Annotated in this window: 46 protein-coding genes and 1 tRNA gene (2 of these 47 cut by a window edge); 33 read left to right on the forward strand and 14 right to left on the reverse strand. The window is 61.2% G+C overall.

The window, feature by feature from the left end:
* Positions 1-1,494: the 5' portion of an inorganic phosphate transporter gene (locus ACIPZG_RS08715; RefSeq protein WP_400712338.1), read on the reverse strand. Its footprint begins 123 nt before the window's first position; only the first 1,494 of its 1,617 coding nucleotides appear in the window; it begins with the start codon at positions 1,492-1,494; its stop codon lies beyond the left edge, outside the window.
* Positions 1,495-1,622: 128 nt separating this feature from the next.
* Here ACIPZG_RS08715 and ACIPZG_RS08720 point away from each other — a divergent pair, with 128 nt between their 5' ends.
* From ACIPZG_RS08720 to ACIPZG_RS08855, 28 genes are all read left to right on the forward strand, one after another.
* Positions 1,623-2,009 carry a DUF488 domain-containing protein gene (locus tag ACIPZG_RS08720; RefSeq protein ID WP_400712341.1) on the forward strand — a complete coding sequence of 129 codons (387 nt, stop codon included), beginning with the start codon at positions 1,623-1,625 and terminating at the stop codon, positions 2,007-2,009.
* A complete protein-coding gene (locus tag ACIPZG_RS08725; protein WP_400712344.1) occupies positions 1,999-2,430 on the forward strand; it encodes a GNAT family N-acetyltransferase in 432 nt (143 codons plus the stop codon). Before ACIPZG_RS08720 ends, ACIPZG_RS08725 begins: the two co-directional genes overlap by 11 nt.
* A gap of 189 nt (positions 2,431-2,619) precedes the next feature.
* Complete coding sequence (locus ACIPZG_RS08730) at positions 2,620-3,009, forward strand: helix-turn-helix domain-containing protein (RefSeq protein WP_400712347.1); 390 nt, start codon at positions 2,620-2,622, stop codon at positions 3,007-3,009.
* Between the two features lie 63 nt (positions 3,010-3,072).
* The gene (gene uvrY, locus ACIPZG_RS08735; protein WP_008098041.1) at positions 3,073-3,711 is read left to right on the forward strand and encodes a UvrY/SirA/GacA family response regulator transcription factor; all 639 of its coding nucleotides are present in this window, start codon (positions 3,073-3,075) and stop codon (positions 3,709-3,711) included.
* A gap of 5 nt (positions 3,712-3,716) precedes the next feature.
* Positions 3,717-5,540, forward strand: a complete 1,824-nt coding sequence (gene uvrC / locus ACIPZG_RS08740) for an excinuclease ABC subunit UvrC (RefSeq protein WP_400712350.1) — start codon at positions 3,717-3,719, stop codon at positions 5,538-5,540.
* Positions 5,541-5,573: 33 nt separating this feature from the next.
* Positions 5,574-6,134, forward strand: coding sequence for a CDP-diacylglycerol--glycerol-3-phosphate 3-phosphatidyltransferase (pgsA, locus tag ACIPZG_RS08745; protein ID WP_028626065.1), 561 nt, complete (start codon positions 5,574-5,576; stop codon positions 6,132-6,134).
* Positions 6,135-6,197: 63 nt separating this feature from the next.
* A tRNA-Gly gene (locus tag ACIPZG_RS08750) sits at positions 6,198-6,273 on the forward strand.
* A gap of 445 nt (positions 6,274-6,718) precedes the next feature.
* Positions 6,719-7,222, forward strand: a complete 504-nt coding sequence (gene tssB / locus ACIPZG_RS08755; protein ID WP_400712353.1) for a type VI secretion system contractile sheath small subunit — start codon at positions 6,719-6,721, stop codon at positions 7,220-7,222.
* A 34-nt stretch (positions 7,223-7,256) separates the two neighbouring features.
* Positions 7,257-8,792 (forward strand): type VI secretion system contractile sheath large subunit, encoded by a 1,536-nt coding sequence (tssC, locus tag ACIPZG_RS08760; RefSeq protein WP_400712356.1) that lies wholly within the window; start codon positions 7,257-7,259, stop codon positions 8,790-8,792.
* Positions 8,793-8,815: 23 nt separating this feature from the next.
* Positions 8,816-10,171: a type VI secretion system baseplate subunit TssK gene (gene tssK, locus ACIPZG_RS08765; protein WP_400712359.1), complete on the forward strand. Its 1,356-nt coding sequence runs from the start codon at positions 8,816-8,818 to the stop codon at positions 10,169-10,171.
* Entirely contained in the window at positions 10,168-10,845 is a 678-nt protein-coding gene (gene tssL / locus ACIPZG_RS08770) for a type VI secretion system protein TssL, short form (RefSeq protein WP_400712362.1), read from the forward strand. Before tssK ends, tssL begins: the two co-directional genes overlap by 4 nt.
* Before the next feature lie 52 nt (positions 10,846-10,897).
* Positions 10,898-12,577, forward strand: coding sequence for an OmpA family protein (locus tag ACIPZG_RS08775; protein ID WP_400712365.1), 1,680 nt, complete (start codon positions 10,898-10,900; stop codon positions 12,575-12,577).
* 15 nt (positions 12,578-12,592) lie between these two features.
* A complete protein-coding gene (locus tag ACIPZG_RS08780) occupies positions 12,593-13,084 on the forward strand; it encodes an Hcp family type VI secretion system effector (protein ID WP_400712368.1) in 492 nt (163 codons plus the stop codon).
* 151 nt (positions 13,085-13,235) lie between these two features.
* Complete coding sequence (tssH, locus tag ACIPZG_RS08785; RefSeq protein ID WP_400712371.1) at positions 13,236-15,890, forward strand: type VI secretion system ATPase TssH; 2,655 nt, start codon at positions 13,236-13,238, stop codon at positions 15,888-15,890.
* A 2-nt stretch (positions 15,891-15,892) separates the two neighbouring features.
* Positions 15,893-18,412, forward strand: coding sequence for a type VI secretion system Vgr family protein (locus ACIPZG_RS08790; RefSeq protein ID WP_400712374.1), 2,520 nt, complete (start codon positions 15,893-15,895; stop codon positions 18,410-18,412).
* 131 nt (positions 18,413-18,543) lie between these two features.
* A complete protein-coding gene (locus tag ACIPZG_RS08795) occupies positions 18,544-20,715 on the forward strand; it encodes a hypothetical protein (RefSeq protein ID WP_400712377.1) in 2,172 nt (723 codons plus the stop codon).
* A gap of 12 nt (positions 20,716-20,727) precedes the next feature.
* A complete protein-coding gene (locus tag ACIPZG_RS08800; protein WP_400712380.1) occupies positions 20,728-21,759 on the forward strand; it encodes a formylglycine-generating enzyme family protein in 1,032 nt (343 codons plus the stop codon).
* Between the two features lie 196 nt (positions 21,760-21,955).
* A complete protein-coding gene (locus ACIPZG_RS08805; RefSeq protein ID WP_400712383.1) occupies positions 21,956-22,987 on the forward strand; it encodes a formylglycine-generating enzyme family protein in 1,032 nt (343 codons plus the stop codon).
* A gap of 190 nt (positions 22,988-23,177) precedes the next feature.
* The gene (locus ACIPZG_RS08810) at positions 23,178-23,870 is read left to right on the forward strand and encodes a DUF3592 domain-containing protein (RefSeq protein WP_400712386.1); all 693 of its coding nucleotides are present in this window, start codon (positions 23,178-23,180) and stop codon (positions 23,868-23,870) included.
* 181 nt (positions 23,871-24,051) lie between these two features.
* Positions 24,052-25,269 (forward strand): hypothetical protein, encoded by a 1,218-nt coding sequence (locus ACIPZG_RS08815; RefSeq protein WP_400712389.1) that lies wholly within the window; start codon positions 24,052-24,054, stop codon positions 25,267-25,269.
* A complete protein-coding gene (locus ACIPZG_RS08820) occupies positions 25,266-28,541 on the forward strand; it encodes an ImcF-related family protein (RefSeq protein ID WP_400712392.1) in 3,276 nt (1,091 codons plus the stop codon). Before ACIPZG_RS08815 ends, ACIPZG_RS08820 begins: the two co-directional genes overlap by 4 nt.
* Positions 28,538-30,124 carry a type VI secretion system protein TssA gene (gene tssA / locus ACIPZG_RS08825; RefSeq protein ID WP_400712395.1) on the forward strand — a complete coding sequence of 529 codons (1,587 nt, stop codon included), beginning with the start codon at positions 28,538-28,540 and terminating at the stop codon, positions 30,122-30,124. Before ACIPZG_RS08820 ends, tssA begins: the two co-directional genes overlap by 4 nt.
* Before the next feature lie 23 nt (positions 30,125-30,147).
* Positions 30,148-31,914 (forward strand): type VI secretion system baseplate subunit TssF, encoded by a 1,767-nt coding sequence (tssF, locus tag ACIPZG_RS08830; RefSeq protein ID WP_400712398.1) that lies wholly within the window; start codon positions 30,148-30,150, stop codon positions 31,912-31,914.
* The gene (gene tssG, locus ACIPZG_RS08835; protein WP_400712401.1) at positions 31,878-32,975 is read left to right on the forward strand and encodes a type VI secretion system baseplate subunit TssG; all 1,098 of its coding nucleotides are present in this window, start codon (positions 31,878-31,880) and stop codon (positions 32,973-32,975) included. The genes tssF and tssG overlap by 37 nt, the downstream gene beginning before the upstream one ends.
* Complete coding sequence (gene tssJ, locus ACIPZG_RS08840) at positions 32,956-33,492, forward strand: type VI secretion system lipoprotein TssJ (protein ID WP_400712404.1); 537 nt, start codon at positions 32,956-32,958, stop codon at positions 33,490-33,492. Before tssG ends, tssJ begins: the two co-directional genes overlap by 20 nt.
* 3 nt (positions 33,493-33,495) lie before the next feature.
* Positions 33,496-33,936: a type VI secretion system baseplate subunit TssE gene (gene tssE, locus ACIPZG_RS08845; protein WP_400712407.1), complete on the forward strand. Its 441-nt coding sequence runs from the start codon at positions 33,496-33,498 to the stop codon at positions 33,934-33,936.
* Positions 33,937-33,952: 16 nt separating this feature from the next.
* Positions 33,953-35,089, forward strand: a complete 1,137-nt coding sequence (locus tag ACIPZG_RS08850; protein WP_400712410.1) for an OmpA family protein — start codon at positions 33,953-33,955, stop codon at positions 35,087-35,089.
* A gap of 129 nt (positions 35,090-35,218) precedes the next feature.
* Entirely contained in the window at positions 35,219-36,145 is a 927-nt protein-coding gene (locus ACIPZG_RS08855; RefSeq protein WP_400713291.1) for an AraC family transcriptional regulator, read from the forward strand.
* Positions 36,146-36,301: 156 nt separating this feature from the next.
* Here ACIPZG_RS08855 and ACIPZG_RS08860 read toward each other — a convergent pair whose 3' ends face one another.
* From ACIPZG_RS08860 to ACIPZG_RS08870, 3 genes are all read right to left on the reverse strand, one after another.
* Positions 36,302-38,215: a tyrosine-protein phosphatase gene (locus ACIPZG_RS08860; RefSeq protein ID WP_400712413.1), complete on the reverse strand. Its 1,914-nt coding sequence runs from the start codon at positions 38,213-38,215 to the stop codon at positions 36,302-36,304.
* Positions 38,216-38,353: 138 nt separating this feature from the next.
* Complete coding sequence (locus tag ACIPZG_RS08865; RefSeq protein ID WP_400712416.1) at positions 38,354-39,127, reverse strand: AraC family transcriptional regulator; 774 nt, start codon at positions 39,125-39,127, stop codon at positions 38,354-38,356.
* A 36-nt stretch (positions 39,128-39,163) separates the two neighbouring features.
* Complete coding sequence (locus ACIPZG_RS08870) at positions 39,164-40,399, reverse strand: MFS transporter (protein WP_400712419.1); 1,236 nt, start codon at positions 40,397-40,399, stop codon at positions 39,164-39,166.
* 304 nt (positions 40,400-40,703) lie between these two features.
* Here ACIPZG_RS08870 and ACIPZG_RS08875 point away from each other — a divergent pair, with 304 nt between their 5' ends.
* Positions 40,704-40,991: a DUF3303 domain-containing protein gene (locus ACIPZG_RS08875; RefSeq protein WP_008098825.1), complete on the forward strand. Its 288-nt coding sequence runs from the start codon at positions 40,704-40,706 to the stop codon at positions 40,989-40,991.
* Between the two features lie 18 nt (positions 40,992-41,009).
* Here ACIPZG_RS08875 and ACIPZG_RS08880 read toward each other — a convergent pair whose 3' ends face one another.
* Together ACIPZG_RS08880 and ACIPZG_RS08885 are read right to left on the reverse strand one after the other, a co-directional pair.
* The gene (locus ACIPZG_RS08880) at positions 41,010-41,246 is read right to left on the reverse strand and encodes a hypothetical protein (protein WP_400712422.1); all 237 of its coding nucleotides are present in this window, start codon (positions 41,244-41,246) and stop codon (positions 41,010-41,012) included.
* Positions 41,239-42,006: a VacJ family lipoprotein gene (locus ACIPZG_RS08885; RefSeq protein ID WP_400712425.1), complete on the reverse strand. Its 768-nt coding sequence runs from the start codon at positions 42,004-42,006 to the stop codon at positions 41,239-41,241. Before ACIPZG_RS08885 ends, ACIPZG_RS08880 begins: the two co-directional genes overlap by 8 nt.
* A gap of 169 nt (positions 42,007-42,175) precedes the next feature.
* Between ACIPZG_RS08885 and ACIPZG_RS08890 the strand changes: the two genes are divergently transcribed.
* Positions 42,176-42,886: a response regulator gene (locus tag ACIPZG_RS08890; protein WP_400712428.1), complete on the forward strand. Its 711-nt coding sequence runs from the start codon at positions 42,176-42,178 to the stop codon at positions 42,884-42,886.
* On the forward strand, positions 42,883-44,232 hold the full coding sequence (locus ACIPZG_RS08895; RefSeq protein WP_400712431.1) for an ATP-binding protein: 1,350 nt from the start codon (positions 42,883-42,885) through the stop codon (positions 44,230-44,232). Before ACIPZG_RS08890 ends, ACIPZG_RS08895 begins: the two co-directional genes overlap by 4 nt.
* Before the next feature lie 6 nt (positions 44,233-44,238).
* Here the strand turns inward: ACIPZG_RS08895 and ACIPZG_RS08900 are convergent, their stop codons facing one another.
* The 3 genes from ACIPZG_RS08900 to dkgB form a co-directional block, all read right to left on the reverse strand.
* On the reverse strand, positions 44,239-44,703 hold the full coding sequence (locus tag ACIPZG_RS08900) for a DUF1348 family protein (protein WP_400712434.1): 465 nt from the start codon (positions 44,701-44,703) through the stop codon (positions 44,239-44,241).
* Between the two features lie 155 nt (positions 44,704-44,858).
* Positions 44,859-46,040, reverse strand: a complete 1,182-nt coding sequence (locus ACIPZG_RS08905) for an MFS transporter (protein WP_400712437.1) — start codon at positions 46,038-46,040, stop codon at positions 44,859-44,861.
* A gap of 6 nt (positions 46,041-46,046) precedes the next feature.
* Positions 46,047-46,850, reverse strand: coding sequence for a 2,5-didehydrogluconate reductase DkgB (gene dkgB, locus ACIPZG_RS08910; protein ID WP_400712440.1), 804 nt, complete (start codon positions 46,848-46,850; stop codon positions 46,047-46,049).
* A gap of 222 nt (positions 46,851-47,072) precedes the next feature.
* Between dkgB and ACIPZG_RS08915 the strand changes: the two genes are divergently transcribed.
* A complete protein-coding gene (locus ACIPZG_RS08915; RefSeq protein ID WP_400712443.1) occupies positions 47,073-51,083 on the forward strand; it encodes an NEL-type E3 ubiquitin ligase domain-containing protein in 4,011 nt (1,336 codons plus the stop codon).
* A gap of 49 nt (positions 51,084-51,132) precedes the next feature.
* Here ACIPZG_RS08915 and ACIPZG_RS08920 read toward each other — a convergent pair whose 3' ends face one another.
* The 3 genes from ACIPZG_RS08920 to ACIPZG_RS08930 form a co-directional block, all read right to left on the reverse strand.
* Positions 51,133-52,710, reverse strand: coding sequence for a hypothetical protein (locus ACIPZG_RS08920; RefSeq protein ID WP_400712446.1), 1,578 nt, complete (start codon positions 52,708-52,710; stop codon positions 51,133-51,135).
* Positions 52,711-52,829: 119 nt separating this feature from the next.
* On the reverse strand, positions 52,830-53,324 hold the full coding sequence (locus ACIPZG_RS08925; protein ID WP_008098847.1) for a DUF934 domain-containing protein: 495 nt from the start codon (positions 53,322-53,324) through the stop codon (positions 52,830-52,832).
* Positions 53,308-54,960, reverse strand: coding sequence for a nitrite/sulfite reductase (locus tag ACIPZG_RS08930; protein ID WP_400712449.1), 1,653 nt, complete (start codon positions 54,958-54,960; stop codon positions 53,308-53,310). Before ACIPZG_RS08930 ends, ACIPZG_RS08925 begins: the two co-directional genes overlap by 17 nt.
* Positions 54,961-55,163: 203 nt before the next feature.
* Between ACIPZG_RS08930 and ACIPZG_RS08935 the strand changes: the two genes are divergently transcribed.
* Positions 55,164-56,240, forward strand: a complete 1,077-nt coding sequence (locus ACIPZG_RS08935; RefSeq protein WP_400712452.1) for an ABC transporter substrate-binding protein — start codon at positions 55,164-55,166, stop codon at positions 56,238-56,240.
* 269 nt (positions 56,241-56,509) lie between these two features.
* Here the strand turns inward: ACIPZG_RS08935 and ACIPZG_RS08940 are convergent, their stop codons facing one another.
* On the reverse strand, positions 56,510-56,728 hold the full coding sequence (locus tag ACIPZG_RS08940; RefSeq protein ID WP_008098865.1) for a DUF2970 domain-containing protein: 219 nt from the start codon (positions 56,726-56,728) through the stop codon (positions 56,510-56,512).
* A 161-nt stretch (positions 56,729-56,889) separates the two neighbouring features.
* Positions 56,890-57,671, reverse strand: partial view of a methionine synthase gene (gene metH / locus ACIPZG_RS08945; protein WP_400712455.1) — the end only. 2,926 nt of this gene lie beyond the right edge of the window; 782 of the gene's 3,708 nt are visible here — the last part of the coding sequence; its start codon lies beyond the right edge, outside the window; the stop codon is at positions 56,890-56,892.

The raw sequence follows: 57,671 nt of genomic DNA on the forward strand, positions 1-57,671 counted from the left end.
GACCATGGTCCCGGCTACCCCGGAACTCAGCACATGGGTGGTCGACACCGGCAAGCCGAACATGTCCGCCGCACCAATGGTGCACATCGCCACCACTTCAGCCGAAGCGCCCTGGGCATAGCTCAGGTGGGTCTTGCCGATCTTCTCGCCCACCGTCACCACGATGCGCCGCCAGCCGACCATGGTCCCAAGGCCCAGCGCGATGGCCACGGCCACTTTGACCCACAGCGGGATGTAGCGGGTGGCGTCGTCCAGTTGGGTCTTGAACAGTTGCACATGGCTGCGCGTGTCGGCATCGAAGGCGACCAACTCGTGCTTGTCCATCAAACGAATCGCTTCGCTGGTCAGGTACATGTCATTGCGTACGTTGGCCATGGCTTCGGCCGGTATGCGCTTGAGCGAGCCGTAGCCTTTGACTTCTTCGCCGATCATGCCGGTCAGGGCCGCGAGGGCAGGGACCAGCTGCGGGTCGGCCTTGGGCTGGGAAATGAAGGCGGTCAGCACCAGGCGCGGGTCCCCCGGCAGCGGACGTGGATCGGTACGCACCAAGGCCTGGCGGGTCACCTCGGCCACGGCGGAAAACTGCAAGGCTTGCTCACTGGGCATGGTCTTGTTCAGCGCGTAGGCCATCGGCAAGGTGCCGACCAGAATCAGCATGATCAGGCCCATGCCCTTTTGCCCGTCGTTGGAGCCGTGGGCAAAGGAAACACCGGTGCAGGTGAGGATCAATACGCCACGTATCCACCAAGGGGGGGGCGTGCGTCCTTCAGGCGCCTGGTACAGTTCCTTGCGCTTGACCAGTGCGCGCAGGGCCAGCAGCAGCAGGGCCGCGCAGGCGAAACCGATCAACGGTGAGAACAACAGGGCGTAGCCAACCTTGCTGGCCTGGCTCCAGTCCACCCCGCTGGTGCCGTCGCGCCCGTGCATCAAGGCATTGGCCACGCCCACGCCGATGATCGAGCCGATCAAGGTGTGCGAGGACGACGCCGGCAAGCCCAGCCACCAGGTACCGAGGTTCCAGATGATCGCGGCCAACAGCAAGGCGAAGACCATGGCGAACCCCGCCGTGGAGCCCACCTGCAAGATGAGCTCCACCGGTAGTAGCGCAATGATGCCGAACGCCACTGCCCCGCTGGAAAGCAGCACACCCAGAAAGTTGCACAGCCCTGACCAGACCACCGCCACCGGCGCCGGCAACGAGTGGGTGTAGATCACCGTGGCCACGGCATTGGCCGTATCGTGGAAGCCATTGACGAATTCGAAGCCCAGGGCGATCAGCAGCGCCAGGCCCAACAGCAGAAACGGGGTGACCGTGGTAATCACGGTGCCGCTGGCACTGACGTCCTGCTTGAGGCTCCAGGCGGTGTAGGCGATGCCGGCCACGAGCAGGCCGAAGAACAGAAAAAGCGTGGCGCGCCCGGGTTTGTGCGACAGCTGCGGGCGGGAATCGCGGTCGACCAGTAGCGGCTGGCTGGCCAGTGACTGGGTTGCCATGGTGGCTCCGAGTGGCTTCAGGCGAAGGTGCCAAAGGCTGTCAGCATAGAAACAAATCGTTTCCGGGACGTGACCCCGGTCAATGAATTACCTAGGCTCAAGACGAGTGGTAAAGGCAGGAGAACCCCATGATTCGCTGCAAACGTGTCTATGACGCGGTCGACCAAGGCGATGGCCAGCGGGTGCTGGTCGATCGCCTCTGGCCGCGCAACAAGCGCAAGGATGAGCTGCATGGCCAGTGGTTGCGCGAGGTGGCGCCGTCGACTGAATTGCGCAAGGCGTTTCACCAGGGGGAGGTGGATTTCGCCGCATTTTCCCAGCGCTATCGGCAGGAGCTGGCGGCGCATCCCGAGCACGGGTATGCCTTGCTGGACCTGATGGCCAAGGGTGACCTGACCCTGCTTTATGCCGGCAAGGATACCGAGCACAACAATGCCCAGGTGCTGGCCGCGTGGCTCGAAGAGGAATGGGAGCGGCGCGGGCCGGGCAGTTCGCCGGTGTGTTATGCCCCTTGAGCTCAAGCCCGCCAGCGACCGGCACTGCACGTTCGCCCGTGACCTGACGCGCCGGGCAATGCTGCCCTATTACCGAGAGTTCGACCTGTTGTGGATCGAGGAGGCGTTCGACCAGGCGTGGGGGTGGCGCGAGCAATGGCTGATCGTTGAAGGGGAAACCCTGCTCGGTTTCTGCAGCCTCAGCCAGGACCGGCAGGCGCTGTTCATTCGTGAGTTGCACCTGTCGCCGGAGCATCGTGGGCGTGGCGTGGGCGGCTGGGTGCTGGAGCAACTGGCCGAATGGGCAAGGCAGCGGCGCTTGCCGTTGCTGAGGTTGATGGTGTTCAAGAGCAACCCAGCGCGGCAGCTCTACCTGCGCCATGGGTTTGTCGAGATGGGGGAGGATGAATGCTTTGTGCGGATGCAGCGGGTCGTCAGTTGATCTGTTCTGGCCCTCTCGCCGCCATCTGTGGGAGCCGGCTTGCCGGCGATAGGGCCGGAAAACTCACTGCAAGACTGATGGCCCAATACTGGCTTGCGACCGATGCCGACGAGGGGCATAGTGACCGCGCAGTCTAACTGCACACAGGACAGTGAGCAGGCCCGAAAAGGGACAAAGGAGAAGCGTCATATGAACGGACTCGGTCCGCGCCTGAGGGAAGAGCGTGAGCGCCTGGGCATGACCCAGCGAGTGTTTGGTGATATCGGCGGCGTCGAACCCAACGCCCAGGGCAAATACGAAAGTGGCGAGCGCACGCCACGAGTCGACTACCTGGCGGCCCTGGCAGCCAAAGGGGTGGATGCCCTTTATGTACTGAGCGGTGTGCGCACCCCCGCGCCACTGGAAAGCCTGACCCCGGATGAAACCGGTTTGCTTGGCGCCTTTCGACGGTTGTCGGCCGCTGACCAGGCGGCGTTGTGGCATCTGCTCGGGCGCTTGGTGGGCGAGGGGAGTTATGGCCAGGGAGGGTGGCCCCGGCATCATGAGCGCCAGTCAGGTGTGACAGAAGTTTTACGCTAGGTCCGTCGTGAAAAATTTTGTTAAGGTGGCGGGATCCAATCGCCCTGTTGACGAGGTGTCTGCTTGATAAGGGTCCTAGTGGTCGACGATCACGATCTGGTGCGAACCGGTATTACACGCATGCTCGCCGACATCGACGGCCTGCAGGTGGTGGGTGAGGCGGATTCGGGTGAGTCGGCACTGAAGCTTGCCCGAGAGCTCAAGCCCGACGTCGTGCTGATGGACGTGAAGATGCCTGGGATCGGTGGTCTGGAAGCCACCCGCAAGTTGCTGCGTAGCCACCCGGACACCAAAGTGGTGGCCGTCACCGTGTGCGAAGAAGACCCATTCCCCACGCGCCTGATGCAGGCCGGTGCCGCCGGCTACCTGACCAAGGGCGCGGGGCTGGACGAGATGGTCCAGGCCATACGCCTGGCGTTCGCCGGCCAGCGCTACATCAGCCCGCAGATCGCCCAGCAGCTGGCGCTCAAGTCGTTCCAGCCTCAGGGCTCGCCGTTCGACGCCTTGTCGGAGCGAGAAATCCAGATCGCCCTGATGATCGTCGGCTGCCAGAAAGTGCAGATCATCTCCGACAAGTTGTGTCTGTCGCCCAAGACCGTCAATACTTACCGTTATCGGATCTTCGAAAAACTCTCGGTCACCAGCGACGTCGAATTGACCTTGCTGGCCGTTCGCCACGGTATGGTCGACGCAAGCCTGTAACCCTCATGCCCCAAATTTTCGATGCCAGCGCATTCCTGGCGACCTGCAGTGGTCGCCCGGGCGTCTACCGGATGTTCGACGCCGAGGCTCGGCTGCTCTACGTGGGCAAAGCCAAGAACCTCAAGAAGCGCCTGGCCAGCTATTTCCGCAAAACCGGCCTGGCGCCGAAAACCGCCGCGCTGGTGGGCCGTATCGCCCAGGTCGAAACCACCATTACCGCCAACGAGACCGAGGCGCTGCTGCTCGAGCAGAACCTGATCAAAGAGTGGCGGCCGCCGTACAACATTTTGTTGCGCGACGACAAATCCTACCCTTATGTCTTCCTTTCTGACGGCCAATTCCCACGCCTGGGCATTCACCGTGGGGCCAAGAAGGCCAAGGGCCGCTATTTTGGGCCGTACCCCAGCGCCGGGGCCATTCGCGAGAGCCTGAGCCTGTTGCAAAAGGCGTTCTCGGTGCGCCAGTGCGAGGACAGCTATTACGCCAATCGCACCCGGCCCTGCCTGCAGTACCAGATCAAACGCTGCAAAGGGCCCTGCGTCGGCCTGGTCGATGAACAGGAGTACGCCGAAGACATCCGCCACTCGGTGATGTTCCTCGAAGGCCGCAGCCAGCAGCTGGGCAACGAGCTCAACGCCGAGATGGAAAAGGCCGCCATGGCCCTGAACTTCGAAAAAGCCGCCGAGCTGCGCGACCAGATCGCCCTGCTGCGCCGGGTTCAGGACCAGCAGTACATGGAAGGCGGCTCAGGTGACGTCGATGTGGTCGCCGCTTTCGTCAACCCCGGTGGTGCCTGCGTGCACCTGATCAGCGTGCGCGGCGGACGGGTGCTGGGCAGCAAGAACTTCTTCCCCCAGGTGGGCATCGAGGAGGAGGTGGCCGAAGTCATGGCCGCATTCCTGTCCCAGTACTACTTGGGCAACGCCGAGCGCGAACTGCCCGGCGAACTGATCGTCAATGTGGTGCACGAGGACTTCGCCGCCATCAGTGAGGCACTGCAGACCCTGCGCGGCCGCGAGCTGACCATCAGCCACCGGGTGCGCGGCACCCGCGCCCGCTGGCAGCAACTGGCGGTGACCAACGCCGAACAGGCGCTCAACGCGCGCCTGGCCAACCGCCAGCACATGGCCGCACGCTTCGAAGCCCTGGCCCAGGTGCTCGGCCTTGATGAAGTGCCGCAGCGCCTGGAGTGCTACGACATCAGCCATTCCAGCGGCGAAGCCACGGTAGCCAGCTGCGTGGTGTTCGGCCCGGAAGGCCCGCTCAAATCCGACTACCGCCGCTTCAATATCGAAGGCGTCACCGCAGGTGACGACTACGCCGCCATGCACCAGGCCCTGACCCGCCGCTACGGGCGGATCAAGGACGGCGAGGGCAAGCTGCCCGACGTGCTGCTGGTGGACGGCGGCAAGGGCCAGCTGAACATGGCCCGTGAAGTGATGCAGGAGCTGGCGTTCACAGACCTGACCCTGCTCGGCGTGGCCAAGGGCGTGACCCGCAAGGCCGGTTTCGAAACGCTTTACCTCAATGATGTCGCCCACGAGTTCACCCTCAAGGGCGACAACCCCGCGCTGCACCTGATCCAGCAGATCCGCGACGAAGCCCACCGCTTCGCCATTACCGGCCACCGCGCCCGCCGCGGCAAGGCTCGGCGCGTGTCGAGCCTGGAAGACGTCGCCGGGGTAGGGCCCAAGCGCCGCCGCGACCTGCTGAAACATTTCGGCGGCCTGCAGGAGCTCAACCGCGCCAGTATCGACGAGATCGCCAAAGCTCCCGGCATCAGTAAAAAGCTTGCCGAGTCGATTTATGCCAGCCTGCATAGCGAGTAGAATGCCGGGCTCAACCCGCAGCCAGTCGTATCGATGAATATTCCAAATCTGCTCACCGTTCTACGCGTCCTGCTCATCCCGATCTTCATCCTGCTGTTCTATGTGCCCTATCACTGGAGCTACATGGCCGCCAGCACGGTGTTCGCCATTGCCGCCGCCACCGACTGGCTGGACGGCTACCTGGCGCGTCGCCTGCAGCAGAGCACGCCATTCGGCGCCTTCCTCGACCCTGTGGCCGACAAGCTGATGGTGGCCGTGGCCCTGGTGTTGCTGGTGCAGGTGCATGCCAACTTCTGGCTGACACTGCCGGCGGCGGTGATCATCGGTCGCGAGATCGTCGTGTCGGCGCTGCGCGAGTGGATGGCCGAGCTGGGGGCGAGGGCGCACGTGGCAGTGTCCAACCTGGGCAAGTGGAAGACCGCGGCACAGATGCTGGCGCTGGTGATTTTGCTCGCCAACCCGCCGGTGGTGAGTTTCTGGGTGGTGCTGGGCTACGGTTTGTTGCTGGTGGCTGCAGCGCTGACCCTGTGGTCGATGGTGCATTACCTGGTGGCCGCCTGGCCGCACCTGCGCGAAGGTTCGGAACAGAAATAAAACTTTTTTGAATCAAGGGGTTGACGCCGTTTTAGATATCGGTAGAATGGCGCCCATCACGACGCGGGAATAGCTCAGTTGGTAGAGCACGACCTTGCCAAGGTCGGGGTCGCGAGTTCGAGTCTCGTTTCCCGCTCCAAATTCGATCCTCAGTGCGTCGCTGGGATCACAAAGAAGAGGCCTAAGGGCCTCTTTTTTTGTGCCTGAATTTTGGCCGCAACACGGTCTAGGCCGTGTGCTGCAGCCCCAAGCACTTCACACGACGCCTTCTTTTTGGCCCATCGCCTTTCAGTGTTCGTTACGCTCGCATTAGCGCGTGCGTTGCATGCCAATCAACTGATCTCCCTGTCTCGATACTTCGTCTGTTCCATTGAATTCATCCTTCGCGGTTTATTGATCTGTATCAGTTGAAATTTACCGCAATGGCATTGTGTGCCTGATTTGTCGTAGGAAATATTACTGTTCAATGTAGGTGGCGTCTATCTTCGCTTTTGGGTATGGATTGATGGGGAAACATCATCCATGGTGTGCCCGTTGGGTGCGAAACATGACTTCATGGGACGCGCCAGAATTCGGGAGGACTTATGGCTTCGAACAGTTTTCAAAGCGAAGTGCCAAAGGCGCGCGTCAATATCAAATTGGACTTGCATACCGGCGGGGCGCAACGCAACGTTGAATTGCCGCTGAAACTTATGCTGATGGGGGATTACAGTAATGGTGCAGAGCAGCGCCCCCTGTCAGAGCGGAATAAGGTCAATGTAGACAAAAATAATTTCGATAATGTCCTGGCGGAATTTTCTCCGATATTGCGCGTAGCAGTGGAAAATACGCTGATCGGTGATGGCTCGGATACGTCGGTCGAGTTGAAGTTTCAGAGCATAAAAGATTTCGAGCCAGAGCAAGTTGCGCGGCAACTGCCCCAACTCCGGGCACTCCTGGCGATGCGCAATCTCATGCGCGAATTGAAAGCGAACCTGTTGGATAACGCAACGTTTCGTTTTGAGTTGGAACGCATCCTCAAGGACGAAGCATTGAGCGATGAGCTGCGTAGTGAGCTGACGGCTCTCGTGCCGGATAACGAACGCTGAAAACCGCCTCGATCCAGTAAAAGGAAGTTAAAGAATGTCCGAAGAACAATCTTCCGCGCAAACGCGCAGCGCCACGGTATTGTCTGAGCATCAGGGTGTGTATCACGCACTGTTCGACAAGATTAACCTGAAACCGCTTGTCGAGATGGGCGGGATTGAAGGCTTCCAAAGTGTAGAGGTGCTGTCGGAAGCAACTGCAGATGAGCGCGTGACTGCGTCCATCAGTGTGTTTCTGGGGCTGCTCAAAAGTGCATCGCCGAAGATCGAGCGCCTGGACAGGGCACTGCTCGACCAGCACATCGCAGCGCTCGATGCACAAATCAGCAGTCAGCTCGATGCGGTGATGCATCACCCCGATTTTCAACGGGTCGAGTCAACCTGGCGTGGGGCGAAATCGCTGATCGATCAGACTGATTTTCGTCAGAACGTGCGCATCGAATTGCTGGATGTCAGCAAAGAGCACCTGATCCAGGACTTCGACGACGCGCCGGAAATCGCCCAAAGTGGCTTGTACCTGCATACCTACACGCAGGAATACGACACGCCCGGTGGCGAGCCCATCGCGGCAGCCGTTTCCAACTACGAATTCGATCGCAGCCCGCAAGACATTGCGTTACTGCGCAACGTTTCGAAGGTGGCGGCGGCAGCGCATATGCCATTCCTGGGTTCGGTGGGGCCCGCTTTCTTTGGCAAGGAAACCATGGAGGAAGTTGCCGGCATCAAAGATATCGGTAACTACATGGGCCGTGCCGAGTACATCAAGTGGCACAGCTTCGCGGCGAGTGATGATGCGCGCTACGTGGGACTGTTGACGCCGCGTGTACTGGGCCGGCTGCCCTACGGCCCAGAGACACGTCCTGTACGGGGTTTCAACTACATAGAAAAAGTCAAAGGGCCCGATCATGGTAAATACCTGTGGGTCAATGCCGCGTTTGCCTTCGCGGCTAATATGGTCAAGAGCTTTGTCGCTAACGGCTGGTGCGTTCAGATCCGTGGTCCGCAATCTGGCGGTGCGGTAACCAATCTTCCCATTCATTTGTATGACCTCGGAACGGGTAGCCAAGCAAAAATCCCGTCAGAGGTGATGATTCCCGAAACACGCGAATTTGAATTCGCCAATCTGGGGCTCATACCGCTCTCTTATTACAAGAATCGGGACTACGCATGTTTCTTCTCGGCGAACTCGGCGCACAAGCCAGCGATTTATGATACTGCTGAAGCGACGGCTAATAGCCGCATCAACGCCCGTTTACCCTACGTTTTTCTGCTTTCGCGAATTGCCCATTACTTGAAGTTGATCCAGCGCGAAAATATCGGTACGACAAAAGACCGCCGCCTGCTGGAGTTGGAACTGAACAAATGGGTAGGTGGGTTGGTCACTGAGATGACCGACCCAAGCGATGACCTGCAGGCTTCACACCCATTGCGGGAGGCAAAGGTGATTGTCGAGGATATTGAAGACAACCCTGGATTTTTCCGCGTCAAGTTGTTCGCCGTGCCGCACTTTCAAGTGGAAGGTATGGATATCAACTTGTCACTGGTTTCGCAAATGCCTAAGGCGAAATCTTAACTGCGGCTGCAGGAGTCAGTGCCTTGAATATTGACCGTCCATTATGGGCTTCGGGAATGTTGTTGTCGCCACAACAATTCCAGCAGCAAGCGCGCCTCGAGTCATGGACCAACCGCTTTTGTTCGCACTTGGGTTTCATTCACCCTTGGGGTGTGCAGGCGGTGGACTTCGACAAAGATGCCCTGCTTCTGGGCAAGCTCAAGGCAACGCGTATTTGCCTCTGCATGCCTGATGGCACTTTGATTGACACTGATCGGGTCGATCCACTGCCGGGTGCAATCGAACTGACCCATCTGCTGGCGGAAGACGCACAGAGTGCGACGGTGGTGCTCGCCCTGCCGCTCGAGCAGGCCAATGGCAACAACTGCCTGTTCGAAGGGGGCAGGGCTGATCGCCCAAGGCGTTATCGCCAGGCGTGGCGGGAAGTACAGGACCTGTACGGCGATGAGGTGCAGTCCATCGGCGTACTTGAACATGCCCTGAGTCTTCGGCTGGAGAGTGACGACAATGCCGACTACCTGACGTGCCCGCTGGTTCGCCTGGTTCGTGGTGCTCAGGCTGTTTGGGAGGTAGATGGGGCATACATTCCGCCGCTGCTTGGCATCGACGCTCATGCTGGGTTGCTTACACAGTTGGACAACCTGCTTACGCAGCTTTCGGCCAAGCGCGAGCGGCTGATGGGCATGCGCCGTGAAAGCAACCAGCGCATGGCCGACTTTGCCGTGGCGGATGTAACGTTGTTCTGGTTGCTCAACGCGTTGAACACCTACCAGCCGGTGCTGGCTGACCTCAAGGCGCATCCTGCTCGGCACCCCGAGCAGGTCTACCAGCTCCTCATCCAGTTGGCCGGGAGCTTGCTGACATTCTCGCTGGATCAGGATGTTGGCAGCGTTCCGGCCTATCTGCACGGCAACCTCGAGATTGTCCTTCCTCCTTTGATCCGGACGATTTCAAGTTTGCTGGAGGCGAGCCTGCCGTCGCGGGTCGTGGCACTGGTGCTTGAGCAGTGCAGTGCCAACCGTTGGCAGGTCACGCTGAACGACCCGCGCTTGCTCGAACCCAACGGGGTCGATTTCTATCTCTCGGTACGTTGTCGCTTACCCATAGCGCAAGTGCAAAGCCAATTCCCGCGCTTGTGCAAAGTAGGCGCGCCACAGGACGTCGATCACCTCGTAAACGCCGCGCTCGAAGGTGTGCCACTGCAGCCGCTCAGTCATGTGCCGGCAGCGATCCCGCTTCGGATGGAGAACCAGTACTTCGCGCTCGACCTCGGCCACAGCAAAGGCCAAGCCATGTTGGCGGAGGGCGTCTGCGCGCTTTACGTACCGAGCACGTTCACCGAGCTGAAGCTTGAACTCTTTGCGGTACTTCGCGCATGAACCTTACAGAGCAACACGTCGCCACGACGTCGGACATCGATGAGCTGCTGCAGGACACCTACCTGTTGGTAATCGAGTTGCGGCAGGGAGCGATGGTGCAGCGCGCACCGGAGCTCTGGGCCAACTGTGTAGAGCAAGTTGAACGCGTGCGCGAAGCGCTCGGTGAGGCGGGACTGGATGCGCGAAACATCGATTTCATCAGCCACGCGCAATGCGCCTTGCTGGACGAAACAGTCCTCGCTCGCGTAGAGGGCGAGGCTCATGGCGCCTGGGCCAGGGAGACCTTGCAGGCGAAATACTTCAATAGCCATCAGGCAGGTGAGTTCCTTTACGAGGAAATGCGCGCGGTGTTGCGTGAACCGTCCGCCAATCCGCTGGTACTGACAGCGTTCCTGCGGGTGCTGATGCTGGGCTTCCTGGGACGATATCGCGACCTCGATGACCCGCAGCGGCAACAGTTGCAGGCTGCGCTCGCCGCTCAAGTCGCCCCGTTCGACCTTACGCAAAGGCTTGTCACCGGAGCAGGGCACGCTTCTTCGCGAAATGCGTCGTCATGGCTGCATTCGCCACTGTTGAACATCGTGGCCGCGACAGCGGTGGTCGTCGGTGTCTGGTGGGGGCTCGATCGGGCGCTGGCTGATGCGCTTGAGTCGCTCCTGCCGGGGCAGCTGTGAGGGGCCTATGACACTCAAGCAAATACAAGGCCTCTGTCTATGGAGCGCCGCATTGGCCCTGGTACTCGTGGCCATTGTCCCGCTTGCCATTGGTTGGCGAGTGCTCTGCGTCATGACGATAGTGTCCTTGCTGGCCTTGACCTGGCGCCGCATGGTGCGACGTAAAGGGCAGCGGAGCGCCTTGGTTCTGGCCAATGGCAGCTCCCTGCCTCCCGCCTCATACCCGCACCCCGTCCTGCTGGTGTGTGGCGATGGGCTTGGTGGCCTGTTCGAGTCGATACCCGATGAGCATTTGGCACTGCGAGTAACCGATCTGGGTTGTTATGTGCGGGTGCCTTGCGTTGACCGATTGCAAGGGTTTGCGGCGCAGATCCTGGCCAAAAGGCCAGAGTGGGGTGGACAGCTCAGTGCCATGTTGGTTGTGGACGCCTGCGCTCATACCGACTCGGCGGTACTGGCTGGCCAGGTACGCCGCTTCAACAATCAGGTGGCAATGATGCGCAGGCGTGGTATCGGCCTGCCTGTTGTTGTCATGTCCTATCTGCAAATCCTGTCAGAGGGCTGGTTCAGCTGGGAGGCTGGGCATCCTCGCCCTGTGGTGCGGGAGGCAGGCGACTGCGTGAATTTGAGCGAGTGGCAGCAACAAGCGGATGGCTCGGTTCAGGCTGCGCGTTTAGCGGCGTGCGTGCAGTTGCAGAGTACCGCGCAATGGCTCGCTCAACTGATGACGCCTGATTTGTCTGGCAACGGGCGCGCTCAGACTTCGCAGCCCCCCGTTTCTGTTGCATTCGTGGCCCGACCGTCGCAGGGGCAGTGGGTAGAGCGCAACCTCTGGCAGCGCTGGCTGCATGAACGCACGGCATTGAGCGTCGTCGAGAAAGTGCCAGCGTCGACGCTAGCTGCGCAGTCACCGTTCCCGGACGTTTTGCTACACCTGTTGCCAACCAGTGCTGCGCGTCCCAACCGATTCCGCGTACAGCTGCTGGGCATGTGGCTGTTCGTGCTTGCTTGCATCGCGGCGCTGATGAGCTCTGCCTGGCAGAACACATTGCTCATGCGCCAGGTGAGTGATGACTTGCGACGTTACGCGGCGATTTCGCCGAGCCTGGATGCAGAAGACAGTGCGCTTCGAGAGCGTGCACTGGCAACACTGCGCCAGGATGCGCTGCGACTGGATGATTACTACCGCCAGGGTGAGCCGTGGTCGCTCGGCTTTGGGCTGTATCAGGGCGAGCGGATGCGAGCGCCTTTGCACGCCGCCATTTCCGGTCACCGCCGACCGGCGACGGTATCCGCCTCGGCTGATGCCCCCGAAGTCATCCGGCTGGACAGCCTTTCATTGTTCGGGAGTGGAAGCGCTCAACTGAGCTCCGAGTCGACCAAAGTGCTGGTCAAGGCATTGGTCGGCATCCAGGCCCAGCCCGGTTGGCTCATCGTCATCACCGGCCATACCGACACCACTGGCACTGAAGAACACAACGTCCGTTTGTCCAGGGCCCGCGCTGGCGCTGTGCACGAGTGGATGGCGCGAATGGGCGATATCCCGGACAGCTGCTTTGCCGTTCAAGGCTTCGGTGCCAGTCAACCGATTGCCAGTAACGATACTGAGCGCGGTCGCTCAATGAACCGTCGCGTCGAAATTCGCCTGGTGCCGGAGCCGGGGGCCTGTGCCTCGTCGGCAGCGAGATCAGGCGGGCAACCCAAGCCGCATTCAGCGGCATTCAACTTCTAGGAGAAGGAGCTTCACATGGCTATACCCGTTTACCTCTGGCTGAAAGATGACGGCGGCGCGGAGCTGAAAGGTTCCGTGAACGTCTCGGGGCGTGAGGGCACCATCGAGGTGGTCGCTCAGGATCACAGCCTGTACGCCCCGACCGACAACAACACCGGAAAGCTGACAGGAACGCGAATTCACACGCCGTTCAAGTTCAGCAAGGAAATCGATGCTTCAAGCCCGTACCTGTACAAGGCAGTGACCACCGGCCAAACGCTGAAAACCGCGGAGTTCAAATGGTACCGAATCGATGATGCCGGTCAGGAAGTCGAGTACTTCAACACCACCCTGGAGAACGTGAAAGTCGTAAAAGTCGCATCCAAGATGCACGACATCAAGGATCCCTTGAAGGAAAAGCACAACCATCTGGAAGAGGTTGAGCTGCGTTACGAGAAGATCACCTGGACCTACAAAGACGGCAACATCATTCATTCCGACGCCTGGAATGAGCGCTCTAGCTCCTGATGCCGTAGCCGGCAGACGGTTATCCGTCTGCCGGATCCGCTTCCGGTGTGCTGGGCCGAGCGTCCGTTCGCGGATGTTCAGCCGAACACATCGGCCAGTCTCCATCGGTTATCCGGACGCATGCCGATAACTCAAAACAAGGACGCTCTGTATGTCGCTTGACTCAACCCGCCTGCTTCGTCGCCTCAATCCCTACTGTGCCCTGGCACTGACAGCGGCCGCGTCCATGTGCCAAAGCCGTGGTCATGCCCAGATCACAATCGAGCATTGGCTGCTCAAGTTGCTGGAACAAGGGCAGGGCGACCTGACTGTCATTGCACGTCGCTATGGTTGGGACATGGATGCGCTGTGGCAGGGCCTGCTGGAATATTTCGACAGGTTGCCACGCAGCGTTCGCAGCAAGCCGCAACTGAGCACGGAGTTGCAACAGCTGATCACCGATGCCTGGTTGCAGGTATCGCTGGAGGGCAACAGCGACCGCCTGCGCTCGTCTCACCTGCTGGGCGCCTTGCTCAAAGACCCCAGTCTGCTCAAGTGCTCGGCCGCCTGGCCATTGCTCGGCATGGGCACGGCGCAGTTGCAGCAAATGACAGGGCTGCTCGATCAAGAATCCGAAGAGCGTCCCGAAACCCAGCCTTCTCTCGGCGAGCGATCTGTTCTGGATGATGCCGGTTCAGAGCACGCCGGCAGTCATGACAGCGCCTTGCTGGAGGTGCTTGAACGGTTCACACAAGACATCACCGGCAAAGCTGCGACAGGGCAGGTTGACCCAGTCTTCGGTCGGGATGACGAGATTCGTCAAGTCATCGACATCCTCGGTCGGCGGCGCAAGAACAATCCGATACTGGTGGGCGAGCCCGGGGTCGGCAAGACCGCGCTGGTCGAAGGCTTGGCGTTGCGTATCAGCAAGGGAGAAGTGCCCGACAGTCTCAAGCCCGTGCAGGTACGCACCCTGGATCTAGGGCTGCTGCAAGCGGGGGCGGGGGTAAAGGGAGAATTCGAGCAGCGGCTCAAAAGTGTCATCGACGCGGTACAGCAGTCGGCGACGCCGATCCTGCTGTTCATCGATGAGGCCCACACCCTGATCGGTGCAGGCAATCAGGCAGGCGCTGCGGACGCCGCCAACCTCCTCAAGCCTGCCCTGGCCAGGGGCGAGTTGCGCACCATCGCAGCCACGACCTGGAGTGAGTACAAGCAGTACTTCGAGCGCGATGCTGCCTTGGAACGGCGTTTCCAGATGGTCAAGGTCGACGAGCCTGACGATGGCAACGCGTGCCTGATGCTGCGGGGCCTGAAGGAGCGCTATGCCAAGCACCATGGCGTGCATATCGAAGATGCCGCGGTACAGGCGGCGGTCAGCTTGTCGCGCCGTTACCTGACTGGCCGCCGTCTGCCCGACAAGGCGGTGGACCTGCTCGACACAGCCTGTGCGCGTGTTCGCATGAGCCTGGACTGCACGCCGCAGGCGTTGGTCCGACTGCAGTCCAGGCAGACCGCATTGACATTGCAGCGTCAGGCTCTTGAGGAGGATGCGCAGCTCAGTGGCTGCGGCGACGACGCGCTGTTGGCCAATCTTCGCGAGCAACTGACTGAGTTGGAAAGCCAGAAAGCGGTGTTGGAGCTGCAGTTTCGCCAGGAGCTGGCGCTGACCCATCAATTGTTGGAAGCGCGTCAGCTTGCTCCGAAAGACCCTGCCTACCTCGCTGAGCTACAGCAGCAGTTGACCTGCGCCCGAGGGCCGCAACCTTTGCTCTCGCTAGACGTCAACGCGCGCAGCGTGGCCGAAGTGATCGCCGACTGGACCGGAGTGCCCCTGGGCAGCTTGCTCAAGGATGAGCAGGCCAATCTTCTTGCCTTGGAGCAGCAGCTAACCGAGCGCGTCATCGGTCAGCAGGAAGCGTTGAGCGCACTGGCGCAACGCCTGCGCGCCGCCCGCACGGGACTGACAGATGACAAGGCGCCGCTGGGCGTGTTCCTCCTGGTTGGCAGCAGCGGCGTAGGCAAGACCGAAACTGCACTCGCATTGGCCGACTGCCTGTTCGGCGGCGAAAAGTCGCTGATCACCCTCAACCTTTCGGAATACCAGGAGGCTCATACCGTCAGCCAGCTCAAGGGCTCCCCGCCAGGTTACGTGGGTTACGGGCAGGGCGGCGTACTCACCGAGGCCGTGCGCCAGCGCCCTTACAGCGTGGTGCTGCTGGACGAAGTGGAAAAAGCCCACCGCGATGTGCTCAACCTGTTCTATCAGGTTTTCGACCGCGGCTTCATGCGCGATGGCGAGGGGCGAGAAATTGATTTTCGCAACACCGTTATCCTCATGACATCCAACCTTGGAAGCGACCTGCTGCAAGGTTTCCTTCAAGCGCAACCCGAAGCGCCAGACAGTGAATTGCAGGGCCTGCTGCGACCGATTCTGCGCCAACACTTCCAGCCCGCCTTGCTGGCACGTTTTCAAACCCTGGTTTACCGGCCACTGCGGGCTGATGCGTTGAAGCGCATCGTGACCATCAAGCTGACCCAGGTTGCCAAGCGGTTGCTTCGTCACTACGGCCTGCATTGCCACATCGACGAGGCCCTCAACGATGCGTTGGTCGCTGCCTGCCTGCTGCCCGACAGCGGCGCCCGCAACATCGACAGTCTGCTGAACCAGCAAATCCTTCCGGTACTCAGCCAGCAACTGCTGCAGCGCCAGGCCAGCGGGCAGCCCACACGGAGCGTGACACTGGGGCATAGCGATGAGCTGGGCGTCCTCCTGGACTTTGCCGATAGGGCTGATAAGGCGCAGCGTGCGCCTGTGGAGGCTTGATCATGTCTGAAGGGATTCTGGGCGTGTTCAACCACAGCCAACACAAGCTGGACGTGGAGGGTTTGGATGCAACCCTCGATGTCCTGACATTCGAAGGCCAAGAGAGGTTGAGCGAACCCTTTGTCTACAGCGTGGAGTTCACGTCTGCGGAGCAAGATATCGCCGCCGAACGCATGCTCGGCCGGCGCGCGAGTTTCAGCCTCCACGAACGAACGCAGACACTGCACCTGCCTGGCTTCAACCTACCCCCGGTCAAACCCCTGCGCACGCTGTATGGGACGATCACCGGCTTCAGGCGACTGTCAGGCTCCAGGGACGAAGCCCGCTATCAGCTCACCCTGCAGCCGCGTTTGGCACTGCTCGAACGCGGCCAGCAATACCGCCTCTACCAGCACCAGTCGGTACCGGAGATCGTCGAGCACATCCTGCGTAGCCGCCATGAGTTCGAAGGCCAGCACTTTTTCTTCGACCTGGTGCGCGAGTACCCTCGGCGCGAGCAGGTCATGCAGTACGGCGAAAGCGACCTGGCGTTTATCACGCGCCTGCTCGCCGAGGTCGGCATCTGGTACCGCTTCACCAGCGATGACCGGCTGCGCCTGGACGTGGTCGAGTTTCATGATGACCAGCGGCGCTACCAGTTCGGCGTCGAGCTGCCTTGCCGGCCACAGTCAGGCCTGAGCAGCACCGACAAGGACGCCGTGTGGGCATTGCAGACGCGGCACCAGGTGGTGGAAAAGCACATCAATATCCGTGCTTATCAGCACCGTGATGCGGCGGCCTATCTGGATGCCGATGTCGACCAGAGTCGAGGCGCCACCACCACCTACGGTGAGAGCTACCGCTACGCCGAACCCTATGCGGCGCTGGGGGATGCTCTGGATCAGCACGAAGACCTGCTCAGTGAGAGCGGTTACTTCTACGCCCGCTTGCGGCACGAGCTGTACCTCAATGATCAGACCCGGCTCAGTGGTGCCAGCAGCAGCCCCTCGTTGGCGCCGGGGCAGGTGCTGAAGATTGCCGGTGGTGCACCGCAGGCCTTCGAGCCCGGCGCGGTGATTACCGGCCTGGTCATCGAAGCCGCACGTGATCGCAGCCTGGAAGTCACCTTCGAAGCCATCCCCTATTCGGAGACGGTGTGCTTTCGTCCCAAGCTTGCCCCTAAGCCGAACATCGCCGGCACCGTGCCGGCCAGGGTCACCAGCTCGCGCAAGAACGACCCGTATGGGCACATCGATCTGCAAGGCCGTTACCGGGTCAACTTCCTGTTTGACCGTGACCACTGGAATACCGGCGAAGAGAGCGCCTGGCTACGTTTGGCCCGACCTTATGCCGGAGATACCCACGGCCTGCACCTGCCGCTGATTTGCGGCACCGAAGTGGCGGTGGCGTTTGAGCAGGGCGACCCCGACCGGCCCTATATCGCCCATGCGCTGCACGACAGCCAGCACCCGGACCACGTCAACCTGCGCAATTACAAACGCAACGTGCTGCGCACCCCGGCCAACAACAAGCTGCGCATGGACGATACACGTGGGCAGGAGCACATCAAGCTCAGCACCGAGCATGGCGGCAAGAGTCAGCTCAATTTGGGGCACCTGGTCGATGCCCAAAAGAAGAAGCGAGGGGAAGGCTTTGAACTGAGAACCGATGCCTGGGGCGTGATGCGCGGTGGCAAGGGGGTGTTCATCAGCGCGGATGGCCAAGCGAAGGCGGAGGGTCAGATGCTCGATATGAGTGCAGCATCCGCTGAGCTTGGTAACGCGATCCAGCTCGTCGCAGCGCTTGCGCGGAGCGCCTCGGCCTCGGGTGCGTTGGCTGCAGATACGGAAGCCCAGCAGGCATTGAAGAAAGCGCTGGTCAATTTGGCTGATGCAGGCTTGATCGCCTCGGCACCCGCGGGTATGGCGCTGACGACCCCGAGCAATTTGCAGTTATCGGCCGGCTCCAACCTCATCGGCACGGCAGGTGATAGCGCCGACTTCACTGTTCATCGGCGCTTCAGCCTGGCGGCGGGCGACGCCATCAGCCTTTTTGCACACCAGTTGGGGCTCAAGTTCTTCGCTGCCCATGGGCCTGTGGATATTGAGGCGCAAAGCGATGTAATGACATTGCAGGCCGACAAGGCACTGACAATCAACAGCGTCAATGGCGAGTTGGTCCTCAACGCGAAGGAGGGCATCACGCTGGTCAGCCGCGGTGCCTACATAAAACTCAAGGACGGCTCCATCGAGATCGGCGCGCCAGGTGACCTGCGCATACGTAACGATCACGTCGAGTGGGGTGGCTCGGCATCAATGGACAAGGCACTCAGCGCAATGGTCCATCAGGACCCTGTGTACCAGCATCCAACTCAAGGCCGGTTCCAGGTCAAGGACAACCAAAGCGACGAACCTAAACCGCATGTGCGCTACCGAATCGAAGCCGTTGACGGTTCCGTAGTGCGTGGTGTGACCGATGGAAACGGTTATACCCAGCACCACTACGGTCTGGATCTGCAAAACATCAAGTTGTTCTTTGAATGAACATGGAGTCCAGGAGCATGGATCAGACTAGTACGCCTGTGGCACAAACGCAGACCAGCAAGAAGGGTTCTACGGCGATTGCCTATCACCAGTCCATGCAGTGCTACTTCCGGCCTGAAACGGAATAGTTGGTGTTCATCGCTGACAGCGAAGCGGGCGCGTTCGAAACCCACTGGCGCGGCATGCTGGCCAGCATGGACGCCTTCCACCAGGCTGGAGCAGTCTATTCCAGTGCACTGCAAGCCTACGGCCTTGCAGCCCAAACCGGGCTCTCAGCCCTGCAGCAGGAACGCCACGACAAAGCGGTGAGAACCGCTGAGCAGACGTTGGACGAAAACCGCAAGGCCATTCAGGAAAAACTGGGCGAGTTTTCCATGGAGGGCATGAGCTATGACGATGTGGTCGAACTTATTCCCATTGGCGGCCAGGGCGCCAAGGGCAAAAAAGGCGGCAAGTCGACGCGCTATGCGTATGTCAAGAAAGGCTACTTCAGCAAAACCCAGCAAGGGCTGAAACTGCACTCGGTGTCGCTCAAAAGCAGTGACGGCAAGGGTGGGGCGCAAAGCTTCATCAGCAAGGACAAACATGGCAGGGCCTTGATCGATACAGGAAAGCTCGGCAAGCAATTGCGAGCGCTTGAATGGCCGAAGCTGAAGCTTGAGCTTAAAGATGTGCTGAAGTGGGCCAACCCGGATTTCGACCTTAAAAGTTTGGGCGTCGACGAGGTGCTCTTCGACTGGGCGGAAAGCTGGAATCACAGTTTGCACGGCGAAAAGAAGGATCTTGTTGCCAATGTGGATCTCTCTGGCGGGGCGCAATTCATGCGTTACGTCTCCAACATGGGCGCCAGCGCCGAATTCGATCCCCAAAAGAGACAGGCGGCGATCAACGGTGAACGCAAATGGAGCCTGACTTTGGCCTCAGGCACGGTCGCTCTGACGGCGTATGTGCCCGACCGTTTCGGCTGGAACCTTAAGTACACCGACAGCAAACAGCAGCTGTTCGACATGGGCCATTTCCGCCTGGTCGTCTCCCCAAGTTTGACGGGGTTCATCGGCGGGTCGGTAGTGCTCGAAGGGCAGTTGCAGGTGATGGTCCAAGGCGACAAGCAACTGCTGGCTGGTCAGTCAGGGGGACGACTGCCGCGGTTCAAGGAGCGGCGCACGCGTGGGGCTGTGTTTTACCAGCAGATGGCCAGGGAAGATGAAGGGCTGAACTTGTCCGTCGAAGGCTTTGCAGGTGTTCGGGCGGAGGCCGGACTCAAGGGGAGTTTGCAATGGTTGAAACCGGCTGAGCCCTATGACCCTGAAAGCAGTGTTCCCGGATTACTGAAGTCCACTGGCGAGTTTACTGACTTTTGCAGCATTGCCGGCAGCATCTCTGGATTGGCGGGGCTAGGTGCTGGCAGGAAATTTCACTGCACGTTTATTAATGGCCGGTTTTACTTTCATGTGGCTGCGAGTGTGTGTTGGGGCGCGGGGGCCAAAGGGGCCGTTGTTTGTGAGGTGGGTGTCAATACGATTGTTGAGTTTGGGGTGTGGTTGATCTATCAGTTATATCGTTTGGATTATAGTTTTTTCGATGTGGTGAAGAAGGACGCTTTCGCTGCCTATAGCCAGTATTGTGTAATGCAAATGGCAGATGCAGCGCTAACAGTATATGAAGCCTACAGCCGTCTTTCAGGCGCAACGACTGAGGTTTCAAGAAAATTTCGGCTTGCTGTTGACGAGTTCATTGATGAGAGTCGAGATGGAATTGTGTCTTCGCGAAACAGGAACGCTTTAGCATCTACCACGATTTCTCGACGACAAAATTTGCTCCGATATACGCCCGAGGCGAAGGGCATACTTCTATATCTGCTTACGCGGCATGGAAAATGGGATCGTGTGGATCCAGAAAATCGAAGTAGCGCTTTTCTTGATGTATTTGCGACTCGCAAGGAGGCCGTAATCTGGGTGCTGAGGAGTATTCAGACCCGTGCCGAGTGGCGAAAAGTGTTGTGCCGATTGACGGTGGATGGCAGCAACTTGGCTAAAAATGCTGATGAGGCCACTGTTGAAAAAGAGCAGGAGCAGCATCTCATCAATTTTTTACAATTAGGTTTTAATCGCGATGACGAACTTCATAAGGCTAAGTATGAAATAGTCTCCATTCGACAGAGATTAAAAGTGGAAATTGCCTGGGGGTATGCGCTTGCTATGAATGACACGTGGCATTACAAGCTCAATAGCATGGATAATCCTCATTACCCACAGCGCTGTATGTTTTCGCCCTGTGATGAAAATTCAGATCAGTTGGCATAACCTGGAGTGAATATGGGTGTTTCGAGGTTGGTGATTGGTTTGTTTGCTGTTTGTGTGTTGGCAGGATGTGACCTGTTAATTGGCCAGGAGAGAGGTAGTGGTAGGGGCGTTACAGATGAGGAGCTGGATGCTTTTATTAGAGGGGTTAAAGACAATATGATCTTTATTGAGGGTGGGGAGTATCTGATGGGCGACTACGGTTCGCAGTATGGCCCAGGAAGGCTACCTTATGACCTTGATAAAGACAGTAAGCCGCTGCATCGAGTTCGGCTCAGTAGCTATTCGATGTCGAAGTTCAAAATTACAAATCGAGAATATTCATTTTATTCTAGGCTTAATGAATCTTCGGTGTTGAAATATACCGCTGAAGATGATGAGTATGAGTTCGTCAGCGTGCCGCCGAGTAATCCTGCACCCATTGACTGGTATGAGGCTGAGAAATTCTGCAATTGGTTGGCGAATGTCAGCCAATTGCCATTTGCATTGCCTACTGAGGCTCAGTGGGAGTATGCCGCTCGCAGTCGAGGCCGTTTTTTCATGGTCGCCACGGACGACGGTACCTACAAGGTGACCGATGATGAGGTGACTGCCGAGTGGCGGGATGGGCCTAAGGGAATCAATATTTCTACGCTTTGGGATAGAGAAGCCTTTGCTGAAGAGATGGGATGGAAAACTGGTATGCACACCCCGCTGCCGGTCGATAGATTCCCCCCTAATCCGCTGGGCTTGTATGGAATGTCTGATAATGGCCTGGAGTGGGTAAAAGATTGGTATGACCCCGACTACTACAAAAATTCTCCGATTGAGGACCCGCAAGGCCCCAGCAAACCTGTCTACAAAGGCCCCGACTCTAACGATAACTATGCCAAGGTGCTACGAGGAATAAGTTATGCGGATCCGCTTTGGGGGGGTGGGATAAATGTACAGCGTAGCTACAGAAGTCCAGATGGGTATATCAGCGGGTTTAGACCGGGAACAGAACTGTTAGCTGTTGTTGGTAAGACTGCGCGATGCGTAGTGAATAGCGCGAAACCGTTACACTAGCTTGATAAGTATTTGCCTTTGTGGTTTTGAGGCAGTCGCTCTATGGGCGTGGGACATTGCCTGGGTAGATGCGCGTGTCATGAATGACACGAGGTATTACAAATTCAATGGCGCGGCCAATCCTTATTATCCATGGCGTTGTATATTTTTGCCCTATGATGAATGTTCAGATCGGTTGGCATAACCTGGAGTGCATATGGGGGTTTCGAGGTTGGCGCTTGGTTTTTTTGCTGTATGTGTGTTGGCCGGATGCGACTCTTTAACTGGGCAAGAAGTAGGTGGCAGTAGGAGCGTTACTGGTGAGGAACTGGATACCTTTATTAGGGGGGTTAAAGACAATATGATCTTTATTGAGGGTGGGGAGTATCTAATGGGCGACTACGGTTCGCAGTATGGCCCAGAAAGGCTACCTTATGACCTTGATAAAGACAGTAAGCCGCTGCATCAAGTTCGGCTCAGTGGCTATTCGATGTCGAAGTTTAAAATTACAAATCGTGAGTATGTGATCTATTCAGCGCTCAATGAATCTTCATTTCAGAAATATATTTCTGAAGATGATGAGTATAAATTCGTTAGCGTGCCGCCAAATAATCCAGCACCTATTGACTGGTATGAGGCGGAAAAGTACTGCAATTGGTTAGCAGATGTCAGTCAATTGCCCTTTGCGTTGCCTACTGAGGCTCAGTGGGAGTACGCCGCACGCAGTCGAGGTCGTTTCCTTATGGTCGCTACGGACGACGGTACCTATAAAGTGACGGACGATAAGATAACTGAATGGTGGCATGATGGTCCCAAGGGAATCAATATCTCAACCTCCTGGGATAGAGAAGCTTTTGCTGAAAAAATGGGTTGGAGTACGGGTACTTTCACCCCGCTGCCGGTTGATAAATTCCCACCTAATCCGCTGGGCTTGTATGGCATGTCTGATAATGGTCTGGAGTGGGTCAAGGATTGGTATGATCCCGATTACTATAAATACTCTCCGGTTCAGGATCCTCAAGGTCCTAGTGAGCCTGTGTATAAAGGTCGTGAATCTAACAATAATTATGCCAAGGTGTTGCGGGGTATCAGTTATGCAGATCCGCTTTGGGGGGGAGGTGTAAATGTACAGCGTAGTTACAGAAGCCCTGATGGATATATTAGTAGTACGATCTCAAGCGACGGTTTGCTAGCTGTCGTTGGTAAGACTGCACGTTGCGTGGTGAACAGCGCCACTCCTTTGAACTGAGGCAGTTTCATGCCTGTTATTTTTGGCTGATCATTGAATTTGTAAGCGACGCTGGTCGTTAAGCACCTTTCTTCGTTCAAAGTTCACCAGGCCCTAAGCTACGTGATCGATGATGTGTGCCCGTTGTTTGATAATCATAGATTGCCATTTAAACTTTTGGCGCCTGCTTGCTCTGGCGCGTTGGGGGCGTATGAAAGCTTTGTCAGTAGTAAAATGGGTGTTTCTCATGGTGGGTGCCGTGTTGGTAGCAATTGGTGCGCTTTCCTATAAAAAATCCAGCGATTTTTTGGCTGAGGCAATTTCCACAGAAGGTACGATAATAGCGTTTGCGCGATTGCCCAGTACGGGTGCGATCAAGCCTGTTGTGCAGTTTCTCGATAAGGAGGGTGCGACTGTGGAGTTTACTTCCCCCGATAGTGTCAATGACAAATATAATCCGATAGGAAAGAGAATTGAGGTGGTCTATTCCCCCGCTGACCCTCAGGGTGCCAGGATAAAGTCGTTTATTTCCCGATGGCGCATTGCACTTCCGATGATGTTGACAGGCAGTCCGTTTTTATTGACAGGCATTGGAATGGTGCTGGTTGGTCGTCTCAAAATCCGCAAGATAAACCACCTGAGACAACAGGGTCAGGTGGTACAGGCAAATTACCAGTCCGTTGACGTAAATCACTCGTTTTCAATCAACGGTCGACACCCCTACCTGATTGTCTGTCAATGGCTGAACCCGACAACCCGAGTGTTGCATCGGTTGGAAAGTGACAATATCTGGTTCGATCCAACGCCTTATATCAGTAGCGACAAGATCAAAGTATTTATCGATCGGCAAAACCCCAAAAAATATCACGTCGATCTGTCCTTCTTGCCTGAATCAGCGGATTGATGATTGCCGCGCAATTTTTATGGGGAGCTCTGTATGAAGGGTGTCATTCGTATCGGCGACAAGCGCTGTTGGGGCAATCAAGGTTTCATTCACAAAAGCCGCCCGATGGCTTTGCACGGCCATCGTTGTGATTGCGGTTGCACCTTGATCACTTCGTTGCCACAGGCAGGGAGGCGTTGACGTGCCGGTTGACCTCGACACCTTACCTGAGCGGATTGTGCCGCCGTCGGCTCCCGATATAAGGCGCTGGCTACTGGTGATTTTATTGTGTTGCCTGCTGGGCGGCAGCCTTGGGGTGCTGTTCTGGCCAAGTGATAGCTGGCGGATGTCGCTGTGGTTCTGGTGCTGTGTGCTTGTACTGCCGTCGGTGGCCGGACTTTTGATGTTCGCTCTACGCGCAAGGGCTTATGAGCAGGAGCGGGATTACGCGCAGAGCTGGAACCAGCAACACACCGAACATGAGCGCTTGCTGATAGCTCACGGTCAGCGCGCCATCGCCTTGCTGGCCACCTCTTACCGCACCCCGGCAGGCAACAATCAACTGGCTCGGGCGCTACGCAATTCAAGTACACCCTTGCAGCCTGTCTACCTGTCAGATGTGGATTCGACCTTGCGTGCCAGTCAACTGACGCCCGCAGGCGAGAGCACTGTGCTGCATTCATACCAGCGGCGCTTGCAGCTGTTCCTGCAGCAACTGATGTGCGGCCTCGATGACGAATTGCAGCGCTATGGGCGATCAACATCGTTGAACCTTCGGATCAAGCACAACCAGGTGCTCAGCGATGCTGAAATCCTGTCGTTATGGCGCTCCTGTGCAGCCGAAGACTTGGCAATTGACCACGTGCGATTCGCAACACAGGACGACGGTGTGCTCTGGCTGGATGAATGGCTGGATCAGCCCGAAGCCTGTTCGCTCTTGCTGTCGCTTGAGATCAATCTGTTCCAGGAGCCCGTTACGGAACAGGCTGAATCGGTCTCTGCCTTGTTGCTCGCACAACCGCAGTTTTGCGAAATGCAGAAGCTTACGCCAGAAGCATGGATCCATCGCCCTGTGCCAATGATCAACGAGGCGAAGTCACTGCAGGACGTATTGCGTTGGGGGCGCATAGGAGACAACGAGCCTTATTTTGTCTGGCAGGCGCAGATACCTGGCGATGTCCTGTGCGCTGTGAGTATCGCAATGGACAGTGCAGGTCATTCGCTCGACATCGATAAGTGTCTGCGGCTGGACGACGGCTTTGGCCGGCCAGCCAGTGCTTTGGGCAACATCACAATCATTGTCGCCAGTGAGCAAGCGGCGGCGGATGTTCAGCCACAGTTGGTCATGTTGCAGGACGCTTCACCGCAATGGTGCGTCATACGACCAGCTGTACAGACTGGAAGTGAAATCAAGTCATGAAAAAGCAAATTAGCATCTGGATTGTGCTCCTTTGCATCGTTGTCATCGGCGGGATATTGATTTGGGTCGACAACCCAATCGTTTCTGTAACCGATGAGAACAATCAGCTGAAGCTATTTGCTGGTGTGCTCGGGTTGTGTTTGCTTGTGTTACTCCTCGATGGCCTTGGCGCGCTGGGTATCAGGAAGTTGGCATCACTGGAGTTTTCCTCGCGCGTACCCCGTTCTCTTTTACGGTTGTTTCCCAGCCCTGCTCGTAGCGAGACTACGGCCAACACCGTCAGGCAATCGCTGCGCGACCATTACGGCTTCTTCTGGCGCCGCAAAGTGCGTTTGCTGCTCGTCGTCGGCGAGTCGGAGCAGATTGAAGCCATTGCTCCAGGTTTGGCTGAGCAGCAGTGGCTCGAAGCGCCAAATGCGGTGCTGTTGTACGGCGGCGGCATGGAGGTAGAACCGAATATAGAGCTACTTGCCAAATGGCGTGGGCTTGACGGTGTCGTCTGGGTATTAAGCAAGGAACAGAGCCGCGATGTCACGGCGATGAGCAGCGGCGCTCGCCGCTTGCAAAATCTCGCCAAGGACATGCGTTGGCAATTGCCGCTACATCTATGGCAGGTCTGCGAAACTGCCTGGCCGCAATCCGCACGCGAGGTACAACCGGTGGGCTGCAGTCTGCCGGCGCGGTTTACGGCGACGCAACTGGATGCGCTGCTGCAGCGATTGCAGCAACCGTTGCGCGAACAGGGTTTGGCGCAGCTTCAGAACGACCTCGGCCATGATTTCCTGCTGCGCTTATCGCGCGATTTTGGGACCGAGGGCGGTGCGCGTTGGCGAGCCGCAATGTCTGCGGTACAGGGGGGACGTGGCGTTTCGTTGCGTGGGTTGTGGTTCAGCTTGCCGCTGGCGCCAAGGGACACGTCCAGCGTGGCCCACCACTGGCTGCCCGCTCCGGCCTGGCTTGGCGTGTTGGGCCACAGCTCGGCCAATCCGCAGCGCCTGGGCTGGAGTGCTAGCCGAATAGGTTACGTTGCCGCCCTGAGCTTCGCCGCAGTGTGGGGCGCCGGCCTGCTGCTTTCCTTTGTCAGCAACCGCGCCGAAGTCGGCCGGGTAGAGGCGGCATTGGCGACGCTGCAGCAACCGGTTGAAGGCCACGATTCACGGGTCGCCTTGACCGAAGTGGTCCGCGAGTTGTCGCGCCTTGACTACCGCACCGAACACGGCGGCCCCTGGTACCAGCGCTTCGGCCTGAATCGCAGCGAGGCGCTACGCGATGCCCTCTGGCCGCACTATGTGGGCGCCAACAACCGACTTGTGCGCGATCCGGCAGCGTCCGCGCTGCAAGCCCAACTCAATGCCCTGGTCAAACTGCCCCCGAACAGTCCTGAGCGCAGCAAGCGGACCCGAGAAGCCTACAACCAGCTCAAGGCCTACCTCATGCTGGCCCGCCCCGAGAAGGCCGATGCGACGTTCCTGGTCCAAACGCTGGGCAATACCGAGCCCACGCTGTGGACCTTCTTCGCCGAGCAGTTACCCGCCAACCCCGACTGGGCCATCAAGGCCGATGCCAAGCTCATCGCCCAGGCCCGTCAGGTGCTGCTCGGCCAACTCGGCCAGCGCAATGCCGAAAGCAGCCTCTACCAGCGCGCGCTGGAATCAGCGGCCAACCACTACCCCGCGCAGGGTCTGCAACAGCTGGTCGGCGACACCGATGCCAGCGCCTTGTTCAGCACCCAGGCCAGCGTCCCTGGCGTGTTCACCCGCCAGGCCTGGGAAGGCCACATGCGCGACGCGATCGAGGAGGCCGCCAAGGCGCGCCGCGAAGAAATCGACTGGGTCTTGAGCGACAACCCGGACAACCTCACTGCCGCGCTAAGCCCTGATCAGCTCCGCGAGCGCCTCACCGCGCGCTACTTCCAGGACTACAGCAGCGCCTGGCTGGCCTTCCTCAACAGCCTGCGCTGGCAGCAGGGCGACAGCCTGGAAGAAGTCATCGCCCAGCTGACCCTGATGAGCGACGTCCGCCAGTCGCCCTTGATCGCCCTGATGAACACGCTGGCCTATCAAGGCCAGGCCGGCATCCGCGGCCAGGCCCTGGCCGACTCGTTGCTCAAGTCCGCCAGAAACCTGATCGGCCAGGACAAGCCCGCGGTGATCGAGCAACTGCCCCAAGGCCTGAACGGCCCGCTGGACAGTACCTTCGGCCCGCTGCTGGCGCTGTTGGGCAAATCCTCTGAAGGGCAACGCTTCGATGACAACCTGAGCCTGCAGGCCTTCCTCACCCGCGTGACCAGCGTGCGTTTGAAGCTGCAGCAAGTGACCCAGGCGCCCGACCCGCAGGCCATGACCCAAGCCCTGGCCCAGGCGGTGTTCCAGGGCAAGCGTATCGACCTGACCGAGACCCAGTCCTACGGCCAACTGATCGCGGCAAGCCTGGGCGCCGAATGGGGCGGGGCGGCCCAAGCGCTGTTCGTGCAGCCCTTGGACCAGGCCTGGCAACGCGTCCTGCAGCCGTCGGCCGCAGGGCTGAATCGCAACTGGGAACGCGCCATCGTCAATGACTGGAACGGCGCCTTCGCCGGCCGCTATCCGTTCGTGGCCACGTCCAGTGATGCGTCGCTGCCCATGCTGGGGCAGATGATCCGTGCCGACTCGGGGCGCATCGAGCAGTTCGTCCGTGAGCAACTGGCCGGGTTGCTGCGCAAGGAGGGCAGCCGTTGGGTGGCGGACCCACGTCACAGCCAGGGCCTGCGCATCAATCCTCGCTTCCTCGCCGCGATCAACCAGCTCAGCGCGCTGGCGGATGTGCTCTACACCGATGGCGGCATGGGGATGAGCTTCGAGTTGCGCGGCAAGCCGGTGCGCGATGTGGTGCAGACCACCTTCATCCTCAATGGCGAAAAGCATCATTACTTCAACCAGCGCGAGCGCTGGCAGCAGTTCCGCTGGCCTGGGCAAAACGATTACCCCGGCGTCAGCCTGACCTGGACCAGCGTGCACACGGGGGAGCGTTTGTTCGCCGACCTCCAGGGCACCTGGGGGCTGATCCGGCTGCTCGAACAGGCCCAGGTCACCCACCTGAACGACGGCGGCAGCCAAATGCGCGTGGTGTTGAAGGCACCGGATGGTATCGGCCTGACCTGGCACCTGCGCACCGAACTGGGGGGAGGGCCGTTGGCCTTGCTCGGACTGCGGGGCTTCCAGTTGCCACGGCAGATCTTCCTCGTGGAAGACGCCGCAGAGCCGCGGTTTGCACTGCGAGAGGAACTCGAATGATGTTGAACAAACTCATCGATATTTGCCTGCCAGAAGGCGATCCGTTGCACCTTGCGCGCCAGTACGGGCAGTGCTGGGAGGGCTGGTTGCAGCCCATCCGCCCGGACGCTCCAGTGGGAGATGATCCGGCTTACGAAGACGACTTCCAGCGCATGCGCGAGGAGGTCAACAAGCTTTCCGGTGCGGATGTCGATCAGGTGATCGCGCTGGCAGAGCGGCTTCTAAAGCAAACCAGCAAGGACTTGCGTATCGCCACCTATTACCTGTGGGCGCGCCTGCACAAGGAAGGGGAGGCGGGATTGGCGGACGGGCTGAGTCTTCTGGCAGCGCTGGTGGAGCGTTACGCCACTGATCTTTTGCCTGCACGTGCCAACAGTCGCAAGTTGGCCATGGACTGGCTTGCCAGCAGCAAGGTACTGGACAGCCTGTCCCTGTATCCGCAAGTGGTCAAAGCGGAGGCTCAGCGAACGGTTGCCGCACTCGCATGGCTACAGAGCGGCCTGAGCGGGTGGCCTGAGGAGCACCAGCCAAACCTTTCACCCCTGGTCGGCGCCTTGTCCACTCGCCTGGCACAGTCCGGTGGCGTCGATGCAATCGTTCCTCAGACCAGTAGCGAACAGGCGCCCATCAATAAGACCCCTAGGCCCGATGCAATGCCCATCAAGTCAGGCCGCGATCTGCTGGACAGCGGTCGGAGCCTGGCAAGCTACCTGCGTGATCAACCCGACGGCTGGCTGGCCGCCCATCGCCTGATGAAAAGCCTGCGGTGGGACACGCTGCACCAGGTTCCGCCCCAGGACGCCTATGGCGTTACACGCCTGGCCCCTCCCCGAGGTGAGTACCGTGCCCAGCTCAAGCGTCTGTACTTGCAGCAGGGGTGGGGCGAACTGCTCGACCAGGTCGAGCGGATGTACGCCGAAGGGGTGAACCATTTCTGGCTGGACCTGCAATGGTACCTGTACCAGGGGCTGAGCCGATCGTCGGCACACCCCAGTAGCTGGGCGGGCATCGTCAAGCGTGACCTGGGCATGTTTCTGGAACGCATGCCGGGTATCGAGCTGCTGTGCTGGAGCGATGGCAGCCCCTTCGCGGATGAAGCGACCCGCGACTGGATCAACCAGCACGTCAGTGGCAACCAGGCGCATCCGTGGTTACCCGCTGCCTCGGCAGTCTCCACTCAGGACGCGCACGACGTGCTGAGCCTGGAAGCCGAAGCGCTGGCGCAGGCTGACAGCGATGGCATCGAGCACGCACTGACATGGCTGACTGCGCGCCCTGGGCTGGAAAGTGGGCGACAACGCTGGCTGTTGCGGCTGGTGATGGCACGGGTGGCCGAGCAGCACGGGAAAGGTGAGCTGGCATTGCACCTGCTGGCCGAGCTCGATGCCAGCGCCCAACGGCATGAACTCTCGCAATGGGAGCCCGAGCTGTATTTCGAAGTGAAGGCGCGGCTGCTCAAATTGCTGCGCTTGAAAGCCCAACGCAACGATGCCGACAAGCCAGGCCTGGCTCGACAGATGGAGGCGCAGCTGGCTGCGCTCGTTTCAATGGATCCCGTGCGCGCTGCGGTGCTGTGCGGCTAGCGCTTTCTAACAGGAATGGTTTCTTGAATACGGACAACCCCACACTTCGCTACTTCGATGCCGAGATGCGCTACCTGCGTGAAGCCGGCAAAGAGTTCGCGCAAGCCTTCCCGGACCGCGCGGCGCAGTTGAACCTCGACAAGCCCGGTGCCGATGACCCCTATGTAGAGCGCCTTTTCGAAGGGTTTGCATTCTTGATGGGGCGACTTCGCGAGAAGCTGGACGACGACCTGCCAGAATTGACCGAAGGGCTGGTAAGCCTTTTGTGGCCACATTATCTGCGTACCATCCCATCGCTATCGGTCATCGAACTGATGCCCGATGTCGAACAGATGAAAGGCAGTGCGTTGGTCGAGCAGGGTTTTCAGGTCCTTTCGCAACCGATTGGGCCGGCCCGAACCCGCTGTCGCTATTCCACGACCTGCGCCACTACCCTTCAGCCGCTGACGCTAAGCGCTGTTCGCCTCGACCATGAGCTCGATGGGCGTGCACTGCTGCGCTTGCGCTTTTCATGCGGCGTGCTGGCGGACTGGGCCGAAGTCGATCTTGCCGATCTGGCTCTCTATCTTCATGGCGATGCAGCGCTGACCAGTGCTTTGCACCAGGCGCTGACCTTGCACGTGGATCAGGTGTACGTGCGAGTGCCGGACGGGAATCGCCGACCACTGGATGGCCATTTCGCGCCCAAGGGTTTTGCTGAAGAGGACCGACTCTGGCCCAAGGGCGACAGTGCGTTCAGTGGCTATCAACTCCTGCTGGAATATTTCACGTTCCGTGAAAAGTTCATGTTCGTGACGCTGCGAGGCCTGGAGCAGCTTGAGCTGGATGCCGGTACGCCCTGGTTCGAGCTGGACGTGGTGCTCGATGCGTCCTGGCCGCACCCGTTCACCCCGAGCGCCGAGCATATTCGCTTGCATGCGGTGCCCGTCATCAACCTGTTCCCACTGGAAGCCGATCCGTTGACGGTCGATCCATTGCAGAGCGATTACTTGCTGCGCCCCATGCGCTTGCAGGATGGCCACACGGAAATCTACTCGGTCGACCGCGTCACCGGCTCGAAAAACGAGACGCGGCATGACTATGTACCCTTCACCAGCTTTCGCCACAAAGGAGGAATGCTGCGTGACGAGGCACCGGAACGCTACTTCCATACCCGCCTGCGTCGGGGCGCCAATGGCCTGCATGATACGTGGCTGATACTGGGTGGGGAGCGCTTCGACAAGGATGCCTTGCACCCGGGTGAAAGCCTGTCATTGCGCCTGACCGGGACCAATGGGCAGCTTCCCCGCAAAGCCCTGCAGAGCACACTGCTCGATACCGTCGCCCAATCCGCCCAGGCAGGCCTGAGGGTGCGCAACCTGTGTGCACCGACCTTGCCATGCTACCCGCCGAACCGTGACCGCTTTCACTGGCGAGTGCTCAGCCACCTGGGCTCCAACTTCCTGCCGATGCTGGCCAGTGCCGAGGTATTGCGCGGCACGTTGGCGCTCTATGACTGGACGGACAGCGAGATGAACCGACGCCGTCTGGAGGCGATCGTCGATGTCAAACACCACCTCATCCAGCGTTTTGAAAAGGGCTTTTTGCTGCGCGGCGTGGATATCGAAGTGACCCTGGATGCCAATGGTTTTTCAGGGGAGGGCGATATCAGCCTGTTTGGCGAGATGCTCAACCGCTTCTTCGCGTTGTATGCCGATATTCATCTGTGCACGCAACTGACGCTGATCCTTCAACCCACTGGAAAGTACCTGCGATGGAACGAGCATCACAGTCAGCGTATGCCCGGCTGAAGGCCACGGGTTTGCTGCAAGCATTACAAGGGCGTTTGACCGAGGCCGACCTCTTTCGTGTTTGCCAGGTGCTGGAACAGGCCATGCCTGGGCAGCCTGTGCTGGGCAGCACGGCCTACCCAAGGCATGACGTCATCCGTTTTCGTCCGGACCCTGGCATGGGATTTCCTGCCAGCGAACTGCGCGCTATCGAGATCGATGAGGCGAATCCAGATAGGCCAGCCACGCTGCGGACTCGTCTGCTTGGCCTGTACGGCGTCGATTCCCCGCTGCCTACGGCCTACCTGGATGACATCGCCCAGCGCCGCGAAGGGCACGAGGCGGTAGAGGCCTTCCTGGATATCTTCAATCACCGAATCTTCACCCAGTTCTACCGAATCTGGCGCAAGTATTCGTACCCGGCGACGTTCGAGGCAGGTGGCGGCGACGCGACTTCACAATGCCTGCTCGGCTTGATCGGCCTTGGCATACCCGGTACTGCTGGGCAAATAGCTACCCCGATGTCGCGCTTCCTGGCCTTGCTCAGCGTGATGCGCCTGCCCACCCGCAACGCCGAGGGGATTGTCGCGCTGGTAAAGCTGCTCGCGCCTGATACACGGGCAACGATCACCGGTCACTGGCCGAGAAAGGTGCCGCTCGAGCAGCCCGCGCGGCTGGCTGCCAGCAGGCCGGTGAAGCTAGGGCAAGGTACGCCGCTTGGCGCTTTCAGCGTCGATGGCAACAGCCAATTGCACCTGGCCCTGTTCACCGAAGACCCGAGCGAAGCGCTTGGCTGGTTGCCGGGAGGTCAGTTGCACCTTGATCTGCTGGTGTTGTTGCAGGTGTATCTCGGTTGGCGTTGCACCGCCAAGCTCCAGTTGTCACTCCCTGTGCGCATCCTTCCTGCGCCGGTGCTCGGCAAGGCCAGGGCGATGCTTGGCATGACAGCGGTGCTGGGGTTGACCGAGGCAACTCAGGCCGCCGCAAGGCGAAGCCTTGTCACCCTTCATCTGGGCCACTACCAAGGCCTGCATTTGAACCCTTGTAACAGGGAGGTACAGCATGTGGCGTACCGTTTTTAACGTGCTCACGGTCGTAACGACGGCAGCAGGGCTAAGTGGCTGTGGGCTGACGCAAACGGTGGCGGATACCAGCTCCGCCGTCACCAAGGCGATCTTTTACAAGCAGGTGAAAACGCTCCACCTGGATGTCGTTGGCCGTGCGGCGATAAACACTGACGCCGCCGACGGGAGGGGATTGTCAGTCCCGACCCTGGTCAGGGTTTACCAGCTGCGCGACGGCAAGACATTGGAGCGTCTCACCTACGACGACTTGCTGAGCAATGCCGATCGAATGCTGCGCGATGACCTGCTCAGCGAACGTACCCTGGTCATCAAACCTGACGGGGCTGCACTGTTGAGCATGCCGATGGAGAAAGACACCCGTGTCGTCGCGGTGGTGGCCCTGCTCCGGGCACCCGACAGCCAATCCAACGCCTGGCGCCTGAAGCTCAGCCGCGATGATCTGGACCCGGATCAGGCGCGGGTAGTTGAGCTTGGGGACAATCGCCTGGCTTTGCGACCCCGGTCGAAGGAGTAGGTGATGCCTGAAACGACGCCCTCACTGTACGAGCTGTTACTGCAGAATTTTGCTGGCGACCTGGAGCTTCATCGTGTCGATGCAGAGAACCAGCAGACGCTCTCTGTGCTGGACAATCTTCAGCGCATCCTCAACAGCCGCGCCGGGGCCCTGTCCCACTTGCCGGACTACGGGCTGCCTGACATGGGGACCATCTTGCAGGGGTTACCTGCCACCGCGCACGTGATGATGACGACCCTGGTCGGCACCTTGCTCAAGTACGAGCCGCGCTTGGCCGCAGTCGACATAGACATGCTGCCGCAGACACGGGCTGGCCACCTTGAGTACACCCTGGACGTACAACTGAAAAATGGTGAGCGCATGACATTCGGGACGACCCTTGCGCCCGAGGGAAAAGTGCTGGTGCGCCACCTCAAGCAGCAGGGTTACCTGTCGAATTCGTAGGGACCGGAGGAAACTGATGTCGCCGTTGTTTGAAGTGCGTATTCGAATGGGGGGTGATCCGCGCGCCCTGGATCAGTTCAAGGCCATCCAACAGGAGTTGGCCAAATTGAATCATCCGGCTTGCCCGGATGTGGATTGGGTGAAAATCGAAAGGGCATGCCTCGACATCTTCGAACAGCATGGGGCGGAGTTGCAGACTGCTGTGGCCTTTGTCCTGGCGCGCAGTCATCGCGCGGGACTTGCGGGAATGGGTGAAGGCCTGGCGCTACTGGCAAGGCTGATCGAAGAGTGGCCGCGCCTGTGGCCACTTCAGGCGTCCGTGCGCATTGATCTTCTTGGAGGGCTGTTCGCTCAGCTGCAACCTATGTTGCGCACGGTGCACTGGGGGCCGGACAGAGTGTCGGCCCTCAATTACCTGGCGGTTGAGCTGGCCCAATTGGAATCTCGGCTGTTTGAGGTCGCGCCGGTCAGGGTGGCCCCACTTCAGAGCCTGCGTAGCCTGGTCGATCTGTTCATGCAACGGATGTCCGAGCAGCGCCTCCAGGCAGTGCCGGTACAGCATTGGGCGAGCAGCCCTGTATCGGACTTCATGGCGCCTGCTGCGCTGCTGCCGCCTTTACAAAACACGTATAGGCTGGTCATCGAACCTCAAGCCAAGAAGCGCAGTTTCCTGCCGTGGCTATTGGTGATGGGGTTGGTGATTGCATTGTCGGGCGTGGGCGGATGGCAGTATTGGCAGGCTTACCAAGCCAGTCAGGTGATTACGCCAGAGCCAATCCAGCTAGAGAGCCTGAGCCTCTTTGCGCCAGGCAGTGCGCAGTTCAAGCCCGATTCCACCAAGTCTTTGATGAGCGCACTGGTCGAAATCAAAGCGAGACCGGGTTGGTTGATCATGATCTCCGGGCATGCCGATGCCAGTGGCGAGGTCAGCGCGAATCTAGAGTTGTCCCGTGCTCGCGCTAGCGCAGTGAGGGATTGGCTGCAGCAGATGGGTGATATCCCGGACAGTTGCTTTGCAGTCCGTGGGGCCGCGGCGAACCAGCCGCTTACCAGTAATGAGACGACGTCCGGGAGGGCCGCAAACCGTCGGGTGGATATTCGCTTGTTGCCAGCCTCGGGGGCGTGTGGCGAGGTCGATCAAGCGTCGCGATAAAGGGATGGGCGAAGCGTCACGCGCCTGTAATGCCCAGTTGATAGCGTGCGTTTCCCTTTCCAGCCCAAGGTGTACGACACGGTGTCCCCCGGCACGCCCCGCAAGCAGTTCATGCTTCGCTCCACCAACATGCGCAGCGACGATTTCGCTGCGCTGTTCACCCAACTGCACGGCACCCTCTACGCCGACATGCCACGCCTGCCGGAAGGCATCGCCGTCGGCGGTGTCTATGGCCGTTTCGAGGGCATGAGCGTGCGGCGCATGCATTACCAGGGCGACTTCACTCTCGTTCTGCCCACGCCCCAGGATGAAATCACCTTCGTGCTGCCCACCGCGGGCAAGATCATTTTCGATCACCGCGGCGAGTCGATTGGCGGTGCCCAGGTGGGGCTGGCCGTCGACAAGCTCGACATCCGTTCCGTGCGCTTTGCCGAGGGCCACGCCCAGTGCGGCATGTCGCTTCGCCGTGGGCTGTTTGCCGAGCGGCTTTCGACGCTGCTGGAGCGGCCATTGGCCGCGCCTGTTCGTTTCGCCCCGGTGGTGGACCTCAAGGTGGCGACCTTCCAGGGCATTCGCGCCTTGCTCGAACTGGCCACCGGCACCGAGTTCGACCCACTGATCAACAGCGGCGTGCTGATGCCGCTGCGCTTGCAGGAAATGCTGGTCGACGCCCTGCTGGAAGCCTGGCCGCACAACTACAGCGAGGCGTTGCGCAGCCCCACGCCCTCGCTCGCACCGCGCCACGTGAAGCTGGCCATGGCGTATATCCGTGAACATCCCACCCACCTGGCCAGTGGCAGCGAGCTGGCAGGGTTGGCCAAGGTCAGCTTGCGGGCGCTGCAGGAGGGTTTCCGCCGATTTGCCGGGACCTCGATCGTCGGCTATCAGCGCCAGGTGCGCCTGGAGCAGGCGCGCCAGGTGTTGGCGAGCGAGGAGGGTGGTTCGGTGGCGGAAGTGGCCTTGCGGCATGGGTTCAGCAATGCCGGGCGGTTTAGCCACTATTTTCAGCAGGCGTTTGGAGTGAGCCCAGCACAGGTCAGGCGTCGGCTGAGCTAATCGAGACTTTCGCGATCCCTGTGGGAGCCGGCTTGCCGGCGATAAGGCCGGCGCAGACAAAGCCGCGCAGGACCCTATCGCCGGCAAGCTGGCTCCCACAGGGAAATCACTGCTTTCAAGGCATGTGGTGAATGTAGGGGCGCGGCCCGCTAATGGTCAGAAGGCGTAGCTGGCCTTGAGGCTGCCACTGACCCCATGGCTGTCTCCGCCGCCCAGGGCCACCACCTCGGCGCCGACACTCATTGCCCCCAGGTTGGCCATCAGGTTCAGGCCAGCGCTGAACTGGTCACGATTGTCGAAGGCCGCGCGCTGCTCGATATCCAGCCCCAGCAGGTGGCCTTCGCTGTCGACCTGGTGGTCGCCGAGGGCGTGGTCGTAGCCCACTTCGATCCCCGGCACCAGCTGCCAGCTGCCCATGGCCATCGGGGCGAGCGATGCCTTCAGGTGGGTGAACGCACTGCGACGGGTCTCTTTCAAGTCGTCCACCTGCAACGCCAATTCGCTGCCTTTCTCGGTGAACCCTGCCAGGTCTACTCGGCTTACTCGCATGCCCAGGCTCGGCTCCAACACCATACCACTGGCGTTGAGGCGATAGCCCAGCGCCAGGCTGCCTCCGGCCAGGGTGCCATGGCTGTCGCCTTTGGCCGTGCCCAGGCCGCCACCCAGTTCGCGCTTGCTGGAGTAGTCGAGGTAACCGGCGCTGGCATTGGCGTCGATGAACAGGCCTTGCTCCAGGCTGCCTGGCGCAAAGCGGGCGCCGAGGCGCAGGAAGGTCAGGTCGGTGTCCGCTTCGCCACCGGCACCGCCCACGTTGCCTTGGCTGTAGCCGATCCCAGCATGGGCGCTGAGCTGTTCGGAGAATCGCTGGGTCATGCCGACCATCAAGCCTTGGCTGTGCTCGTTGCTGCTGGCGGCGTGGGCCGAGCCATCGGTACCCAGGTAACCGGCCAGGGCGGTGCTCCACAGGCGCGACTGGCCGACCTTGAGGTCGCTGCCATCGGCAAACGGGGCCGCCGCACGGTCGATCATGGCCGCCTGGCGCAGCAGGTAGCTGGCAGCGTCGGCATGTACCTGACCGCCGACGGTCGACTCCACGCCACCGAGGGTGCCGGCGTCGATGGCCGATTGCAGGTAATAGTTGTAGGCGCTGTAGGTGCCGGACAGCGCCGTGTCCTGCAATTGCCCGAGCAAGCGCGCCCCGGCGGCGGCATTGCCCTGCAGGCCGGCCTCGCCGGGCAGGGTGGCGTAGCGCACCATCTTGCCACGTAGCACGTAGAGCGTTTCCTGGCTCAGGCCCAGACCTTGCTTCAGGTAGTTGTCCATGCTGCCGTACTCGGCTGTCACTTCGTCCAGGCCGGCCTGCAGGTAGCTGGCCTCGACGCCGAGCAGCGGCGCGTAGACTTCGGCCATGCTCGCCGGCATGTGCGCCAGGGTCGCTGCCACGCGGGCGGCGGTGTAGTCGTTGGTGGCCAGGTAGTTGCTCATGATCGTGGCGTCATCGACTCCCGCAATGCTCTGCAGCACCGCCGCGGTCCAGCCGGTACGGTCCTTGCCGGCGGTGCAGTGGAACAGCGCGGCGCCGTCGGCACTGGCCAGTTCATTGAACAGCTGTGTGAACTGCCCGCGCATGCCGGCGTCGCTGACAAAAGCGCGGTTGGTCTGCTGCATCATCGCCCGGGCTTCGGCGGCGCTGGAGAATGAGATGTTGGTGATGTTCGAGCCTGAGGTGGTGCTGCCGATGATGTCGATGTTGGTGTAATGGGCGCCGGCTGGGAGGGTGTCGGGCGTTGCGGCGATTTCACTGGGGGTGCGCAGGTCGAACACATCGCTGATACCCAGGCCGTTGAGGATGGCCAGGTCGGCGGCGGTCGGGGTCAGGGCGTTGGCGCGGTAGAACACGCCTGCACGCATCACGCCATCATGGCTTGTGCCGTAGGCAGTGGTGGTGCCGGCCACGTCGCGGAAGTTGTCCATGCCGGCCAGGCGCGGGGTGTCGAGCGTATCGGCGGCGTGGGCGGCGGAGATGGCGAGGGTGAGCAGGGACAGGGAACAGAACAGACGTTGCAACACGGAAGTGGCCTCGAGAGGGGAGCTTGGGATGGCCACTTTCCGGGGGTGAGATGAAACTGAATGTTACAAAGTGCAGGCCGATGCAAAAGCCTGCGCGATGTGTCCTGGGCGTGCGTTTTCTGTCTGCACTGTCCGCCGCTACTTGAAAAACTGACTCGGACTGACCCCGAACTGCCGCTTGAACATACTGGCAAACGCACTGGGGCTGTCATAGCCCAGCGTGCCCGCCACGTCGATGATGCGCTCGCCCAGGGCAATGCGCTCCAGCGCCTGCATCAGCCGCGCCTGCTGGCGCCACTGGCCGAAGGTCATGCCGGTTTCCTTGCGGAACAGGCGTTGGATGGTCTTTTCGCCGATACCCAGGTGCAGGCCCCAGTCGGCCACCGTCGAGGGGTCGTCCGGCTTTTGCTGCAGCGCCGCGCAGATCGCCCGCAAGCGCGGGTCGCTGGGCTGCAGCAGCTTCAGCGGCAGGGTCGGCAGCACGCTGATCTCGTCGAGGATCAGGCGCATGATGCGTGCCTCGCGCGAGTCTTCGGCGAAGGGCCCGCTGAAGTCCACCGAGGCCTTGATCAATTCGCTGAGCAGCGGCGAGATGCTGATGGCCTTGCTCTGGGGTGGCAACTGCGCGGCCGTGTCGGGGCGCACGAACACACTGCGCATCTTCACGTCACCAATGCAGCGGATGGCGTGTACCTGCCCGCAGGGCATCCAGATGCCGCGACTCGGCGGCACGGTCCAGCGTTCGGCCTGCGACTCCACGATCATCAGGCCCTTGATGGCGTAGATCAGCTGGTGCTTGGCATGGGAATGCGGGGCGATGTACCAGTCCGGCGGGTAGTCGGTGGCACGGCTGCCCACTTCCCAGGACCATTCATCCACCTCCACCAGCATGTCTTTCAAGGGCTTGACCATGGCGCTCCCGTACAGCCGCATTGCCGCGCGGCCAGCTTAGCAGCAGGTGGCCGGCCGCGCTTTGCTGCGGGTTGCCGGCAGCAGTGCGGTGGCAAACCCGAGCAATGGCAGGAACGCGATCGCCTGATACACCCACTCGATGCCGTGCCGGTCGGCCAGCACACCGAGCCCGGCAGCGCCGACGCCGCTGATGCCGAACATCAGGCCGAACATCACCCCGGACACCATGCCGACCCGGCCCGGTACGGCTTCCTGGGCATACACCACCAAGGCGGCGAACGCCGAGGACATCACCAGGCCGATGGCCACCGCCAGCACCGCCGTCCAGGCCAGGTTGGCGTGGGGCAGGGCGAGGGCGAAGGGAGCTACGCCCAGGAACGAGACCCAGATCACCGCCTTGCGCCCGATGCGGTCGCCCACCGGTCCGCCGGCGAAGGTGCCCAGGGCCACGGCGGCGAGGAACACGAACAGGTACAGCTGGCTTTGCTGCACGCTCAGGCCGAAATGTTCGATCAGGTAGAAGGTGAAGTAGTTGGTGAACGAGGCGATGTACACGAACTTGGCGAACATCAGTACCGCGATCACCCCGACGGCGCGCCACATGGCGCCCTTGGACAGCCCGGGGGCCTGCTGGCCGGCGAAAGTCTTGAGTCGGGTCTGGCCGTGGCGCACGGTCCAGCCGGTGACCCGCAGCAGCACGCACACCGCCAGCGCGGCGGCCAGCATGAACCAGGCGATGGCCGATTGGCCGTAGGGGATGATGATGGCGGCGGTCAGCAAGGGACCGATGGCCGAGCCGGTATTCCCGCCGACCTGGAAGGTCGATTGCGCGGTGCCGAAGCGCCCGCCAGAGGCCATCCGCGCCACCCGCGAAGCTTCGGGGTGGAAGGTAGCCGAGCCGACACCGACCACCGCCGCCGCCACCAGCAGCAGGGTGTAGCTGTCGGCGAAGGCGAGCAGGGCAATGCCGACCAGGGTCACCAGCATGCCGGCGGGCAGCAGGTAGGGTTGCGGGTGCTTGTCGGTGTACATGCCCACCCAGGGTTGCAGCAGCGAGGCGGTCACCTGGTAGATCAGGGCGATCCAGCCGATCTGGGCGAAGCTCAGCGAGAAGTCGCTCTTGAGCATGGGGTAGATCGAGGGCAGCACGGCCTGGATCAGGTCATTGAGCAGGTGCGCGAAGGCGGCGGCGCCAACGATGCTCACCAGGAACCCCTGGGGTTGATCGCTGGGCACGGAGGCCGAGGCCGTAGTGGCGGCGGAAGTCGTCATGGGCGTGGCTCTTTTTCGAATGAGGGCAAGGCATTGCCGCTGGAGGATAGCCAGCGCTGCTTTTGTCTGTCTCACGTCGAACGGGCACTCACTAGCGCGTTTCGGACATTACCTTGGGCTTCATCGCCGGCTTGCCGGCGATAGGGCCCGTACGGACAACCCATCAATCCGTGTTCCACCGACGGCCAACCGTGCAAATGGCGCCAGCGCTGCTATGCCTAACCTTGGCGCACTCACTCGCCCCTGGCCACGGTGCCCCAGGGCGGGCGTAACGCACAGGTGCCGAGCAACTGGGAGGTGCCACATGTTGTTCATCATCCACTGGACCATCGCCCCGGAAAACCGCAATGCCGCCATGGCCCGCTTCGCCGAGACGGGCGGGGTGGCGCCTGCCAGCCTGAAGGTACTGGGCCGCTGGTATGCCGTGGGGCAGCTACTGGGGTTTGCCGTGGTCGAAAGCGATGAACTCGCCCCGGTATTGCAATGGACGCTGGATTGGAGCGACCTGATGCAGATGCACGTCTGCCCGGCGATGACTGACGAGCAGCTGGGGCCGCTGCTGGTCGCGGCCGTCAACAAGATGGCGTTGTGAACCCTGGCCAGAGGATGGCTAGAGCGACATGCCTTCTCTGGCCATCCACTTCAGCAGCGTGGCAATCGGCACGCGGCGGTGTACTTCATGACGTTGCAGTGCATTGCCGTTGCCATACCGCTCGCGGTAGCGGCTCACGATCAGGTCTCGACCATCGTCGGACACCCGCGCCTCGAGCTCGTGCAGCAGCGCCTGCCTGGCGTCACTCTCCAGGCGGCGGAACAGCAGCACCGGGGACTGGACTACATCATTCATCGCTGTTCATCTCCTGGCAGCTCGACGGGCGTTTGCCCGGCGCGCCAATCTCGGCCTCGGCCACCCGGTCGGCGCGCTGTTGCGCGGTGTAGTTACGCAATGCGCTGTAGTAATCGGGCTGCAGGCGCAACATGTCGGTCACCGGCAGTGCTGTCGCGCGACCGTCCACCAGGCCGCCGGCCGATGCCACGCTGGTCATCGTACTGACCGTGTCGCTGTTGTCGCCGAATGGATTGAGCGCCAGGCCCAGCACCGTGCCGGTGGCATCCCGCAGGTTGTGCGAGCCCAGCACCGGCAGTTCGACGATCGGGCCATCGGCCATGTCCCATACGGCGAAGGTCTGGCCGAAGTCCGAGGTGTGGCGAGCCAGGCCCATCTTGCTCGACACATCGAACAGGCCGGCCACACCCAGGGTGGTGTTGAACATGAAGCGTGACAGGCTGGTCATCGCCCGCTCGCCATTGCCTTGCAGTACGTCGTTGACGAAGACTTTCGGCTCGCCGAAGTTGGTCGTGAAGTTGTGCACGCCTTGGCGGGTGAAGTCGGGCAAGTGCTTGTAGCCGCGAGCGATGGGGGCCAGCGCGTAGTTATCGACACTTCGGTTGAAGGCGAACACGGCGCGGTTGGCCGGTTCGGCCGGGTCGCTGACCTGATAGGCCATGTGCCCGCAGGCACTGGCAGGCGGGCGATTGCTGCAGCCACCGGCGGCGAGCAAGGTCAGGGCGAGAACCGTTTTGTAGGCTGAAGAAGACTTGGGCATGGGGCAGATTCCAGTCAAGAACTGGTGCCAATGCTGCCGATGATTGATTGCCTGGGAATGTCCGAATTATCTCGCTGCAGACACTTTATTGCAGCGTAGAAATATATGACGGATGCCGGATGATGGCATTACAGTACGTCTTATTTAACTTTGTTCGCGGTGCCCCGGCGTGAGTTATTTACTAATTGTCGACGATGATGTCGAAGTGCTCGACCTGCTCCAGAAGTTCCTCCGTCAGCAGGGTTATGAAGTCGATGTTGCCTGTGATGGCAAGGGCCTCTGGCAGGCGCTTGAACGGCGCGTGCCGGACCTGGTCATTCTCGATGTGATGCTCCCGGGCGACAGTGGCCTGGTGCTGTGCCAACGCCTGCGCACCGAATACAAGGTCGGCGTGATCATGCTCACCGCCATGGGTGAGTTGAGTGATCGGGTGGTCGGGCTGGAGCTGGGCGCGGACGACTACCTGACCAAACCGTTCGCCGCCCGAGAGCTGCTGGCCAGGGTGCGCGCGGTGCTGCGCCGGGCGAGCGAAAGTACCAGCAACGCGCCGACCAATCCCCGGACATTCCTCGAGTTTTCGGGCTGGCAGCTGGATGTGATGCGGCGTGAACTGCGCTCGCCGGAGAACGTCCTGATTCCCTTGTCCAACGGTGAGTTCGAACTGCTGCTGGTGTTCGCCGAGCACCCCCGGCGCGTGCTCAGTCGCCAGCAGTTGCTGGACCTGGCGCGGGGCGAGGCACACGACGCCTGCGACCGTAGCATCGACGTGCAAGTGAGCCGGCTGCGCCGCAAGCTTGAAACCGATGGCGACAGCGAGCCGCTGATCCGCACCTTGCGCAATGTCGGGTATCTGTTCACCGCCCATGTGAACAAGCGATGAGCTGGCTTGCCTGGGCACGCAAGGCCATGCCCCGGCCACGTATCACCATTGCCCGCTGGATCGCGCTGACCACCCTGGCGGCCATGCTGAGCCTGCTGCTGCTCAAGTGGCTGTTCAGCCTGGTGCTGGGCGTCTGGGCACAACCGCCGTTGCTGGAAAGCGGTGTCATCGAAAAGATCGCCACCGTCACCCGCATGATCGACGCCGCCGCCATGGCGCAGCGCGCGACCATCGCCAGCGCCGCCGGCGATGGGTCGTACAGCGTGCAATGGCTGCGGCGGCGTGACGAGTCCGGCTTGCCGGTGCAGGTGGAGCGCGACGTCCATAAAGGCGCGATGATACTGAGCGACCTGTTGCAGCGCCCGAATGTGCAGATCGAGGTGTTCGGGCCCGAGAACCTGCCGGCATCCCAGCGCGGTTATGCCCTGCTGGTCCAGCTCTCGGACCAGTCGTGGGTGCAGTTTCATGTCAACGATCGCAGCTGGGGTTTGGATGAGCTGCCGCGCAACTTGATCATCCTGGCGCTGATGATGGTCTCCAGCCTTGCCGTGGCCTGGTTCGCCGCGCGTTATCTGGCCGATCCGCTGGAGCGCTTTACCGAAGGCGCACGGCGCTTTGGCAAGGATTTCAACGCACCACCGATTCCAGTGGTCGGCCCCCACGACCTGCGTCAGGCCATCCTCGCGTTCAATGCCACCCAGGCCCAGCTCAAGCATTTCATCGATGACCGCACGCAGATGCTGGCGGCGATCTCCCATGACTTGCGCGCGCCGCTGACGCGCATGCGCTTGCGCGGCGAGTTCATCGAGGATACCGAACTGCAGGCGAAAATGTTCAAGGACGTGGACGAGATGCAGGCGATGGTCGACGCCGCATTGCAGTTCTTCCGCGATGATGCGCGGCTGGAGCAGGTCACCGCCTTCGACCTGGGCGGGCTGCTGCTGACGGCGGTCGACGATTTCAAGGATGCGGGCGTGGATGTCACCTACAGCGGGCCGCAGCGCTGCGTCTACGTTGGCCGGCCAATTGGTATCAAACGGGTGGTGGTCAACCTGCTCGACAACGCCGCGAAGTACGCCTGCGAGCCTGCGGTCCAGCTGACGGTCGATGCCGAGCAGATCGTCATCCGCGTGCTCGACCGTGGTCCGGGCATTGCGACGCACCTGCAGGAGCGTGTGTTCGAGCCGTACTTTCGCATCGAAGGTTCGCGCAACAAGGACACCGGCGGCGTTGGCCTCGGCTTGCCCGCAGCCCGCGCCATCGTGCTCGAGCAGGGCGGTAGCATGACCCTGAGCAATCGCCCGGTTGGCGGGCTCGAAGTCAAGGTCACGCTACCGGTCGGCTGACCGCCGTCAGAGCCCGAGGTCGCTGAGGCCGGGGTGATCGTCCGGACGTCGGCCCAGGGGCCAGTGGAATTTGCGGTCCGATTCAGCGATCGGGTGTTCGTTGATGCTCGAATGACGATGCTGCATCAGGCCATCGTCGGCAAATTCCCAGTTCTCGTTGCCATAGGCGCGGAACCACTGGCCGCTGTCGTCGTGGTACTCATACGCATAGCGCACGGCGATGCGGTTACCGGTGAAGGCCCAGAGCTCCTTGATCAGGCGATAGTCCAGTTCGTGGTTCCACTTGCGTACCAGAAAGGCCTCCACTTGCGCACGACCACGGGGAAACTCCACACGGTTGCGCCAGACGGTATCGGGCGTGTAAGCAAGCGCCACCTTGGCGGCGTCGCGGCTGTTCCAGCCGTCCTCGGCCAAGCGGACTTTTTCGATGGCGCTTTCGCGGGTGAAAGGGGGCAAGGGGGGGCGGGACATCGGTGAGCTCCTCGGATTGATTTCGCAGGTAGGAGCGTAGTACCGGGGGGCGCGAGCGAGAATGGGCGCTCGCGACATTTCATAATTTCGGTAGACGCAACGCTAGCCGGAACCGAAGGTCCTGAGGCTGCGGCGCAGCCTCAGGCGGTTGTCGGTCAGGCCATGCCGGTCAGGGCCTGGTCAGCCACTTTGCCGCGCCCGCCCAGCCACACCAGCAACAAGCCGGCAGCCGCCAGCATGCCGCCCGCCATCGGAACCGCCGCATAGCCCAGGTCCAGGCTGATCACTGCGCCGCCCAGGGCCGCGCCCACGGCATTGCCCAGGTTGAATGCACCGACGTTGATCGACGATGCCAGGCCAGGCGCCTCGGCGGCTGCGGTCATTACCCGCATCTGCAGCGGCGGAACCACCGCGAAGGTGAACACGCCCCACACCAGCAAGGCGACGGCGGCACCGAGGTGGTTACCGAGCACCAGTGGCATCAGCAGCATGATCAGCGCCAGGGCGCCGAGGAAAATGCGCGCCGCGCCGTCCAGCGACCAGTCGGCCAGGCGACCTCCCAGGCTGTTGCCCAGAGTGAAGCCGACCCCGATCAGTACCAGGCCAAGGGTGACGAAGCTGTCCGAAGCGCCGGTCAGTTCGGCCAGCACCGGCGCCACGTAGGTGTACAGGGTGAACATGGCGCCGGCGCCGAGCACGGTGGTGGCCATCGCCAGCAGGACGTTGGGGCGGGCGATCACGGCCAGTTCCTTGCGCACGTGGGGCACGCTGCCGCGCTCACCCTTGGGCAAGGCATACCACAGGGCGGCCATGGCCAGCAGGCCAAGCACGGCAGTACCTGCGAACGCCATGCGCCAGCCGACTTGCTGGCCAATCCAGGTGGCGGCCGGCACGCCGCCAATATTGGCGATGGTCAGGCCCATGAACATGGTGGCGACCGCGCTGGCCTGCTTGTCCTTGGGCACGACGCTGGCCGCGACCACCGCGCCGAGGCCGAAGAAGGCCCCGTGGTTGAGGCTGGTGACCAGGCGCGAGGCGAGCAGGGTGTAGTAGTCCGGCGAGAGTGCCGACAATAGGTTGCCAAGGGTGAAGATGGCCATCAGCGCCATCAGCGCGGCACGTTTGCCGAAGCGGCTGAACAGCAGCGTCATGATTGGCGCGCCGACCATGACCCCGATGGCGTACGCGGTAATCAGCATCCCCGCGCTGGGAATGCTGACATCCACGCCTTCGGCAATGACCGGCAGCAGGCCCATCGGTGTGAACTCGGTTGTGCCGATGCCGAAGGCGCCGATGGCCAGGGCCAACAAGACCCGTTTAGGCGAGAGTGTGCTCATCGCTGATCAGTCCCACTCCGGTGCCAGCCCATCCGGGCTGACTTCACGGCCACCGCGTTCGAGCGTGGCGATTCGGGCCATGTCATCCGCGTCCAGGTGCAGGTCGCGGGCAAGCAGGTTGCTTGCCAGGTTCTCGCGTTTGGTGGACGAAGGAATGACCGCGTAACCCAGCTGCATGGCCCAGGCCAGGGCCACCTGGGCAACGGTGGACTTGTGCTTGGCGGCAATCTCGGCCAGCACCGGGTCTTTCAGCACCTTGCCGTAGGCCAGGGTCATGTAGGAGGTGACGGTGATGCCCTGCTGCTTGAGGAAGCCAGCCAGCTTGCTGTTCTGCAGGTAGGGGCTGAGTTCGATCTGGTTGGTGGCGATCTCACCTGCGCCCACCACGTCGATGGCCTGTTGGGTCAGCGCGATATTGAAGTTGGAGACACCGATCTGCCGCGTCAGCCCAAGCTTTTTCGCTTCGGCCAGTGCGCCCATGTATTCGGGCAATTCAACGCCGTTGCCAGGCGCCGGCCAGTGGATCAGCAGCAGGTCGACGTGATCGGTGCGCAGCTTGGTCAGGCTCTCGCGCAAGCTGGGGATCAGTTTGTCGGCGGCGTAGTTCTCGACCCAGATCTTGGTGGTGATGAACAGCTCGCTGCGCGGTACGCCGCTGTCGGCGATGGCTTGGCCGACTTCGGCTTCGTTCTTGTAGATCTGCGCGGTGTCGATGACCCGGTAGCCCAGTTCCAGGGCGGACTTGACCGAATCGATGACGGCTTGGCCAGTGAGGCGGAAGGTGCCGAGACCGAAGGATGGGATGCTCATGGGGGCTGCTCCTGAATTCAGCGGGCCGTGGCCCGGTCGATGTTTCGAGTGACAGCCAGTGTGCGGGTTCGAGGCGTGATGATTAAGGGGCCCGCGAACCAAGGTCATTTGCGTTGCAATCACGAATGGCCATACGGGTTGTGCGAAACGTACATAAATATAGCCTTCCAACAGGTTCTTTCAGGCTAGCTGCCGTTCCTTCTCCAGAACGGACCTCGCCCCATGACTGACTCTCCAATCGCCCCGGACTCCATCGATGCATTGATTGCCCGACAACTGCCAAGCTGGCTGACCGGCACAACGCCTGAGCTACTGGTGCAGTTGCGCACCTGTGTGGCTCGACAGCAGCAGGCCCAGGTCCAGTTGAAGCGGGCGCTTGCCGCCGTCACACCCATGGATCGCTTCGCCGAACCCTTGCTCTCGCAAGCCCTGGCCGACGCAGGGCTTGTCGAGGTGGATCTGCGCACGGCTCAACTGAACGTGGTGCATTTCCGGCCGAACCCACCGATTGCCGCCAGCTTGCCGCCCAGCTTCACACGCACCGAACAGCGCCAGACACTGCTCGCCGCCGCGCTGCATAACTTCCACCAGTGCGAAACGGCAGCCGCAGGCTTCGCCCGTGGCTCGTGCCTGCTCGATGCGCACGGCCAGCCGCTGGCCATGACCCCGATGCGCTTCGCTGAAATCTGTCGCAGCCTGGACCTTGGGCTGCAGTATCAGAACCATCTGAAATCGCACCTGTTGGATGAGGCCGCAGGGCCGGCTGTCGCGACGGCCATGGAACAAGCCCTGCGCATCAACCTTGAAGTGGCTGCTGTTGTCGCCAGGGCCCGGAACGACATCGATCAGGCGACGTTCCAGCCCATCCTGCACCTGCTTACCGCGCAACAGCCGGGCGCTGCGACACTGCACTGTCACAGCCTCCGCTTGCTTGGCAAGCGGGTGATCGGTGCTCTGGCCATGGAACTGCGCCAGGCGGACAAGCTGCTCGGCGTGATCGCCTGGTTGCCGGACGACCCCTATGCCCCTCTGAGCTGGCACGCCAGCTGGCAGACGCTGTACCTCACTCTGGGCTTGCGCCTGCGCAGTGGTGGTTACCGCATTTACATCCAGCGCCTGATCGCCGAGCGCGACCGGGTCGGTTTCAACACCGTACTCAAGGCGCGCCTGGCCAAGGGCGGCAACGATGTGCCGCTTGAGGTCGATGGCCGGCACTTCGCAATCGAGGGTGACGTGTTTGCCAGCCTGCGTCGGGAGCAGCTCGACAAGATGCTGGATGACGCTCGGGTGCTGGCAGTGCCAACCGGAGACGAAGACAGCGAGGACCGCCGCGCCCGTTTGCATGCCTACCTGGAGTTGGGGCTGGACTTGTTGGGGCTGGCGGCGTTCTTCGTGCCGGGACTTGGAGAAGTGATGCTCGGCGTCATCGCGGTACAGATCGCCGCCGATGTTTATGAGGGCTATGAAGATTGGCAGCTGGGAGACCGGGAGGCTGCCCTGGGGCATCTGTTCAATGTCGCCGAAACGGTCGCGCTGGTTGGCATCACTGCCGGCGCGGCCCATGGCTTGGGCAAGCTTGTCCAGCGGGTGAGCAAGGTCGACGGCCTGCTGCCGGTGGCCCTTGCCGATGGTCGGCTGCGCCTGTGTGACCCTGGTCTGCCAGGTTTTGCCGTGGAGGAGGGTGAGCAGGCAATGGATGTGGGCCAGACCATTCGCCAGGGTGGCCGGCAGCACAGGCGCCTGCACGAAGGGGTGTATGTGGTGGCACAGGATTCGGCAGGCGGCGACTGGCAAATCCGCCACCCTGCCCAGCCCGATGCCTATTCACCACGGCTGGAACACAACGATGCCGGGGACTGGCGGCATGAGTTCGAACGCCCGCGCTACTGGGATGACCCTGTGTATCTGGTGCGACGCCTGGCCAGCCGGACGGCTGTGATCAGTGAACAAGAGGCGCAGAGCGCGCTGCGCAGCACGGGCTTCGATACCGACCGCCTGCGTCGGTTGCACCTGGAAAACGCGCCACCGCCCGCGCGTCTGCTGGATGTCATCGAACGTCAGCAGTTGCACGCGCGTTATCCGCAGGTGCAAGGCGACGCGTTCGAAGAACTCTTCAACAACCGCCAGGTCCATCCGCAGCCTGCCGACCAAGTGTTGATGCGCGACTTTACCGGCCTTACACCGCGCTGTGCGCGGGAAATCGTCGAGCAGGCCAGCAGTGTCGAGCTGGACAGCCTGCTGACTGCGCAACGTGTGCCCTTGGGCCTGGCCGAGCGGGCGCGCTGGGCCATCCGCGACAGCCGGCTGGACCGCGCGTGTGCCGCCCTGTACCAGCAAGAGACGATCGCCGAAGGCGTTGTAGTGGACCGCGAGGCGCTGGCCAGGCAAATCGGCTTGGCGCCTGTCGGGCAGGGTATTCGCCCTCCGCAGCGTTTGCTGGACGGGCGCCTGGGCTATCCGCTCAGTGGCCGCGGCCAGGGTGGCCGGCAGGCATTGCTGCAGGGCTTGGGCCAGCTCTTCCCGCTGCTCGACGATGACCAGCTGGAGCGTTACCTGCAGGGCTTGGCACAGCGCCAGGTCGACCCTTGGCAGCACTTCAGCCAGCTGCGCCAGGGCAGGGAGGCCCTGCAGCAAGCATTGCACGCCTGGCGCAATGAGTCGGGTCAGGGGCTGATCCGTCGCCTGCGCCGTGCCTGGGTCGCCAGGCGTATCCTCGGCAGTTGGCGGCGCATGTACCCCGGCATGGTGGAGGGTGATTTCCACCTGACCATCGAAGGCGACCGAGTGGGCGCGCTGCCGCTGTTGCCTGCTGGCGTCGACTTCAGCCACATCACCCACCTGACCCTACGCAACATGCAGCTCGATGCACTGGATACCTCCCTGCTTGGCCGTTTTTCCGGTGTTCGCAACCTCGACCTCAGGGACAATCGATTGACCCGGCTTCCCGCGGGCATCGAACACTTGGCCGCGCTGAGAAACCTGCGTCTGGGCAACAACCGCATCGTGCTCACGGCCGAAGACAATCTGCGCCTGGGGCAGTTGACTGGCCTGCGGCGCCTGGACCTGAACGGCAATCCCATCGGCATGCTGCCACCACTGGGTTCGTTCGTGCAGCTGCGACGCTTGTCATTGCGTCGAACCGGTGTGCAGGAGCTGCCAGCGGAACTCTCCGTGCATGGCCACCTGCAAGAGCTGGACATGCGCGACAACCAGATCAGCGTACTGCCTGACGAGCTGTTTGGCTATTCACCACGTTTGTTGCGGCGCCTGCACCTGCATGACAATCCACTCACCGAGGACAGTGCATTGCGCCTGCAGCGTGCTCGCCAAAGTGCCAATGCGGGGGCCTCGTCACGCTTGATCCATGGCCAGCCGGGCCGCAGCCCTGACGATATGTGGCTGCGCGGCTTCACGCCTGCGCAGCGTGAACAACGGCTGGCGCAATGGCAGCGCTTGCAGCAGGCGCCGGGCTCGGAGGACCTGGTGCGTTTCTTTGGTGACCTGCTCGACACACGCGAGTACGAGAGCCAGCCCCGCGACGTGCAGACCCGGGTGTGGCACATCATCGATGCCTGCGAGCAACATGCCGAGGTGCGCAGTCGCTTGTTCGAGCTGGTCAGCGGCCCGCGTACCTGCAGTGACGAATTTCTGATGACGCTCAGCGAGTTGGAGGTCGGCGCTTTGGTCGCCAGGGCCAATGCGCAAGCCCTGAGTGTTGCCAGTGAACAAGCGCTGGCGGCCCTGGGACGCTCGCTGTATCGCCTCGATCGGGTCAATGCTATCGCTGCCCGGCACGTGGCCGAGCTGGCGTCGAACGATCCCGTCGAGGTTTATCTGACCTATCGCGTCAGACTGGCAGACAGTCTGGATTTGCCTGCGCAACCCGGGAATTTGGCATTTCAGACCTTTAGCGGGGTAACCGCAGCGGACCTTGGAGCCGCCCGGGCCGAGGTGTTGCGGGAGGAAACCCCGCAGGCATTGGCCGAAGCACTGGCTGACCGGGAGTTCTGGGTGGAACATCTGCATACGCAGCAGGCGGCGCGCTTCGAACGCATGGACGCACCGTTTCACCAGCGTTTGCAGGCGTTACTAGAGCAGGGGGCGACAATGCCCGATCAGGCTTACCTGCAACAGGTGGAGCAGGTAGTGACCGAGCGTGAAACGGCGGAGCGTGACCTGATCATCGAGCTGAGCCGCGAGGCGGTGCTACGCCAAGGCTGGGCGCTCGGCTAAGCCGGGTGTCAACAACTCACCGGCCCGCCAAAGGGCGGGCCGATGGCCGTCACGGCGCTATTTGCCCCGGCACGGACTGCAACAGCCACAGGTGGCGCAGCCCCTCCAGCTGGTTCTCCAGTGTCGAAGCCGCGCCCGTGCGCCGTGCGGCTCGGTCCTGATCGAGTAGCGCTTCAAGCAGGTTCAGCAAGTCGCGCGATTGATCCGCCGAAGTACGGTTGGTGACATCCGACTGCACAACCCCTTCCTGATAGGTCCGCACACGCTCCTGCTGGCTGGCCTCCTGAGAGGCGCTGGCTTCCACCAGCGCGTTGTTGGTGAACGCCAGGCGGGTGGTGCTGTGCGAAACGTCCTCGACCTCGTGATAGCGGTAGTTCTGCGATTTGCTGTCACGGGTAAGCATCAGGTCCACCAGCGGGTTGAGGCCCTTGTGCCAGGCCGCCTTCAGGCTGGCTTGCTGATCCTGCTGCACGGTCAGGTTTGCGGCATTGCCTTTGCGGCTGGTTGACTGCGAGACCTTGTAGTCGAAGTGATCCGCCTCCTCAGGCCGCAGCGGGTTGATCTTCTGCACAGTTTGCGTGATCGAGGCATCGAAGTCGGCCAGGCCGCTCAACAGCGTGCGGCTGACCTTGTTCTGCGCCGTGTCATGCCCGGATGGGCGAGGGCTGACGTCATCCACACGGTTGAGCTGGCTAAAGGCATCCTTGAACAGGGCCATCAACTGCTCATCACCTTGGCCGCGCTGCTGGGCGGCATCGAACTGGGTCAGGTAATTGGCCACCGCGGCCTGGCGCTGTGCCTGGCTGCCGATCAGGGTACCGCCCTGGGTATCGAGGTTCATCTTCACCTCGCCGCTCGGGCCTTGCAGCTTCAGGTTGCGGGTGTGTTCGTCCAGGTGCAGGTCAAAGGTCTGCGGGGTTGCGCTGGCGGTGTCCAGCTTGGCGTTCATCTGCACGCCAGTGAACAGGCTTGGGTCGAGCTCGACCAGCGCGCCCAGTTGCAGCTGAGGGGGCTCCCGGGTCAGGCCGTTGATGGCGGACTGGAAGCTGTCTGCCAAGGCTGCCAGGCCTTTGAGTTCTTCGCGGGTCAATGTGCCGCCTTGTACGTCGGCGTCGACCGCGAGGCCCGCGTCGCTGCTGTACAGACCCAGGGAGATAGTGGCGCCCGATGCGCTGGTGAGCTGGAAGGTCACACTGTTTGTGGCATGCTCGCGCAGCCTGGCTTGTTGCATGCCCAGCAGCAAGGGCTCGGTTGCCGTGCCGTCGTTGACTGCCAGGCCCGACTGGGAAATCCGTTGCCCGCCGTCGGCCGCCAACTGTTCGAGCAGGGCGGCGCCAAGGCCCTGGAAGCGTCCTGCAGGGGAAGTCGACTGGACTGCGCTGTGCATGTACATGCTGAGCTTGTCGAGGCCGTTCTGCTCCCATACGTACTGGCCCTGCACCGCTTGGAGCGTGCCTTTGGCGGTGTAGGTCCGGGGTTCGAGGCTGGTGGGCTGCTGGCCAAGGCTGACCACGGTGCTGGGGCGCACGGTCAATGCTTGGGGCGAGCGGGTGCTGGCGACCTGGGGGGCGCGGGAGGCGATTTGAGCGACGGGTGTCAGGCGTACCGCGGAGGTAATGAGGGTCATCGCCAGCATCCTTACTGATCATCAAGGCTAAACCTTGATATCGGCAGGCCGGCAACAAACCTGAACGCTGCAACAGAAAGCACATGGCCCACCGAAGGGTGGGCCATGTGGCACAACGATCAGCGGCGGCGGAACAGCGGCAGCGGTTCGTCAGTGGCGGCCTGATAGGTCACCGAGAAGTCCTTCAGGCTCTGCAGTGCATCTTCCGGGTCCTTGTCGGCACGGATGGCGAACGCATCGAAACCGCAACGGGCCATGAAGAACAGCTGGTCACGCAGCACGTCGCCAATGGCGCGCAGCTCACCCTTGAACTGGTAGCGGTCACGCAGCAGGCGCGCATTGGAGTAGTTGCGCCCGTCGGTGAAGGCCGGGAAGTTCAGGGCGATGACCTGGAAGTGCTGCACGTCGTCACCGATTTCTTCGGCTTCTTCGTCGCTGTCCAGCCACACACCCAGGCCGCCGTCGCGGGCCTTGAGCACGTGGGCATGGTCACGCCACAGGTGCAGCGGGACGATGTAGTCGTCGCAGTTGGTCAGCTCGTCGAGGGTGGTTTCCTTGGGCAGCAGGTGCCAGGTTTCGTCGACGATCTGATTGTTCTTAATGATTCGCTGCATAGACGCGTTCCTTGAAGGGGTCGATGCCGATACGCTGGTAGGTGTCGATGAAGCGCTCTTCCTCGGTACGCTGTTCCACGTACACGGCGATCAGCTTTTCGATCACGTCGGCCATGGCGTCCTGGGCGAAGGACGGGCCGAGGATCTTGCCCAGGCTCGCGTCGCGCGCGGCGTTGCCGCCCAGGGACACCTGGTAGAACTCTTCGCCCTTCTTGTCCACCCCGAGGATGCCGATATGGCCGACGTGGTGGTGGCCACAGGCGTTCATGCAGCCGGAGATGTTCAGGTCGATTTCGCCGATGTCGAACAGGTAGTCCAGGTCGTCGAAACGGCGCTGGATCGATTCGGCGATCGGGATCGACTTGGCGTTGGCCAGCGAGCAGTAGTCACCGCCCGGGCAGCAGATGATGTCGGTCAGCAGGCCGATGTTCGGCGTGGCGAAGCCCGACTCGCGCAGCTCCAGCCACAGGGCGTGCAGCTGGCGCTGCTCGACGTCGGCAAGGATGATGTTCTGCTCGTGCGAGGTACGCAGGAAGCCGAAGCTGTAGCGCTCGGCCAGGTCGGCCACGGCGTCCAGCTGCTTGTCGGTCAGGTCGCCCGGGGCAACGCCGGTCGGCTTGAGCGACAGGGTCACGGCGACATAGCCAGGGCGCTTGTGGGCACGGGTGTTGCGCGAGCGCCAGCGGGCGAAACCTGGGTTTTCGGCGTCCTGGGCGCTGTAGTCGACGTTGTCGAGGGCCTGGTACTCAGGGTCGACGAAATGGCGCGAGACGCGCTGCACTTCTTCTTCGGTCAGCGTAGAGCTGCCGCCGCGCAGGTGGGCCATTTCGGCCTCGACCTTCTCGGCGAACACTTCCGGCGTCAGTGCCTTGACCAGGATCTTGATCCGCGCCTTGTACTTGTTGTCACGGCGACCGTAACGGTTGTACACGCGCAGGATGGCATCCAGGTAGCTGATCAGGTCCTGCCACGGCAGGAACTCGTTGATGAACGAACCGACCACCGGGGTACGGCCCAGGCCACCGCCGACCAACACGCGGAAGCCCAGCTCGCCAGCGGCGTTGCGCACCGGCTCCAGGCCGATGTCGTGCACCTCGATCGCGGCGCGGTCTTCTTTGGAACCGTTGATGGCGATCTTGAACTTGCGCGGCAGGTAGGCGAATTCCGGGTGGAAGGTGGTCCACTGGCGGACGATCTCGCACCACGGGCGCGGGTCGACGATCTCGTCTGCGGCCACACCGGCGAACTGGTCGGTGGTGGTGTTGCGCAGGCAGTTGCCGCTGGTCTGGATCGCGTGCATTTGCACGGTGGCCAGCTCGGCAAGAATGTCCGGGATGTCTTCCAGGGCCGGCCAGTTGTACTGCACGTTCTGGCGGGTGGAAATGTGGGCGTAACCCTTGTCGTAGTCGCGAGCGATCTTGGCCAGTGTGCGGACCTGGTGAGCGTTCAGCTGGCCATAGGGCACAGCGACGCGCAGCATCGGCGCGAAACGTTGGATATAGAGGCCGTTCTGCAGGCGCAGAGGGCGGAATTCTTCTTCGCTCAGCTCACCGGCCAGGTAGCGGCGGGTCTGATCACGGAACTGCTTGACGCGGTCCTCGATGATCCGCTGATCGTACTCGTCGTATACGTACATAAAAGTCCTGTCTCAGGCTGCATGCAGCAATTCGCGCGCACGGCCGCGCACTCCAGTTCGGAGCCGGGGAACGATATCAGGTTGGGGTTATGCGCTAAAGTGATGTTTTTGCATATGAAAAGAACCAAACGAACTAACTGAGACTGACTGGCATTTGTTCGTCGGCGCTTATAATCCCGCGTTTTTTACAAGGGGTTGACCGCATGCTCAAGGCGCTGTGCCAATGCTTGTGCCTGAGCTTGCCACTGGCAGCCACGGCACAGGCTGCTTCGGTGGTGTTCCTCAACCCCGGGCAACCCACTGAAACCTTCTGGCTCAGCTACTCGCGCTTCATGCAGGCGGCTGCCGATGACCTGGGCATGACCCTGCGGGTGGAGTACAGCGAGCGCAATGCCGAGCGCGCGCTGAGCCAGGCGCGAGCCGTTCTCGAAGGGCCGCAGCGGCCGGATTACCTGGTGCTGGTCAACGAGCAGTACGTGGCGCCGGAGATCATCCGGTTGTCCCAGGGTACCGGGGTCAAGCTGTTTCTGGTCAACAATGGACTGACCGCAGGCCAGGCGCACAGCATCGAGGCGCAACCTGGCCGATACGCGCAGCTGTTGGGCACGCTGACGAGCAATGACGAACAGGCCGGTTACCAGATGCTGCACCAGATGGTGGCCTTGCTGCCGCGCAGCAACGAACCGATCGACCTGGTGGCGTTTGCCGGGGTCAAGACCACACCGGCCTCACAGCTGCGCGAGCAAGGCATGCGCCGGGCCCTGGCCGATTTCCCTCAGGTACGCTTGCGCCAGGTGGTGTACGGCGGTTGGAACCGGCAACGTGCCTTCGAGCAGGCGCAGCAGTTGCTGCAGCGCTACCCGGATACAAAGCTGGTGTGGTCGGCCAATGACGAGATGGCCTTTGGCGCCATGCAGGCGTTCGAAGCGGCGGGGCGCAAGCCGGGGCGCGACGTGGTGTTCAGTGCGGTCAACAGCTCGCCCGAAGCGCTGCGCGCCCGGATCGACGGGCGCCTGGGGGTGCTGATGGCCGGGCATTTCAGTGTCGGTGGCTGGGCCATGGTCATGCTGCATGACCACGCGCAGGGGGTGCAGATCAACCGTGACGGTCGGTCCGAGCATGTGCTGCCGGTGTTGCAGTCGATCGACCAGGCCAAGGCCCGGCGCTGGCTCAAGTTGCTGGAAAAGGACGACTACGGGGTCGATTTTCAGCGTTACAGTGCCGAAGGACAGCCGGCGAACTACCAATATCCTTTTATTGCGTCACCCGTCGACTATTGAAAGACCCTGCTTGAGCAAAGGGCATGGCTCGTCTTAACTGCTGGTGGTGAAGTGCATTCCCATAACCACTACAAGAGGCAATGCAATGGGAAACTCTACCAAGGTCCGCAAAGCTGACAGCAGTGTCGATGCCTGGGCGATCCTTTGCTTGATCGTTCTGGTGGTGGTCACTGCCGTGTATTGGGTCAGCCACCAGTAGCACCTTGTTTTCTAGACCGTGATGCAACCTGAGCCGCCCGCGGAAGGGAATTTCGCGGGCGGATTGCGTTCTAGCGGGCGGTGAGGTGCAGGGCCAGCTGCACCAGGCCGATCAGTACCAGGATGAATACCAGGGTGAACAGCGTGCCCAGCGCGATGAAATGGCTGGCTTTGCCGTGGGTGAAGTCGCGCGCGCGGTTCTTGCCGCTTTGCACGCCGAAGGCGGCGGCGAGGATGCTGTGCAGCATCTGCCAGAAGGTGGGGGGCTTGCCTTGGCTGGAATCGTCCATGGGGGCTCCTGAGGAAATCGGAGGCAATCAGGGACAGTGTAGGTGGGCATTGGGGCTGCTGCGCAGCCCATCGCGACACAAGGCCGCTCCTACAGGGAGTCGCGTGATCCTGTAGGAGCGGCCTTGTGTCGCGAAAGGGCCGCAAAGCGGCCCCAGCGATCTCAGCTGTCATACCCAAGGTTAGGCGCCAACCAGCGCTCGCTCACGCTCACATCCTGCCCCTTGCGCGCGCTGTAGCTGTCGATCTGGTCCTTGTCCACCTTGCCTACGGCGAAGTACTGCGCCTGCGGGTGGGCAAAGTACCAGCCACTGACCGCCGCCGCCGGGAACATCGCAAAGTGCTCGGTCAGGAACACACCACTGGCCCCGGTCTCACCGATCGCCGTGCCATCGAGCAGGCGGAACAGCGTTTCCTTCTCGGTGTGGTCCGGGCAGGCCGGGTAGCCCGGGGCAGGGCGGATGCCGCTGTACTGCTCCTTGATCAGCGCCTCGTTGTCCAGGTGCTCGTCACGGGCATAACCCCAATGCTCTTTGCGCACCTGTTCGTGCAGCCATTCGGCGCAGGCTTCGGCCAGGCGGTCGGCCAGGGCCTTGACCATGATCGAGCTGTAGTCGTCGCCCTTGTCCTGGTAGGCCTTGGCCACTTCCTCGGCGCCGATGCCGGCGGTCGTGATGAAGCCGCCCACATAGTCGGTGACGCCGCAGCCCTTGGGTGCGACGAAGTCGGCCAGGGAGAGGTTGGCCTTGCCTTCGGGCTTGATGGTCTGCTGGCGCAGGTGGTGCAGGGTGGCCAGGGTCTGGCCGTCTTCGCCATACACTTCGATGTCGTCATCGGCCACCTGGTTGGCCGGCCAGAAGCCGAACACGGCACGGGCACTGATCAGCTTCTCGTCGATCAGTTTGTCGAGCATCTCACGGGCGTCCTTGTACAGCGCCGTGGCGG

This window comes from Pseudomonas sp. NPDC089395, assembly GCF_044749525.1.
GTDB lineage: Bacteria > Pseudomonadota > Gammaproteobacteria > Pseudomonadales > Pseudomonadaceae > Aquipseudomonas.

Coding starts and splice junctions, on each gene's coding strand:
- ACIPZG_RS08855 (WP_400713291.1), top strand. CDS start 35,219: ATGCGCAGCGACGATTTCGCTGCGCTGTTCACCCAACTGCACGGCACC.
- ACIPZG_RS08915 (WP_400712443.1), top strand. CDS start 47,073: ATGACTGACTCTCCAATCGCCCCGGACTCCATCGATGCATTGATTGCC.
- ACIPZG_RS08850 (WP_400712410.1), top strand. CDS start 33,953: ATGTCGCCGTTGTTTGAAGTGCGTATTCGAATGGGGGGTGATCCGCGC.
- ACIPZG_RS08865 (WP_400712416.1), bottom strand. CDS start 39,127: ATGGTCAAGCCCTTGAAAGACATGCTGGTGGAGGTGGATGAATGGTCC.
- tssG (WP_400712401.1), top strand. CDS start 31,878: ATGGAACGAGCATCACAGTCAGCGTATGCCCGGCTGAAGGCCACGGGT.
- uvrC (WP_400712350.1), top strand. CDS start 3,717: ATGCCCCAAATTTTCGATGCCAGCGCATTCCTGGCGACCTGCAGTGGT.
- ACIPZG_RS08925 (WP_008098847.1), bottom strand. CDS start 53,324: ATGCAGCGAATCATTAAGAACAATCAGATCGTCGACGAAACCTGGCAC.
- ACIPZG_RS08905 (WP_400712437.1), bottom strand. CDS start 46,040: ATGAGCACACTCTCGCCTAAACGGGTCTTGTTGGCCCTGGCCATCGGC.
- ACIPZG_RS08720 (WP_400712341.1), top strand. CDS start 1,623: ATGATTCGCTGCAAACGTGTCTATGACGCGGTCGACCAAGGCGATGGC.
- tssH (WP_400712371.1), top strand. CDS start 13,236: ATGTCGCTTGACTCAACCCGCCTGCTTCGTCGCCTCAATCCCTACTGT.
- ACIPZG_RS08900 (WP_400712434.1), bottom strand. CDS start 44,703: ATGTCCCGCCCCCCCTTGCCCCCTTTCACCCGCGAAAGCGCCATCGAA.
- ACIPZG_RS08870 (WP_400712419.1), bottom strand. CDS start 40,399: ATGACGACTTCCGCCGCCACTACGGCCTCGGCCTCCGTGCCCAGCGAT.
- dkgB (WP_400712440.1), bottom strand. CDS start 46,850: ATGAGCATCCCATCCTTCGGTCTCGGCACCTTCCGCCTCACTGGCCAA.
- ACIPZG_RS08930 (WP_400712449.1), bottom strand. CDS start 54,960: ATGTACGTATACGACGAGTACGATCAGCGGATCATCGAGGACCGCGTC.
- tssB (WP_400712353.1), top strand. CDS start 6,719: ATGGCTTCGAACAGTTTTCAAAGCGAAGTGCCAAAGGCGCGCGTCAAT.
- ACIPZG_RS08920 (WP_400712446.1), bottom strand. CDS start 52,710: ATGACCCTCATTACCTCCGCGGTACGCCTGACACCCGTCGCTCAAATC.
- tssE (WP_400712407.1), top strand. CDS start 33,496: ATGCCTGAAACGACGCCCTCACTGTACGAGCTGTTACTGCAGAATTTT.
- ACIPZG_RS08940 (WP_008098865.1), bottom strand. CDS start 56,728: ATGGACGATTCCAGCCAAGGCAAGCCCCCCACCTTCTGGCAGATGCTG.
- ACIPZG_RS08895 (WP_400712431.1), top strand. CDS start 42,883: ATGAGCTGGCTTGCCTGGGCACGCAAGGCCATGCCCCGGCCACGTATC.
- ACIPZG_RS08935 (WP_400712452.1), top strand. CDS start 55,164: ATGCTCAAGGCGCTGTGCCAATGCTTGTGCCTGAGCTTGCCACTGGCA.
- ACIPZG_RS08800 (WP_400712380.1), top strand. CDS start 20,728: ATGGGTGTTTCGAGGTTGGTGATTGGTTTGTTTGCTGTTTGTGTGTTG.
- tssA (WP_400712395.1), top strand. CDS start 28,538: ATGATGTTGAACAAACTCATCGATATTTGCCTGCCAGAAGGCGATCCG.
- ACIPZG_RS08730 (WP_400712347.1), top strand. CDS start 2,620: ATGAACGGACTCGGTCCGCGCCTGAGGGAAGAGCGTGAGCGCCTGGGC.
- tssL (WP_400712362.1), top strand. CDS start 10,168: ATGAACCTTACAGAGCAACACGTCGCCACGACGTCGGACATCGATGAG.
- ACIPZG_RS08820 (WP_400712392.1), top strand. CDS start 25,266: ATGAAAAAGCAAATTAGCATCTGGATTGTGCTCCTTTGCATCGTTGTC.
- ACIPZG_RS08810 (WP_400712386.1), top strand. CDS start 23,178: ATGAAAGCTTTGTCAGTAGTAAAATGGGTGTTTCTCATGGTGGGTGCC.
- ACIPZG_RS08875 (WP_008098825.1), top strand. CDS start 40,704: ATGTTGTTCATCATCCACTGGACCATCGCCCCGGAAAACCGCAATGCC.
- ACIPZG_RS08885 (WP_400712425.1), bottom strand. CDS start 42,006: ATGCCCAAGTCTTCTTCAGCCTACAAAACGGTTCTCGCCCTGACCTTG.
- ACIPZG_RS08805 (WP_400712383.1), top strand. CDS start 21,956: ATGGGGGTTTCGAGGTTGGCGCTTGGTTTTTTTGCTGTATGTGTGTTG.
- ACIPZG_RS08790 (WP_400712374.1), top strand. CDS start 15,893: ATGTCTGAAGGGATTCTGGGCGTGTTCAACCACAGCCAACACAAGCTG.
- ACIPZG_RS08725 (WP_400712344.1), top strand. CDS start 1,999: ATGCCCCTTGAGCTCAAGCCCGCCAGCGACCGGCACTGCACGTTCGCC.
- pgsA (WP_028626065.1), top strand. CDS start 5,574: ATGAATATTCCAAATCTGCTCACCGTTCTACGCGTCCTGCTCATCCCG.
- tssC (WP_400712356.1), top strand. CDS start 7,257: ATGTCCGAAGAACAATCTTCCGCGCAAACGCGCAGCGCCACGGTATTG.
- ACIPZG_RS08880 (WP_400712422.1), bottom strand. CDS start 41,246: ATGAATGATGTAGTCCAGTCCCCGGTGCTGCTGTTCCGCCGCCTGGAG.
- ACIPZG_RS08780 (WP_400712368.1), top strand. CDS start 12,593: ATGGCTATACCCGTTTACCTCTGGCTGAAAGATGACGGCGGCGCGGAG.
- tssJ (WP_400712404.1), top strand. CDS start 32,956: ATGTGGCGTACCGTTTTTAACGTGCTCACGGTCGTAACGACGGCAGCA.